Below are 57243 nucleotides of genomic sequence, written 5' to 3' on the forward strand. Positions count from 1 at the left end.
TGTCGCAATCCACACCGAGCCAGAAGGCCCTCACCCATTTCAAGATCCCTCAGCCGAGAGATCCGTCACCAACCTCTGTGGACAGAACACCTAGGGCGTGTCGTCACATGCGCCGCGGGGCAGGCGAGCATTGGACGACACGCCCGAGGGGCGTGCGAGGGGCGCGCGGCAGCAGCCGACGCGATCCCCGCTCCCGGTGCCCACGAGGTTCCCTTGGGGCCGGCGGACGGGTAGCGTCGCGAGTCGTCCGGGACGCCGCCGCCGGCCCGGGACCGCGGGCACCGTGGATTCGCGGGTCCGGCAGGCGTACGCCGTCGGCGCTCGCACGCCCCCGCCGGACGGGTGACGAGGCGTGCGCCAAGGGCGGCCGAGGCCCCGCGGCGCGCAGGCGGGCACCGGTACCGGCCTGGCCCGCCAGGCGGCGCCGAGACGGCCGCCGGAGTGCCGTCGGGGAGCCGGAGCGGCCCGTGGCGGCGTCCCGGTGACGGCGTCCCCGCCCGCCAATCCCTGCCGGGGGACACGTCACACGGCTCACGGAAGCGGTCCGGTGGCGCAGGAGCACTCTCTCGGCCACTCCTGCCCCCAACAGCAGGTTTACCACCCCCGGAGCGCTGATCCGCCCCGTTCACGCCGTACCTCGCGCCGGATCCGGGCTGCTTGAGTGGATCACAGGGTCACCGCGGTCACGTCGTCACCGGCCGCCGCGGTCGCCTCCGTTCGTTCACCAGCCCTGCTGGAGGGGATGTGTCCACACTGGACAGCGCCACCGGTTCCGCCGTCGAAGAGCCCGCCCGTGATCCCACGGCCGAGCAGCTCACCAGCCTGAGCACCCGCGCGGCGCGCCAGCTCGCCACGACCACCAAGTCGCAGCCGCAGATGCAGGCCATCACCTCGCGATGGCTGCTGAAGGCCCTGCCGTGGGTGGACGTCAAGGGCGGCACGTACCGGGTCAACCGGCGCCTGCAACTGCGCACGAATCGCGGCCGCGTGCACTTCGAGCACAACGGGAGCGACGACATCCGCGTCATCCCGCAGTCGCTCACCGAGCTGCCGGTCCTGCGCGGCTACGACGACACGGACGTCCTGCGGGAGATCGCCGGCCACTTCCGGCCCCAGGAGGTACGCGCGGGCCAGGTGCTCTTCGAGGCCGGCCAGCCCGTGACGGAGGTGTACCTGGTCGTCCACGGCCGGTTCGCCCGCTACACCCGCGGCAAGTACGGCGACGAGGGGATCGTCGGGGTCGTCACGGACGGCGACCAGTTGGGCGACGAGGCCGTGGGGCAGTCCGATCCGCTGTGGTCGGCCTCGGTGCGGGCCGAGACCGCCGGGGTGGTCCTCTCGATGCCCTGGGCCGCCGTCGAGGACCTCACCGAACGGGCGCCCTCCCTCGGCGCGCACCTGCGGTCCTGGGTGGACCGGCAGCACCGGCCGATGAACCGCAAGGGCGAGGCCGATGTGCCGGTGCAGGCCGGCCACGTGGGCGAGCCGACGCTCACCGGCGGATTCGTGGACTACGAGCTCGCGCCGCGCGAGTACCAGTTGTCCCTCACCCAGACCGTGCTGCGGCTCCACAGCAGGGTCGCCGACCTCTACAACGACCCGATGGACCAGACCGAGCAGCAACTGCGCCTGACCGTCGAGGAGATCCGCGAACGCCAGGAGTGGGAGCTGGTCAACAACCGTGAGTTCGGCCTGCTGCACAACGTCGACTACGGCCAGCGGGTCAGCACCTTCTCCGGCCCGCCGGTGCCGGACGACATGGACGAACTGCTGTCGATGCGCCGCAAGACGAAGGTCTTCCTCGCGCATCCCAAGGCGATCGCGGCCTTCTTCCGGCAGTGCAACCGGCGCGGTCTGATGCCCGGCACCGCGACCGTCGACGGCCACGAGGTGCCGGCGTGGCGGGGGGTCCCGATCCTGCCCTGCGGCAAGATCCCGATCCGCGACGACCAGACCACCAGCATCATCGCGCTGCGCACCGGCGAGGCCGACCAGGGCGTCGTCGGCCTCTACCAGACCGGGATCCCCGAGGAGCACCAGCCGGGCCTGAACGTCCGGTTCATGGGCATCGACTCCGCCGCGATCATCAGCTACCTCGTCACCGCCTACTACTCGCTGGCCGTCCTCGTGCCCGACGCGGCAGGGATCCTGGAGAACGTCCAGGTCGGCCGGCTCCCCGAATGACGGCCTGGAGCGCCCCGTGACCACACACCCCACCGCCTTCACCCTGCCCGGACCTCCCAGCCCGGTGCGCGGCGCGAGAGCGCGGCGCACCGGCGCGATCCCCGGGCTGCTGTACCGGCCCGCGGTGCCCGCCGACCCGGAGAAGGTGCGGCAGGTCGACCTGCGGGTGGAGACCTGGGCCCGCGCGAACGACCTGTTCCCCTCGGCCTGGCAGGGCGACTTCGCCGGCTTCCAGTTCGGTCGCGCCGTCGTGCTCCAGCACCCGGGCGCCGCCGACCTGGACCGCCTCACCGCCGCCGGCAAGCTGCTGCTCGCCGAGAACATCGTCGACTCCTGCTACTGCGAGGAGGACGAGGGCCGCGGAGGAGCGCGCAAGGGCCTGGGCGGACGACTGGTCATCGCCCAGTCGGCACTCGACCCGTACCACGGCACGCCCGAACTGGAGGAGGAGTGGCGGCAGGGCGTCCGGGCGGACGGCCCGCTGCGCTCCTACCACCTCGCGCTGCGGGACTTCGCCGCGCTGGCCACACCCAGCCAGACCGACCGGTTCGTCCACGACGTCGCCCGGCTGCACCTGGGCTACCTGGCCGAGGCCGCCTGGGCGGAGACCCGGTACGTGCCCCAGGTCTGGGAGTACCTGGTGATGCGGCAGTTCAACAACTTCCGCCCCTGCCTGTCCATCGTGGACGCCGTCGACGGCTACGAACTGCCCGAGCCGGCCTACGCCCGCCCCGAGATCCAGCGGATCACGGCCCTCGCCTGCAACGCCACGACGATCGTCAACGACCTGTACTCCTTCACCAAGGAACTGGCCAGCGATCCGTCACACCTCAACCTCCCGCAGGTCGTCGCCGCCAACGAGCGGTGCGGGCTGAAGGCCGCCTACCTGCGCTCGGTCGAGATCCACAACACGATCATGGCGGCCTTCGAAGAGGAGTCGGCCCTGCTCTCGGCGACCTCGCCCGTCGTGGAGCGCTACGCCCGGGGGCTCGCCGCCTGGGTGTCCGGCAACCACGAGTGGCACGCCACCAACAGCCACCGTTACCACCTGCCCGACTACTGGTAACCACCGCCTGTGACCCACTGGCACACGGCACCCGCACCACGAGGAGCACCACTTGACCAACGCCCCTGCCGCCCGGCCCGCGGTTCTTCCGGTCCCGGCCCAGTCGACCTACCAGACCCGGATCGCGGACTACTGGAACGCCGAGGAGAACCCGGTCAACCTCGAACTCGGAAAGATCGACGACCTGTACCACCACCACTACGGCATCGGGGAGGCCGACACCTCGGTCCTCGACGAACCCGATCCCGGCATCCGGCGCAAGCGCCTCACCGCCGAACTGCACCGCCTGGAGCACGCCCAGGCCGAACTCCTCGCCTCCCACCTGGGCGACCTGTCCGCGGACGAACGCGTCTTCGACGCCGGCTGCGGACGGGGCGGCGGCAGCGTCGTCGCGCATCTGCGTTACGGCTGCCACGCCGACGGGGTCACCCTCTCCACGAAGCAGGCCGACTTCGCCAACGAGCAGGCCCGTGCCCGCGGCATCGGGCACAAGGTCCGCTACCACCACCGCAACATGCTCGACACGGGCTTCGAGACCGGCGGATACGCGGCGTCCTGGAACAACGAGTCCACGATGTACGTCGAGCTGGACCTGCTGTTCGCCGAGCACGCCCGTCTGCTGCGGCGCGGAGGTCGGTACGTGACCGTCACCGGCTGCTACAACGACACCTACGGCCAGGCCTCACGTGAGGTGTCCCTGATCAACGCGCACTACATCTGCGACATCCACCCACGCTCGGCGTACTTCCGGGCGATGGCGCGCCACCGTCTGGTACCGGTCCACGTCGAGGACCTGACCGAGGCCGCGATCCCCTACTGGGAGCTGCGCAAGAAGGCGGACCATCTGGTCACCGGCATCGAGGACACGTTCCTGACCGCCTACCGCAACGGCAGCTTCCAGTACCTGCTCATCGTGGCCGACCGGGTCTGACCCTTCGCACGGCGATCCCCGTGCCCGTGGACGCCGCCCACGGGCAACCGCCCCTCACCGGCGCGTGACAGCCGCGCCGGTGAGGGGCGCCGCGTCGGCGGCGAACGGGTCTTCCCGCGAGGAGACCCCTCAGCGGGCGGGTGGGGCCGGCCGTCTGAACCGCTCAGTGCCCGGGTGCGATCCACGTCCGGGCGAGTTCCGCGACCCAGGCGGCGGCCGCGTCGGGCGAGCGCGGGGGTGCGGCGACGACGACGACTTCGCAGACGCCTGCCGCGGTGAGCGCGGGCAGGTGCTCGGGTGTGCCGTCGCTCAGGGCGACGGCGACCGTGAGGTCGTCCAGGGTACGGCCGTGGCGGGCGCATTCGTCGGCGAGGACGGCCACACGGGAGGGGACGTCGACGACGGGGACGTTGAAGCCGTACCAGCCGTCGGCGAGCCCGGCCGCGCGCCGCAGGGCGGTGTCGCTGTTGCCGCCGATCACGACCGGGAGCCGGCCGCCGCGCAGCGGCTTGGGGTTGACCCGGATCGCGTCGAAGCGGGTGAACTCCCCGGCGAAGGAGGCGGGATCACCGGTCCACAGGGCGCGCATCGCGGCGAGGTACTCCTCGGTGCGCCGCCCGCGCCCGGCGAAGGGGACTCCGAGCGCCGCGAACTCCTCGGTGGACCAGCCGGCACCCACCCCCAGGGTGAAGCGTCCGGCTGAGAGCACGTCGAGTGTGGCGGCCTGCTTGGCGACCACGACCGGGTTGTGCTCGGGCAGCAGGAGCACACCGGTGGCGAGCTCGATCCGGCTGGTGACGGCCGCGGCGTAGCTCAGGGCGAGCAGGGGGTCCAGCCAGTCCGCGTCCGCGGGCACCGCGATCCGGCCGTCCGCGGAGTAGGGGTAGCGGGAAGCGGGCGCGTCCACCAGCACCACGTGCTCGCCGCACCAGAGCCTGGCGAAGCCGTGCGTCTCCGCCGCTGTGGCCACCGCCGCGATGACCTGCGGACGGGCGCCGTCACCGATGCCGAGCGCGTGCAGTCCCACTCGCATCCGCCACCTCCTGGCGGCACCCTAAGCGGCGAGCGCGGACGCGTTCGGGCGACGTGGCACGCCGTGCGCGGAGGCGGCACGGCGCGTCACCCGTACGGCCGGGGCCCCTCACCCCCTGCCCGGGCCCGGTGGGGGTGTCAGCCTTCGCGGCCGGGGAGCATGGCCAGGGCCTGGGAGCGCCGTGCGACGAGGTCGTCGTAGGTGCCGTCCCGCTCGGCCCAGCGGTGCATGAGGACGCCCTTCACGAGGAGCTCGCGCGGGGTGGGGTCCTGTGAGAGCAGGTGCATGACCTCGGTGGCGAAACCGTCGAGCGGCAGCGCGTGCGGGTTCACCTTCTCCTGGCCCGCCGTGGCGATGGCCGGGGGGACGAGCTCGACGACGCCGACACCGGTGCCGTCGAGCTGCGCCCGCAGTGCCTCGGAGTAGGCGTGCACCGCGGCCTTCGAGGCGGCGTAACTGGGCATGGGCGGGAACGGCAGGAAGGCGATGCCCGAGGTGACGGTGATGAACGTGCCGGCACCCCGCCGGATCAGGTGGGGGGTGAAGGCGTCGACGACCCTGATGGTGCCGACCAGGTTGGTGTCGATCGTCCTCTGGGCCACCTCGAAGTGCGCGGGGTCGCGCAGGTCCTCCGTGATCATGACGCCGGACATGGTCACCACGGTGTCCAGTCCCGGGTGCCGGGCGAGCACGGCGTCACGGAAATCCGCGACGGAGGAACTGTCGGTGACGTCGACGGGGAATGTGCCGAAGCCCTCCTCGGCGAGTTCCGACAGCGCCTGCGGGCTGCGGCCGCCGACGGCCACGGTGCTGCCCGCCGCGGCGAAGCGGCGGGCCAGCTCCCGGCCGATACCCGAGGTTCCGCCGACGACGAGCACGGTGCGGTTGGAGAGATCCACAAGATCTTCCCTTCAGTCCAGGGCGCCGGCGGAGCTCAGGCCCGCGGCGCGGACAGCGATGGCCGCTGTCTCTTTCGAAGCAGTGGTACCGAAGTCTCGACGGAATGCGCGGGGGGTGGCAGGGCCCCGGTCTTCCCTGGTCCTGGAAGGGCCCCCTCTGACCTCCGCGGACCGCATTACGGTGGCGGTATGAGGGATGAGGAATCCGGCAACCGGCTCGGCAGCTACCTGCGTGCCCGGCGTGAGCTGGTCTCCCCGGCGCAGGCAGGGCTCCCGCCCGGTGGCAATCGCCGCGTGCCCGGCCTGCGCCGTGAGGAAGTCGCCCTGCTGGCCGGAATCAGCCCCGACTACTACCTGCGCCTGGAACGGGGCCGTGACACGAACCCCTCGCCCCAGGTCCTCGAATCACTCGCGCGCGTCCTGCAGCTCGACGACATCGAGCGGACGTATCTGCTCGGCCTGACCGCGGCACGCCCCAGGGCGCCGCGCCGCAAGCGGCCCGAGCACGTACCGGCACGCGTGCACGAACTGCTCGCCCACCTTCAGATCCCCGCGTTCGTCGAAGGGCGCGCGTTCGACGTCCTGGCCTCCAATGCGATGGCGCTCGCGCTCTCCCCCCGCCTGCGGCCGGGCGAGAACCGGCTTCGTTCCCTGTTCCTCGACCCCGAGGAGCAGGCCTTCCAGCGCGACTGGACGAAGGCGGCCGCCGATTTCGTCGCCGCCCTGCGCACCACGATCGGGGACGACACGGACAACCCCCGGTTCGTCGAGCTCGTCGGAGAGCTCGCGCTGAGCAGTCAGCCGTTCCGCACCCTGTGGGCCCGCCACGACGTGCGCCGTCTGGACGGGGGCACGGCCACGGTGAACCACCCCGTCGTCGGTGAACTCCGCCTCCACCGCGACAAACTCCCCGTCGACGACGTCATCCTCGTCGTCTACTACCCGGACAAGGACAGCGACAGCGACGAGAAACTGCGGCTCCTGACCGCCCTCGCACAGAGCGGGTCCGCCGGTGCGGCGCACGACGGGCGGACGGACGCGCCACATCCGAAGGCACCCTGACGAGTGGGTGCCGGTCCGGGCGTCTGGAACGCTGTGCCTGTGCATGCTGATGATCAGGTCGATGAGGGCGTCTCCCCGGAGCTCGCGTGGTTTCTCCGGAGCGCCGTGGACCACCGCCCGGTGAGGATCGTTCCCGCCGTCTGCGACAGGTGTGGCGGGCGCGTGTTCTGCGTACTCGTTGACGATGTCGAGGGGGCAGCCGAGCGCGTGTGTGCAGGTTGCGGCGACCGCGCGTTCGTCGCGGACAGCGAGGAGTTCTGGGAGGACGCGGACCCCGGCGAGGCCGGCTGCCCCTGCGGGAGCGAGGAGTTCGAGACCGCGGTCGCGTTCTCACTCGCCGACGACGGTTCTGTCCGCTGGGTGACCGTCGGGCTGAGGTGCCGGCAGGACGGGGCCGTTGGCGTCTATGCCGACTGGAAGATCGATTACGGGCCCACGGACCACCTTTTCGGCATGGTTTAGGTGTCCACCTCTGGAGGACAGCGGAGCCCCGAAAGGACAGCGGGCCCAGATCGTTCGCCCCAAGCCGGCACTGAACGGCCATGCGTCATCCCGGTCAAGGCGCCCGGACAGGGGGAGGGGCGGTGGTCGATCGGAACCGGCGCATGGCTCGCCCTGCCTCGGTCAACCGCGAGAGCCCCGAGGCGCCGGTCCGAGACGATGGGCAGGCCTCGGCGCCGCCGCGCGCTCGACGCTGACCACGGGAAGGACCGTACACGGACCGGCGCAGATCCGGGGCCGGTGCCCCGGATCCGGTGGGTCGCGGCGGAGGTGTTCCGTCGGCGGATCCGGAACGCGCGCGGGTCTACCGGCAGTTGTCGTCGCGCCGCACGCAGGGCAGCGGGCCCCGCAGGAGCACACGGACGCAGTGCCTGGGCCTGCCCCCCGATGCCGGGCGGGCTTTCGGGGCCGCGCGAGCCCGCTCCGGAGCGCGGTCCCCGGTCGCGTCGACATACGCAGCCTGGCCGATTGGCGAACAGGTGACATGGCGCCTTTGCGTCAGCCCCTCCACCTGGCACGGCGTCAACCCCTGGCCCGACTGTGGCCGGGCACACGCCGGTGACGCTCGTTCATCGGGCGATCTCAGGGGAGTTGGTACAAGGTTATGCGATCCAGATCGAGGACCGCGGCCGTGGTCGCGGCCACCGCGGTGGCGCTGCTCGCCACCGGGCTGCCGGCCGCAGCCGAGCCGGAGCCGGTCGGCGGGACCGGCCGTCCGGCCACCGCGCCACCCGCGCCGCCCGGGCGGTACACCGTCACAATGATCAGCGGCGACCGGGTCGCCTTCACCGGCAGCGGGAGCGGACTCCAGGTCAGCGGGGTGACCCCTGGCAAGGGCCGCGGTCACATCGCGTTCACCCGGGCGAGGATCAACGACCACGAGTACGTGATTCCCGTCGACGCCACACAGCCTCTGGCCGAAGGGCGGGTCGACCGCCGGCTCTTCGACGTCACCGCACTCGCCGCGCAGGGGCTCGACGACGCCACCCGGACGTCCATTCCGCTGATCACGACGGCCCGGGCCGGCTCCGCACTGCGCGGGTCCACGCAGCGGGACACCTTCCCCGAACTGGGGCTGGCGGCCCGTACGGTCGCCAAGTCCGAGGCGACCGCGGCCTGGCGGGGCTTCCTCGCCGCCGGCGAGACGTCCCGCTCCGCCGCACCCGGGAAACTCTGGCTGGACGCCGAGGTCGAGGCCAGCCTCGACCGGTCCGTCGCCATGACCGGCGCGCCCGAGGCATGGCGCAAGGGCCTCGACGGCAAGGGCGTGAAGGTCGCCGTACTGGACACCGGGTACGACCCGGCCCACCCCGACCTGAAGAACAAGGTCGTGGCGGAGAAGAACTTCACCTGGGACGAGGACGTCACCGACCTCAACGGCCACGGTACGCACGTCGCCTCGACCGTGGCAGGAAGCGGCGCCGCCTCGCAGGGACGCTACAAGGGCGTGGCGCCGGGGGCCGGGCTGCTGATCGGCAAGGTGCTCGACGGCGGCGGTTCCGGCAGTTTCAGCGGGATCCTCGAAGGCATGGAGTGGGCGGCCGACCAGGACGCCGACATCGTCTCGATGAGCCTCGGCTCCAGCCTGCCGAGCGACGGCAGCGACCCGGTCTCCCAGGCCGTCGAGACCCTGTCCGCGGACGGCGGGCCGCTGTTCGTCGTCGCGGCCGGCAACGAGGGCACGCCGGGCAGCATCGGCACGCCGGCCGCCGCGCCGAGCGCCCTGACCGTCGGGTCGGTCACCAAGGAGGGCGGCATGTCCTCGTTCTCCTCCCAGGGCCCGGCGGTGACCGACGGCGGCGTCAAGCCCGAGATCACCGCGCCCGGCAGCGCGATCACCGCGGCCCGCGCGGCGGGCACCCTGGACGGGGCCGCGAACAGCGAGTTCTACGCCACGATCAGCGGCACCTCCATGGCGACCCCGCACGTCTCCGGGGCGGCGGCCATCCTCAAGCAGCGGCATCCCGACTGGGCCGCGCAGCAGCTCAAGGCGGCGCTCATGGGCGCGGCCGACCCGGTCGACGGCGCGGGCGTGTACGAGCAGGGCGCGGGCAGTGTGGACGTGCCCGGCGCGCTCTCCTCGCGGGTCACCGCCTCCCCGGCCGCGGTCTCCGCCGAGCTGACCTGGCCGTACGCCGGCAACCCGACCCGCACGGTGGCCTACCGCAACAGCGGGTCCAAGGACATCCGGCTGAACCTCTCCCTGACCGGGAACGCACCCGTCTCGCTCGTCACCCGCAGGCTGACCGTCCCTGCGGGCGGCACCGCCGAGGCGACCGTACGCATCGACACCGCCCGGGCGTCCGCCGGCGCCCACAGTGCCTGGATCACCGCGCGCGGCAGTGACGGCAGCACGGCGCGCACCCCCGTCGGCGTCGACGCGGAGGCACCGAGCGCCACCCTCACCCTCGAGGCCGCGGCCCTGCGGCCCGGCGTCGAGGCGGCGTACACCAACCTGGTGGTGCAGAACGAGAGGACCGGCGAGTCCCAGTTGGTCAGCCTCACCGAGGGGACCGAGGAACTGCGCCTGCCGGTCGGCGACTACCGGGTGTTCGGCGGGGTGTGGGAGTACGTCCGGTACGGCAGGGCGAGCGTGCCCGAGACGTCCGTCGCCGTCGCCCGGCGCGTCACCCTCACAGGCGACCGGACGCTGAGGACCGACCTGTCCGCAGCGAAGCCGGTCACCACGGGCATCGACGACCCGCAGATGCGGATCAACGAGTGGGGTTCGGCGACCGGGCTGGTCTCGTCGGCCGGCGCGGGCGCCCCGAAGGGCCTGGTCGCGCAGCTCTACTCCGGCGCGTACCGCTCCTATGCCGTGGGCAGCGCCAAGATCCCCGGACTGACGTACTTCTCCGCCGCCTCCTGGGAGCAGCCGTCCGTCCTCGCCACGACCGTCGGCGGCTCCGGCACCCCGGTGGACGTGCCGGTGGGGCTGATGACGCAGCGGACGGACTGGGACCTGGAGAAGCGGGTCACCGACGCCGGCGACGGCGGGGACCTGACGGGGCTCGAGATCGAGGACCGGATCGTGCTCCTGGAGTCCGACTGGAGCCTGCCCTGGGAGGAACTGGACGGGCGCTACCAGGCGGTCAAGGCGCACCGGCCGGCGGCGATCCTGCTGGCCGGCTCGGCGTCGATCGACGCGGCCGACCCCACGCTGGGCATCGGCGACCACGGCGTGAGCCTGCTGCGCGAGCGCCTCGCCAAGGGCGAGGTGACCCTCCGGATCAAGGGGGAGCGCAACGGCGAACGCACCTACTTCACCTTCCACACCCATGACGACGGGGTACCGGCCGGCGCGAACTGGCAGGACCGGCGCCGGGACCTGGCCCGCGTGGACCACAGCTTCCGTACCACCGGGTACCCCAACGACCCCAAGGGGATCTACGGATGGGTGACCTACCGCGGACTGAATCTCGCCCAGCAGTCGACGGTGTTCCGCGCACCGCACCGGATGACGGCGTACTACACGCCCGAAGTGCCGTGGACGACGGCCACGTTCGAGTACGCGCTGGAAGCCGGCCCGCTGGGGGCCCAGTACACCGACCCGACGGTCCTCCGCCAGGGACGCACGGTCACGGACAACTGGCTGACCGCGCCGTTCAACCCGTCGCTGTCGGTGAACGGACCCGACGGCCGGGCGCAGGCCACCCGCGCGGGGGACAAGCTGCGTCTCGCGCTGCCGATGTTCTCGGACGCGGCGGGCCACCGGTCCGAACCGCTGCGGATCGTGGAGTCCGGCGAGACGGTGCTGCGCGACGGATCGGGCAAGGTGATCGCCCGTAACGACGAGCCGGGACAGGGCGTCTTCGACGTGCCCGCACGCGGCCAGTGGTACGAGCTGACCTCCTCCGCGCACCACGAGAGCCCGGAGTGGAAGCTGGGCACGCACATCAAGGACACCTGGCGCTTCCGCTCGGAGCACACCGGTGGCGAGCGTCCGCTGCCGCTGCTCGACACGCGCTACGACATGGCCGGGCTCGACGGAGACAACTCGGTCCCGGCCGGCCGGGAGTTCACCTTCGGCCTGGGCATCGGCCGGCAGTCCGGAGCGAGCGGCGGCGCCGGCGTCGAGCGGGTGTCGGTGCGGTACTCCACCGACGACGGAGCCACCTGGCACACCGCCGAGGTCCGGGGCCGGGACGGCGACCGGCGGGTGACCGTGCCCGCGACCGGCGCCGGCTGGGTCTCGCTGCGGGTGACCGCGGCGGACCGCTCCGGCGCGTCGTTGACGGAGACGGTCACCAGGGCCTACCGCGTCGGCTGCCCCGAGGAGTGGTGCGGCTACGCCCCGGCGTGGCCGCACTGGCCGGCCGGATAGTCCGCGACCGGCACGGCGCCGGTGCGGGCGGCCCGCAGGGGCGGCTCGCACCGGCGCACGGCCCGCGAGAGCGGCGCCGGCCGTGTCTCCGTTACGGCCCGGTGAACCCGACGGCGGGCCGCTCACCGGTGCGGTGTGCAATGCCCGGGCCAGGGCGACGGGTGGGGCGGCGCGGCCTGCGCGGGGTCACTTGCCCCGGCGGATGCGGGCGGCCTCGCGGGCCGCCGCCATCTGGCGGGCCTCTGCCGCCTTGCGCGACTCCCGGCCGGGCCTCGTGCCCAGGCCGCGGAACGGGGCACCACCACGGGCCGGCGTGCTCGCGGCCGGTGCGCCCGCGACGGGGACGCCGGACGGGGCCTTGGCCCCGGTGATCCGGCTCAGCGCCGCCTCGCCGGAACGCACCTGGGTGATCGTCGGCCGGATGCCCGCGTCGGACATGAGCCGGGTCACGTCGCGGCGCTGGTGAGTGGTCACCAGGGTCACCACCTGGCCCGACCGGCCGGCCCGCGCGGTCCGGCCACCGCGGTGGAGGTAGTCCTTGGAGTCGCCCGGCGGATCGACGTTGACCACGAGGTCCAGGTCGTCGATGTGGATGCCCCGGGCGGCGACGTTGGTGGCCACCAGCGTCGTCACCTCGCCGGTCTTGAAGCGGGCCAGCGCCCGTGTGCGCTGCGGCTGGGACTTCCCGCTGTGCAGGGCCGCCGCCGGGATCCCGGAACCCTCGAGGTGCCTGGTGAACTGGTCGACCGCGTGCTTGGTGTCCAGGAACATGATCACCCGGCCGTCGCGGGCGGCGATCTCGGTGGCGGCGGCGTACTTGTCGGCGGCGTGCACGTACAGCACGTGGTGCTCCATGGCGACGACGGTCGCGGCCGAGGGGTCGACCGAGTGGACCACCGGGTCGGTCAGGTAGCGGCGGACCAGGAGGTCGATGTTGTTGTCGAGCGTGGCCGAGAACAGCATCCGCTGGCCACCGGCCCGCACCTGGTCCAGCAGCTCGGTGACCTGCGGCATGAACCCCATGTCGGCCATCTGGTCCGCCTCGTCCAGGACCGTGATGCGCACGTGGTCCAGGTGGCAGTCACGGCGCGTGACGAGGTCGCTCAGTCGCCCGGGCGTCGCGACGACGACCTCGGCCCCCGCGCGGATCGCCCCGACCTGCCGGCCGATCGACAGGCCGCCGACCACGGTGGCCAGCCGGAGGTCCAGCGCCCGGGCGTAGGGGGTGAGCGCGTCCGTGACCTGCTGGGCCAGCTCACGGGTGGGCACCAGGACCAGTGCCCGGGGCCGCTTGGGCTCGGCGCGCTGTCCGGCCGTGCGGGCCAGCAGCGGCAGGCCGAAGGCCAGGGTCTTGCCCGAGCCGGTACGCCCCCGGCCGAGCACGTCCCGGCCGGCCAGCGCGTCCGGCAGGGTGGCGGCCTGGATGGGGAACGGTTCGTGCACGCCGAGATCGGTCAGGGTCTTCAGCAGGGCCGGCGGCAGCTTGAGCTCCGTGAACGCCGTCATCGGCGGCAGCGCCGGGGTCACCGTCACGGGTGCCGAGAATTCTGCCTGCGGGCCGGCGGGCCGTTCCTTGCCGCCGGAGCGGCCGGGGGCCTGCGGGCGCGAACGGCCGGCCGGGCCGGAGCGGTGGTCGTTCCGGGGCGAACGGTTCATGGGCGAACCTTCCTCGACGGGGCACGCATCGAGGGAATTCCCGGCGGAATGCGCGGCCGGGGAGTCGCCAGAACGAGCCGAAGACAAAACGGTGACCGACAGCGGGTGGTCCCGTCGATACCGCGTGGGGTCCAGCTGCGTCGTGCGTGCCGACGCCGGGTACCGATGCCTGCGGGATCGCACTTCCCCGCGAGTTTACCCGCCCGGCCCGATTCTCCGTGCGGGCCCGCGCTGAGCACGGCTGCGAGGCGGCGGGAGGTGCCAGACTGGCGCCATGGACAGGCCGCAGACCGTCGACGCGTACATCGAAAGGATCACCGGGAAGAGCCGGGAGGTGCTCGAGCAGGTACGGGCGCTGGCTCTCGAAGGGGCTCCGGAGGCGAGCGAGGCGATCAAGTGGGGACATCCCGCCTGGGTGCACCCGTCCGGGACCATCCTGTTCGTGGCCAGTGCCCACGCCAAGCACGCGAACGTCGTGTTCACGCCCGGCACTCGCGAGGCCTTCGACGCCGACCTGGACGGCTTCTCGACCGGCAAGGGCTCGGTCAAGCTTCCGTACGGCCGGCCCGTCCCTGTCGACCTGCTGCGCCGCATGATCGCGTTCCGTGTCCGCGAGCACGAGGACGACGGCGTGCTGTGGATGTGACGCCCGCGGACTCGCAGGGCACACCACCACTGCGGTGATGCGGTCATTGTCGGTGCCCGAGCCGTGCGGTGTTCGGGGTCGGTGGTCATGCCCCAACGGTGCGGCCGGGCGGGGCTGCCCTGAGGCACGGATAGGCGGATGATCCCCGGTGAGCGGGGCCGCCGCTGACGGAGGTACGTGCCGGGACCGCGGGTTCGGACCCGGTGAATGGCGCGGAGCCGGGCTGATGCTTGACTCGGCAAGTATGTTTGCGGTTGTGTGTTGCTTCGCCCGGGTGGTGTGCCTGGGGTCCTGCGAGGCCCCCTTGCCGACTGCCGACCCCGCGTGTGCCGGGCCGGTTCTGCGAGGCGACGACGGGGTCGGCCTCCCCGGTGCGCCGTGGCACGCGTTGCCACGAGGCCCGGACATCACCCACCCGCCCATGGCTCCCCGACCGAAGGACAGTGCAGATGCAGATCGGATTTGCGATCCCCTATCTCAATAACGCCGCCCACGAGGTGGCCCGGGCAGCCGAGTTCGCGCGCGAGGCGGAGAAAGCCGGGGCCGCGAGCCTGTGGGTGGGCGACCGGAACTTCGTCCCGGTCCATCCCAAGGTCGGGGCGGGCGGCGTGGGCAACTACATTCCCGAGGTGTACCGGACGGCCGCGGACCCGTTCGTCATGCTGGGCATCGCGGCGGCCGTGACCGAAAGGGTCAGGCTCGGCGCGCACGTCCTGATCGCGCCGCTGTATCCGCCGGTGCAACTGGCCAGGAGCCTGACCACGATCGACCTGGTCAGTGGAGGCCGCCTGATCCCGGGCTTCGGCGTGGGCTGGTCCCTTGAGGAGTTCGAGAGCGCGAACGTGGACTTCCGCAAGCGCGGCGCCCGGATGGACGAGTTGCTGGACGCGCTGGAGCTGCTGTGGACCCGGGATCCGGTCGAGTATCACGGCGCACACATCGAAGTGCCCCTCCAGTACGCTCCGTTGAAGCCCGTACAGAAGCCGCGGCTGCCGTTCTACCTCGGTGGCTTCTCCGGTGCGGCGCTCAAGCGCATCGGCCGGCGGGCCGACGGCTGGCTTCCCGCGTGCGTGGTGCCGGAATATCTCGACGTGGACGCGGTGCTGGCCCAGCGGGCGGCGATCCATGCGGCGGCCGCAGAGGCAGGGCGCGACCCCGGCGAAATCGACACGATCATGCGCGTCAACCCGTCCGAGGGCGTGCCGGTCGGCCGGCTCGTGGACATCATCAAGATGCTGGGCGAGCGGACCGGTATCGACCATTTCATGATCGAGAACATGACCGCTCCGAACGTCGACGCCACGTTGGAGGAGATGGCGCGGGTACTGGACCTCGTCGCGCGCGGCTGACGCTCCCGCGGGTCTGTGGGCGGGAGGCGGTCCCGCCTCCCGCCCCCCAACACGCCGGCCCCGCCCGCGTCTCGACACCGGGCGCGCCCTGCCGGCATCCGGGGCGGCAATGGTTCGCCGGCTGATCGTGCACGGCTTCGACCCGTTCGCGCCGGGTCGTGGGGTCGACGTGCTGAGATCCCGGATGTGAGGCTGCGGGAGCCCGAATACTTCGGAGGCGTTGCCGACGCATCGAGCAGGCCATCCCCTGGGGCGCATCGCCCGCCCCTACGCACGGCAACGTGCGGAGTCGTCGCCAGCGGATGACGGAGCAGCCGGGGTGACGAAATGCGTGATGGATGGCGTGATCTTGCCGGCGGGAGTCGACTGGCTGGCATGATGTCGCCATGGCGGCGGACGGCGTGGGTCGGTATCGGGCGGGCGAGACAGCGCTGATCGTCAAGGTGCCCGAGGCCGAGCCCGTCGTGGGCGGATGGCGTGAGCGGTTCGACGTGTCGGCGGAGGCCGGGGTCCCGGCGCACGTGTCGGTGCTCTATCCGTTTCTGAACCAGGACCGCATCGATGATCAAGTCTTGGGTGTCCTGGGGGAGCTCTTCGGATCCCACAGGGCTTTCGATCTTCGTTTCGGGAGGTGCGGCCGCTTCCCCGGGGTGCTCTACCTCGCCCCGGAGCCGGACGAGCAGTTCCGGGCACTCACCCTGGCCGTCGCCGACCGGTGGCCGGAGGCGCCGCCCTATGGGGGCCGGTTTGCCGAGGTCGTTCCACATCTGACGGTGGTGGACGGCCAGGAGCCGAGTGTGCTGGACGCCCTTGAGGCCGAACTGGCGAGTCGACTGCCGGTCGCGACGCACGTCAGTTCGGTCCAGTTGTGGGTCTTCGACGGCATCGTGTGGCGTGAACAGGCGGATTTCGCCCTGCGTGCACCACGGGTCTCCGTTCCGCGAACTTGAGCGGAGTCGCACCATTGCCGTGACGGGCAACGCTGACCGGGTTGGTGCCTATGGCTGGCAGCAGCGCCTTCAGACGACGACTTCAAAGATTCGCTCAAGGCCGTCCACCTCGTCCCACTGCTCCCCGACCTCCACGAAGCCGAACCCGGAAATCGTGGCCAGAGACGGGGTGTTCTGGGGGCTGATCGTCACCCTGGCCGTCCTGACTCCGGATTCGGCGGCGGCGCGACGCAACAACTCGGTCAACATCGTCCTGGCGTACCCCTGACGACGGTGGCCGGGTGCCACCGAATAGCCGATCTCCACCATGCCCGCCTCATCGGGCGGCCCGTGGAACCCGGCGTACCCCACGACGACGCCTTCGGGCTCGGCCACCACGGCTCGGGTGAGCCACCCTGCGCTACGGGGGTCCGAGGCCAACTGGTCGACCCGATACCGCCAGACCCACTTCGCCTGATCAGTGAGGAAGTAGTCCGTGAGCCCGACTCCGGCTTCGGTACTGGCACCGGCGAGGTCGTCGTCCAGCAGGGCGCTCATGGCCGTGCCGGTGAGATCGACGAATCTCACCGACCTCAGGCCGGCGATGGCTGGGGACCGGTGGGTGTGTTCATCTGTCACAGTGCGGATGGTGTCGAAGCCCTCCGCAGCGTGTCCAGCGGTTTGGCCCTGGGCCTCGGGTGCGCCGTCGCTCGCGGGGTGGGGCCGGACCCGACACCACGACCCGGGACGCGGAGTCACGCTGCCGGGCAGCGGCCGTGGAGGAGTTCCACGCCGTCTCCTTCGAGGTCGTCGCAGGAGGAAGCGCGTCCGGTCGTTGCCATGATCAGGGCCAGGGTGGGGCCGGAGACGAGGGGCCCGGTGCCGGTGGTGAAGGGGCCGTCGTCGGCGACGAGTTGCAGTCCGTCGACGCGTCCCTTGGCGAGGACCACGAGGTCGGAGCCCCGGTAGTACTCGGCGACCCGGGTCACGGCCTCGATGGGGTAGTCGTGACGGATGCCCAGCGGGAGCCGGATGTCCTCGGCATGGACGATCGTCTCGCCGAGCATGGCGATGGCGGGCAAGGGGGGCTTGGTGGTGCTGGGGATGATGCGGCGGAACCGTCCGAGGGTTTCGCCGGGTGTGGTGCCCAGTTGCTCGGCAAGTCGCATGGCGACCTGCTTGTCGAAGTCGAACCTGCAGCGGATCACTCCGGCCATCCAGCGCACGGCATTGAGGCTCGCTGACGCGGTGAGGTGCGCCAGCACCTCACGCACCGTCAATCCGCTGCAGAGCGATGGCGTTGTCCAGCGCTCGTCGCTCAGATCTGCGAGGTCGGCCGCCAGGGCCGCTCGCTCGGCGCGGATCAAAGGCCAGACCCCGGTCCCGTGGTCCTGGTCTGCTGTCAGCTCCGGATCGGTCATGGGGAAGAGTCTCCTGTCACGGGTCGTGCGCTGCATCGCGGGCGGGCCGAAGCGGGGCCTCCGGCAGGGGGCATTCGTGAGGGAGACTCTTCCTTGCGGGCGAAGTCATCGCCCGCGAGTCACGTCTCCTGCAGTTCCGGCAGTCGCGCGAAGGCGCTGGACTCGAGATCGCTCCAACTGAAGGGGGCGGCGGTGCCGCCCACCACGCCGTCGGCGTAGGCGGCGGCGGAGGGGAAGGATCCCGAGGTGTGGGCCATCTGCGGGTGCTCTCCAGGCTCGGTCGTCGGCCGGGGGGCAGGGCGTCCGCACAGTAGCAGCACGTCGCCGACCGGGCCGGCGTGGTCGGCGAACGGCAGCGCCGACGACATCTCGGAGCCGGCGGGCCATGGCAGGAGGCCGCGTGGGGCACTGTGGTGCGTGACGCGCCGGATCGCGGACAGCTCCTTCCGCGGACCGCCGAGCACGACGCCGAAGTCGTGGTGCTGTTGGGCGCGGAAGTGGTGCGCTCACCGCCGTGGGCCGGCAACGCGACACGCCGTGACGCGAAAGCGCGTCACGGCGTGTCGAGAGGCGTGTCGAAGGGCTTGGCGGATCGGCCGCACCCGGGTGTGGTGCCTCCTGGGTGCGGCCGGTCCGGGTCAGCAGGTGGCGTCGAGGCCCGCCCAGTTGGCGCGGTCGTTGTAGCCGCCGTCGCCGGCGTCGCCGACCACGAGGTCGAGGACCCGGACGCCGGTCAGGTCGACGTCGGCCTGACGGGTGTCGTCACGGGTCAGCACACCGCTGTCGAACAGCACCTTGCCGTCACCGATGACCTGGAAGGTGGACGTGCCGCCCTCCGGGCCGACGTTGCGTACCGCGTCGTCGATGCCGACGGTCGCGGTCAGCCGGGTGCACCGGTCCCCGAGGTAGTAGCGGATCGTGGACGGCGAGGCGACCCCGATGCCGGTCGGGTGGACCTGGCCGAGCATGCTGATCGGCGACCAGCCGCCGACGCTCAGGTCGACCGTCGGGCTCATCCAGCCGCTGGTGGCGCTGATCCACTGGTGGTGCGAGAGCGCGACGTCGCCGTCAGGTGCCGCCGGTGCGACGACTATCGCTGTGGACGTCTCCTGCCGCAGCCGCTTCTTGCCGGTCACCTCGTACGAGGTGGTGGCGGTCAGCGTGACGTTGCCGGGCGCGGCGCCTGCCGGCAGGGTCACCGTGAAGGCGAAGGTCGCGGAGCGGTTGGAGTCCAGCAGCTTCGGAGCGTTGCCGATGGGACCGGCCGTCCAGCCGGCGGGCACCGCCAGGTCGACCCGCGGGGTGAAGACCGGCTGCGCACCGTCGTTGCGGACGGTGACCTCGACCCGGGCCTGGTCGCCGCCGGCGACCAGCGGGGCGGTTCCGGCCGGCACCGTGTCGCCGCCGACCTGCGTCAGCTGCGGCAGACCGGCGACGACGTGCGGAACACCGGGCGTGCCGGTGGCCCGGCCGACCCGGATCAGAGCCGCGCCGTGGGCCGGGACGGCGGCACTGATGGTGCCGGCGCTCTCGGTGACCTGGTTGGTCCAGGCGTTCTTCAGGGTGAACCGGTCCCCGGTGAGGCCGACCGACGATGCCTTCGTGGTCAGGGTCGCAGGGCTCTCGCCCCGGTTCAGCAGCACGACGGCACGGTCACCGTTGGCCAGCCGCTTCACCCAGGTCTCCGTCGTACCGGCGGGGCCGACGCGGACGGCCTGGACGACGGCGGGGTCCTGGTTGATCGCGAGCACATCGGGGTCGGAGAGAGTGCTGAGCGAGGTCTTGCCCAGCTTGGTGACGTCGCTGCCGATGATCAGCGGGGCGGCCGCCACCGACCACAGCGTCATCTGGGTGCGGAACTCCTCGTCGGACATCCCGTGCTCGGGACCGAGGTAGTCCGGGTCGTTGAAGTGCCCGGGACCCGCGGCCTCGGGATGCCGCGCGTTCGCGTCGTAGTTGCGCAGCACGTCCTTGAACTTGATCTCGTCGACGAAGCCCACGTCGGTGTACGTCCGCCAGGACTGCGCGATCTTCGGCGCGTAGCTCCAGGAGTACGTCGACTGCTGCTCCTCCGGGTAGTTGCCCCAGTCAGGGGAGGTCACCGGGTTGCAGAGGTTGAAGATCATGGGGCGCTTGCCGGCGTTGTTCCGCAGCGCCTGCGCGAACTCGGTGTAGACGGTCTCGGGGTCGAGGTCCGCGGCGATCCCGCAGAGGTAGTCCACCTTGACCGCGTCGAACTTCCAGGCCGCGAACTGGTCCGCGTCACGCTGGTAGTAGCCGTGGCTGCCCAGCCCGCACTTGCCCGGGATGTAGGGGCCGGCGTCGGTGTAGATGCCGGCCTTCAGGCCCTTGGAGTGGATGTAGTCGACCAGCGGCGACAGCCCGTTCGGGAACTGAGCGGGGTTGGGCGTCAGGTCGCCGGCAGCGCTGCGCGGGGTCGGCGCCGCCCAGTTGCCGTCGATCCAGACGTACTGGTAGCCGGCGTCGCGCAGGCCGCTGGTCACCAGGAAGTCGGCTGTCGACTTGATCTCGGCCTCGGTGGGATCGCCACCGAACGCGTAGTAGGTGTTCCAGCCCATGTACGGCGTCGGGCTCAGCACCTGCCCGGCTGCCGGAGTCCCTGCCGTGGCAGTGGCGGCCGCCGGGCTCGCGTAGGCGGGTGCCGGCAGCGCCAGCAAGCCGGCCACGAGGGCGAGGAGGGCGGTGAGATGTCGTTTCACATCGGATCCTTCGCTGTCCGATCGATCAGGCGTGCCGACCCGTCCCGGTCATGACCCTGAGGTGCCGCTCCCTCGTCGGGGGTGCGGCGGTGTCCTCGGACCCGTCCATGCCCGCGCGCCTGCGATCTCGTTTCCAGGATCCTGCAGGGGTTACGGGCGTGCGTCAATAATAATTCCTAAATTAAGAGTTACTGGTGAGGCCGGGTCGCGCAGCCCAACCGTCACCAATCGGACCATCCATGAGGTGACGTCAGATAAGGCATATGAGGAGACCCGCGGGGTCTGTGCCGGCGGAAGCCTTTGCGGCGGAGGGCCACGGCCCTGACCCGCGACGTCTCACCGTGACGAACCACGTACCGGCCGGTGCCGTCCACCGCCGCGGTTTCCGCGGCGGCGTCCCCGTGCCAGCCGCCTCCCTGTATACGAACGGCCGCATCAGCGCGGTGCCGGGACCGGTACAAGAGGGCGCTCGGCTTCCATCGGCTGTACGAGGTTGCTCGGCGTGATCGGGAGGCGAGGGGGCGCGGCGCGGGTGCGGGACACTTCGCCGGGTGGTCCTCACCCCGGCAACCGACTGGTCGTCCGGACACCTTCCCGGCCCCTGTGCTCCCGGCACGGCCGCCCTGGCTCGTGTGCTCGGCCCTCCCCGGCCGTGGGACGGCACCGGGTTCGCCGCGGGTCGGCCCGCGGATAGGCTCGGCGGATGCGCCAGTTCACGGACATCGCAGTGCTGTCGGGGATCGTGCGGGAGGCACTGGGATCGGGAGTCGACGTCGTCGGGGTGGACCGGTTGCGTGGCGGGAGCAAGAAGGGGGTCTACCGGGTTCATGTGCGCGGTTCCCGTGCGGCGAGTGTGATCGTCTACAGCTGGGCCGAGGGCGAGAACTTCTGGCCGGCCGCGGAGGGCGTCGACGCGGCCCACCCGTTCGCTCCCGCCTCCGGACTGGTTCCCTTCCTGGCCGCTCAGCGGAGGCTGGACCGCATCGGGGTCCGGGTTCCGGCACTGGTCCTGGCCGACGACAGCCGGCGCCGCCATCCTGCCGACGTCGCGGTGGTCGAGGACGTTGCGGGACCCACGCTGGAAGCACTCCTGAGGACGGATCCCGCACGCGCATCAGATGCCCTGAGCGAACTGGCGGCCATGCTCGGCGTGATGCACCGGCAGCGCGGTCGCCGCTTCGGCAGGGTGGACGTGCTGGAGCGGGGCGACAAGGCGAGCGGCGATTCGTGCGAACAGGTCGTGTTCGAGCGTGCCCTCGAGGATCTCGCGGAGGCGGCCGAACGCGACCCCCGGATCGGATCGGCCGCGGCCCCATTGCGTGACCGCCTGCAGGAGCTGGCCGCACGGGTCTCCCCGCGCGCGGAACACAGGCTGGTCCATGGCGAACTCGGGCCCGACCACGTCCTGGTCGATGCCCACGGACACCCCGTCCTCATCGACATCGAGGGCCTGATGTTCTTCGATGTCGAGTGGGAGCACGTCTTCTTGCAGCTCCGCTTCGGTGAGCGTTACCCGGCCCTGTCGCGCCCCGGGCTCGATCCCGCACGGCTCGACCTGTTCATGCTCGCGATGCGTCTGTCCCTGGTGGCCGGCCCCTTGCGCATCCTGGACGGCGACTTCCCGCACCGCGCACTGATGCGGGGCATCGCCGACCACAACGCGAAGGAGGCGCTCGCACTGCTGACCCGGTAGTGCCGCGTGCCTCGACGCGACGGTGCGGTCGTGTGGTGCGCTGGCGAAGCGGCGGGCACGGCGGGCATGAAGGGCCGCGAACCACGCCCGGTCGCACAGCCGCAAGGGTCGAGCTAGGCGGGGAAGGCGAAGAGGCGGTACTGCGAGACCTCGACGAAACCGAAGCGCCGGTACAGGGGTTCGCCGGCCGGGCTGGCGGCGAGTGCCGCCAGCCGCATACCGCGGTCCTGTCCCACACGGAGCGCCGCCGCGGTCAGCGCCTTGCCGATGCCGCGTCGGCGGTGGGTGTCCGCCACGTGGACGATGAAGATCCCGGCCACGTCGTGGGCCGCGATCACCACGGTCGTGCCGACCACGCGGCCGTCGAGGACCGCCGCCAGTCGGACGATGTCCGCGTTGTCCCGACGCTGTGACTCGACCCGCACGATGTCGGACTCGAGGCCGGGTGCCACCCCCATGGACGCGCTGTAGGTGCGCACCAGCTCCGGCAGATGGTCGCGATCGGTCACCGCTTCGATCCGCAGGCCGGCCGGTGGTTCCGTCGGGTCCATTTCCTGGTCGAGCGGCCTGACCATCACGGGGATCGTGGTGAGTTCCGTCGCTCCGTGTTCGGCGAGGGCCGCCGACGTGTCCGCGGGGCTGTCCGGGCCGACCCACCACCACCAGGGCACTCCCGCGAGCCGCTCTCGCGCGGTGGTCGTGAGCTGCTCGACCGCATCCAGGGAGCGGAGGCGGACCACCCCGTTGAACTGCGGTGCGGCCAGGCCGCTGCGGAAGTGTTCGAGGTCACTGTCCCCGTGTTCCGCTGGGCCCCAACCAGTCAGGTACTGGCGGAAGTTGGCGGTCACGCGGGCCAAGGTCCCGGCGTGCCGGAGGTCTCTCGAGGTGTGCTCTTCCGGGAGTGCGCCCTCCGTGAGCGGTACGTCGGCTCCACTTGCTGCGTTCGTCATGCGGGTCATTTCTGGCTGGGCCTCGGACGTGGTCGGTCCGGGAGGGATTCTGTGGTTCGTGCGGTCGGGCTTCACTCTGGGGCGCCTGTCACCACGATTCGGTAATCCGATACGGGGTGGTATCCGATACGCCGGTAGACGCTGTTGCTCGTCGGGTTGGCGAGATCGGTGAAGAGGAGTACGTGTTCGGCCCCGGCGTCCAGAGCTGCCTGCGAGACCGCTGCCGTGACGGCGGAGCCGTAGCCCATGCCGCGGTGTTCGGGCAGGGTGTAGACGGGGGTGAGGCGCGCCATGCCGGCCACCACCGCCGTCATGGCGGCCATGGCCACCGGTTCGCCCTCGACGGTCCACAACCGCCAGCCCGCCCGGGCGATCCGCTCGTCGATGAATGCCCCGAGGTCGGCCCCCAGCGAGCCGGCTTCCGCGACGAAGCGGGTGCACCAGTCGTGGAGAAGAGCCCGGTCACCGTCGGTTGCCGCCCGAGGCGCCCCAGGGGGTGCGACATCAGGGCGCTCCAGTTGCCGGAGGCGGTGGAGGCGGAGGTGCGGTCCGCTCGTCGGGGCGAAACCGGTGGTCGTCTGCCAGGCGCTCGAGAAGGCGCGGACCGACGCGTCGTCGGCCAGGAGCTGTGTGAACGGGTGCGGCTGGGCGGAGAGAAGTGCGGCCAGGTCCGCGGCCGCCTCCGGTGAAAGGCGGCTCGCGGTCAGCAGGTGAGGTGGCATCCACACGAATGCGGCCGACGTCGTGGCTTCGTCCGGCTCGCGCCACCAGCCCAGCACCGTGGGCGGTGTGTCGCCCGCGGAGTGCAGACGCTCGATCGTGTCGAGCCCGGACAGCAGCATGGTGTGCAGATCGGGACGTGCGTCGAGGAACGCCCCGGCCTCGGAGCGAAACACGTCGGGCTTGTCCGTGATGGACCAGGTCACGAGAAGGGATCTCCTCTCACGGGGAAGGGGCGGGGGGCTTGTCGGCGCGAAGGAGTTCAGTGCCCGGGCGCAGGGCGGGAGGGCCTTGTTCACTCCGCGGATGACGTACGTTCCGGCAAACGTCAGCCAGGCGCCCGCGGTCAGCTACGGGGTGGCGGCAGGGTCATTCGAACCTCGTCAGAGCAGGATGTGTGTCGCGCACGACGTGCGGGTCCATCATGACGGCCCTCGTTGTGCGGCGTCCACGTGATAGATGTCACTGATGATCTATGAGGCCCGGTCGTATCGCCTCGCTGTAAGGGGGAAGGCGTCCGACGGTGCGAGGGTTGCGCGTCACGATCGGGTTGTCCGTCCGGCGGCAGGATTGCGGGTCAACCCCCGGACTGACGGCGCAGAAGGCCGACATCGAGCACGTCCTGGCGACCGGAACGCTCGGGCAGTACGTCGACTACGCCCGGGCCGCGGCCGAAGCGGGCGTGCACGAACTGTTCATCGACTTCGGACAGAGCCGCGTCACGCTCGAAGAGCGCACCGACATGGCTGGCCGGTTCATCGACGGAGTGCGCGCGGGATGACGATCCCACGCCCCGGCGTGACGGAAGTCAAGGGCGCTGTCGGAGCGTACGGACTGTCGGGCGGCAGCGCGCCTCGCCGCGGCGACCCGCGCCGGCGGCCACGGAGCGCAGCGCACCATCACGCGTGTGCCGGTGTCCGTGCCCGACGTCAGGACCCCCGCGGGGAGCCGGTCAGGACTCCTGACGCCCGATGCCGAGTGTTCTCAACGCAAGCCCCATGCCGTGGCCCCGCCCGCCACTCCTATCTCATCGAGATCACCGCCGAAGTCCTCGCCCACCACGACGCCGACACCGGCCTCCCCCTCGTCGACGTCATCGCCGACGCCGCCGAGCGGAAGGGCACGGGGCGCTGGACCGCGCAGACCGCCCTCGACCTCGGAATCCCCGTCTCCGGCATCGCCGAGGCCGTCTTCGCCCGCTTCGTGTCCGGATACAGCCGGCTGCGGGCCACCGGCGCCGCCCTGCCGGGCCCGGCCTCCGCCTACCTGGGCGAACGCGACGCGGCCCGCTTCGCCGACCAGGTCGAACAGGCCCTGTACACCTCCAAGGTCATCTCCTACGCCCAGGGCCTCCACCAGATCCAGGCCGCGAGTGACGCCTACGGCTGAAGCATCGGCCTCGCCGCCGTCGGCGCGGTCTGGCGCGCCGGCCGCATCGTCCGGGCCGCCTTCCTGGACCGCGTCCGTGACGCCCACACCGCCGACTCCACCCTGCCGAGTCTGCTCGCCGACCCCGGCTTCGGCCGAGAAGTGGGCACCGCGCAACTGCCCTGGCGCCTGGTCGTGTCCCGCGCCACCCGGGACGGCGTTCCCGTCCCCGCCTTCGCCGCCGCGCTCGCCTACTACGACACCCTGCGTACCCTCCCGCTTGCCGGCCGCCCTCACCCAGGCCCAGCGCGACTACTTCGGCGCGCACACCTACCGCCGCACCGACCGCCCCGGCACCTTCCACACCCGTTAGGACGCCGACCGCACCGAGGAAAGCGTGCTCTGACGCCGCTCGCCGACCACGTTCCACGCCGTGGGGGGCGGTGATGGACGGCGACCGTTCTTTAGATTACTGTCTCCATCTAAAGAGTGACATCGACTGGGAAAGAAGGATGACCATGTCCACAGTGAAGGCCGGTACGGCGCTCATCACCGGTGCGACCGCGGGTCTGGGCGCCGCCTACGCCGAGGAGTTGGCGGCGCGGGGGCGCGACCTGCTGCTCGTCGCCCGTGACCGGGCACGGCTCGAGTCCGCCGCGGCGAACCTCGCGGAGCGTTTCGGCGTCGAGGTCTCGGTGCTGAGCGCCGACCTGGCCACGCCGGAGGGCATGCGGAGCGTCGAGGACCGCCTGCTGGCCGACTCCTCGATCGACATGCTGGTGAACAACGCGGGCAGCGCCCTGTTCGGCCCCCTGTCCGCGGCGGACCCGGACCGGCTGGAGTGGCTCATCACGTTCAACCTGACCTCCACCACCAGGCTCGCGGCCGCCGCCGCGAATGCGTTCTCCGGCCGGGGCTCGGGCACGATCGTCAACATCTCGTCCGCCCTGGCCCTCAACATCCTTCCTGTGGGCGCCGTGTACAGCGGGAGCAAGGCGTACGTGATCGCGTTCACCCAGGCCCTGGCCCAGGAGTTCGCCGGTTCCGGCGTCCGGGTGCAGGTCGTGGTGCCCGGAGCGCTGGAGACGGCGATCTGGGACGGCTCGGGCATCGAACTGGACCAGCTGCCCAAGGAGGCCGTCATGGCCCCCCTCGACGCCGCGCGGGCCGCGCTCGCCGGCCTCGACGCCGGCGAGCTGGTCACGATTCCCTCGCTGCCGGACTACGCCGACTGGGAGGCGTACGAGAACGCCCGCCAGGAACTCGTCCCGGGCCTGTCCCTCACGCACCCCGCCGGACGCTACGCCCGCTGACCGCGGGGACGGGCACGCTCACCGCCGCGGGCCGGGGCATCCGCCCCCGGCCCGCGGTCCCTGTTCCTGCGCACCTCAGGTCGGTGGCCCTCCGCGCTGGTCGCGACGCCGAACAGGCGGCGGGGGCTCGATCAACGAGGGGGAGGGCAGGTCATTTCACGACCAGTGGCGATGCCGTACCAGCGGACTGTGGCGGCGGCGACAAGGGGGGCGCCCATGAACACGCCCCACGGTGCGGTCCGTCAGTCGGTCGTCGCCTGCCGACTGTCGGCGGCCGTCGCCACCGCTTCATGTGCGGCCCGAAGGATCTGCTCCGACAGCGGCGTGCCCGCGGTGGCACGGGCAAGGAGCATGGCGCCGACGATGGTGGCGTAGGCCGCCAGGCCGGCGTCGCCGGGCGCGATCCACTGCGCGACCTCCCCGATGCCCTTGGCGTAGGTCTCCCTGTGCTCCGGTTCACGCGCGACGTCGCCCGCGAAGCCGGCGGCGGGGCAGCCGTGGCCGGGGTCGTCGCGGTGCTCGACGGAGAGGTAGGAGTCGAGCAGCGACCGCCAGGCCGCCTGATGCTCCCCGGCTTCTTGGTCCAGGGCCTTGAGTTCCTGGAGGTTGTCGGCGAAAGCCTTCGCGGCTGCTTCGTCGACGAGCGCGGCTTTGGACGCGAACTGTTTGTAGAAGCCGCCCTGGGTGAGTCCGATCGTCTTCATCACGTCCGCGATGCCGACCTTGGCCACACCGTTCTCGCGGAACAGCTGAGATGCCGCGGCCACCACTCGCTCTCGGTTGGCTTTTGCTTCTGCTTGCGAGACGCGACTCATCCTTCACCCTCCGTAGCGCCGACGGCCGGTGTATCGACACCCGACATCTAAGATTATGCCTGACGTCTAACACTCGCCGCCGTCGGTCGCCGGCCTCGGTGACCGCCCCCGCTCCGACAGGCCGTGCGGCGACGATCCGGCACCCGCGGCCGAGTGGGCCGGCTCGTACGTTCGGCGGCCGTCGCCCCCCAACCTGCGCGCCGCCCCGATTCCCCGCCTCCCCGCTACACGTCGCATGAAGCCCCCCGCCCACGGCCGGGACGCGCTCCGGCGGCGGCAGCTCGCCCAGGCCGGCTTCGATCTCCATCGTGGTCAGGAGACCACTGAGGGAGCCGTCGTCCGGTGTGTCCGCCTCGCCCCCCGCCGACGTCCGCGGGGCCCTGTACGCCTCGCGCCGATGGTCGGCCACCGTGCGCCGGGCGATGGTGAACAACCAGGGAGCGAATCGTTCCGGCTCTCGCAGCCGCGGCAGCCCGCGTGCCACGGCGACCCACACATCCTGGGCGAGATCGTCGGCCACGTGCGGTGAGCCGACCATGGCCCGCACATACCGCGCGTCGTGCCACACGCCCGCCAGCTCCCCGAAAGCCTCCCGCTCCCCGAGCTGGCAGCGCACCACCAGCAACCCGGAGCGACTGACCTCGCTCACCGCACCTCCCAGTCCCCGCGCCCCACATCACCGGAACAGTCGGTACTCGCGTCGGAAAGGTTCACGGCCACGGGCCATTGGGGTCGGGCCGGGCCGGCTCCCGGCCTCATCTTGACGCGGTGAAGGAGTCCGCGTCCCGGTGCCTCCCCGGCACAGGGCCGTCGGCGGGGGACGGGGCGCCGAGCACCGGCGCGGCAGCTCGGCGCCGGGAGAGCCGTCCGTACCGACCACGGCCGGTCCGTGGCCGGGCACGTGTCCTTCCCCACACATTCCGAGGCCGAGTCACGAACCACGGACCCCGGCTGGTCGTACGTACGAGGCGTGGCCGGATCGAGGGCCGCGACCCGCCCCACGAGCGTGCCGGGGGAACGCGTACCGGACGACAAGGAAGCAGGCCGGGCAACGACACTCAGTCGGCGGGCCGGGGGACCGGCAAGACAGGAAACAGCTCATGATGGTGAATGAGACCCCACCCGGTGAACTGCCGGAGGCGGTGTTCGATCCGGCGCGTTTGGAGGCGGTGGCCGCCTCCGGCCTGCTGGACACCGGGCCGGAGGGTGTGTTCGACGACGTCGCGCAGCTCGCCCTGGCGATCACGGGCGCGCGGATGGCCTTCTTCACCGTCGCAGACGGGCGGCGGTCGTTCTGGAAGAGCGCGGTCGGTGTGGACCCCGAGGCTGTGCGTGAGAACGGCATCCGCGACAGTCCCTGCCACCTCCTGATCGGTACCGGCAAGGAGCTCCTCGCGCCGGACGTGAGGGCCGACCCGCGCGTCAAGGACCTCCCCGCCGTCGACGCGCTGGGGATCGGGGCCTGGGCGGGCTACCCCGTGGTGTCGCCGGGCGGCCACGTCATCGGCGGATTCTGCGTGATCGACGAGGACGCCCGGCCCTTCACCCCGCAGCAGTCCGAGGCACTGCGCATCCTCGCGCGCTCGGTGTCCTCCGAGATCGCGCTGCGGCAAGCGCTGCGCGAGGCCCGGGCCGCGGGCGACGCCTCGGCGGCGTTGGCCCGGACCTTGCAGGAGAGCCTGCTGCCGCCCTGCCTGCCGCAGGCACCAGGACTCGACGTGGCCGCGATCCATCGGCCGGCCGACGCCACCGGCGCCATCGGAGCCGAGGTGGTCGGTGACTTCTACGACCTGTTCCAGACCCGCGGCAGGAAATGGTCCGCGGTCATGGGGGACGTGTGCGGCAAGGGCCTCGACGCGGTGAAGGTCACCACCCTCGCCCGCTACACCGTCCGTGCCGAGGCCAACGGGTACGACAACCCGGCCACCGTCCTGCACCGGCTGCACGGCGCACTGGTCGAGCAACACGTCAGCGACCGCTTCCTGACCGCTGCCATGGCCGTCTTCGAGCCCGGCCCCGGAGGGATCACCGGCCTCTACGCCAGCGCGGGCCACCCTCCGGCATTGATCCGCCGCGTGGACGGCACCGTCGAGGAACTCGACGCTACCGGCATCCTGCTGAGCCCCGAGATCCCGGCCGTTCGTGACGACTTCGACGAAACCGCCTTCCGCCTGTTCCCCGGTGACGCGCTCCTGCTGTACAGCGACGGTCTCACCGAGGCCCGCGACCGGCACCGGGGCCCGCTCTTCGGCGCCGACCGCCTCGGCCGCGCACTGGCCGCCACCCGCGGCGCCGATGCCGCGGACACCCTCGACCGGCTCTGGCAGGCGGCGTCCGCCCACTCCGGCGGGCACGCCGTCGACGACACCGCCATGATGCTCGTGCGCGTCGTGCCCACCTGAGGCGACCCGCTCATCCACGCGGCCGGGGAGTCACCAGCTGATGCGTGCCGCCACCGGCAGATGGTCGCTGCCGGTGGCCGGCAGGACCCACGAGCTCTTCGGCTGCACACCCCTGACCAGGATCTGATCGATCCGCGCCATCGGGAAGGACGCCGGCCAACTGAAGCCGAAGCCGTCCCCGGCCGCTTCCTGGGCCGACCGCAACCGCGAGGTGAGGCCGCGGAAGACGCGGTCGTCGACGGTGCCGTTCATGTCGCCGAGCACCACCACCCGCTCGTTCCGCTCGGCGACGACGGCCTTGGCCAGGGCGACCGCGCCGGCATCGCGCGAGTCCGTCCAGAAGCCCCCTCTGGGCATCAGCCGCACCGACCCCAGATGCGCCACGTAGACGGCCAGCGGCCCCCGCTCCGTGGCCACCGTGGCGCGCAGCGCCCGGGGCGGGTCCACGGGGAGGTCCTCGGCCTTACGGGTCTTCGCCAGCGGCCCGACGTTGCCGCGCAGGACGTCGACGGACCGGGAGTGCGACAGCGGCAGCTTGCTCCACAGCCCGACCGTGCCCTGCACCGTGTGGAAGGGGTACGCCTTCGCCAGCGCCTGCTCGTACACGACCGTGGTCTGCGGGGTCATCTCCTCGAGCGCGAGCAGGTCCGCCCCGGAAGCGGCCAGCTCGCGGGCGGTACCGACCGGGTCGGGGTTCTCGGCGTTGACGTTGTGGCTGACCACGGTGAGGTCGCCGCCCGGCTGGGACTTGTCGAGAAGCATCCCGCCGAAGAGGTTCAGCCAGGCCACGACCGGCAGCAGCAGGGCGACCACCGCCGCGGCGGAGCGGCGCCACAGGGCCACGGCGAGGAGCATCGCGATGATCAGGCCGAACCAGGGCAGGAACGTCTCCACCAGGCTGCCGAGACCGCCCCTGTCCGTGATCTCCGCGTGCAGCAGCATGAGCAGGCCGAGCAGCAGTGCCAGCGCCGTGAGCACCGGACCACGTCTCCACGGTTCCGGCCCGCGCAGGCCGCGGAGCGCCCGGCGGATACGCGCCCGACGGCCACCCGAGCCGGTCCCCCCGCGGGCGGCGCCGCCTTGCCCGTCCCGGCCCGTGTCCACGATCTCGGCGCGCCCCTGGACGTCGTCCTGCTTCCGCGTGTCCGGAACTTCTCGTACTGCGTCAGTCACCTGTCAGTTGTCCTTCGGGGAGAGCGCCGGCGGTGCGGGCAGCCGGACCTCGATACGGAGTCCGCCCTCAGGGCGCGGGGTGATGGTGAGGGAACCGTCGTGCACCTCGGTGATCCTCCGGACGATGGCCAGCCCGAGTCCGACACCCGCATGGTCGGTGCGAATGCGTTCGGTGCCGCGCCGGAAGGGCTCGGTGAGCGTCGAGACCAACTGCGGGGAGAGTTTCTCGCCGCGGTTCTCGACCGTGAGCACCACGGTCTCGGGGCCGGCGGCGGTCTCCAGCCACACCGCCCCCCGGTCGGGCAGGTTGTGAACGATCGCGTTGTGGACGAGGTTCGTCGTCAACTGCAGCAGGAGCGCCTGTGAGCCGAAGGCCGGAGCGATCTCACCGGAGGTCTCGATGGTGACACCGCGCTGCTCGGCGAGCGGGAGCAGGGTCTCGACGGCCTCCTCCGCGAGCAGGGAGAGGTCGACGGGCTCCCGGGTGAAGGACCTCTGGTCGGCGCGGCTGAGCATGAGCAGCGCTTCGGTGAGGTCGATCGCGCGGGTGTTCACGGCGTGCAGGCGGCCGATGATCTCGCCGAGGTCCTGCGCCGGATCGCTGCGGGCCACATCGAGAAGCGCCTGCGAGATCGCCAGCGGGGTGCGCAGTTCGTGCGAGGCGTTGGCGGCGAACCTCCGCTGCTCGGCCACGTGCGCCTCCAGACGGGCGAGCATCGTGTCGAAGGCGTCGGCGAGTTCACGGAACTCGTCGTTGCGGCCGGGCAGCCAGATCCGGTGGGAGAGGGATCCTTTCGCGGCAGTGCTGGTGGCGTCCGTGATGCGCGTGAGAGGGGCGAGCATGCGGCCGGCGAGAATCCACCCGCCCACGAGCCCGAACGCCAGCAGGAACGCCAGTACCGCGGCCGCCCTCGGAACGAAGACGTCCAGGAGCACGGACCGGACGGGAAAGACACCGTTGTTGAGCCTGTCATCGGGGTTGATGAGCATCGCGCGATCGGGGACGTAGCGCAGGAGGAACACCCACACCGCGGCGAGCAGCAGGAGGCCGGCGAACATGAGGAAACCGGCGTAGCTGAGGGTGAGCTTGAAACGGACGCTGAGCCCGGGCTGCCTGTTCACGCTCTCCTCCCTCGTGGCCGGCCGCCGGCCGCGTCTCGCCACGGCACCCGCTGACCGGGCCGTTCGCGCACAGCCGGGACCACGATGCGTACGGCAGGGGCGAACGGGTCCGCGGCTTCTCCTTCGAGAGCGACGAACCGCTTCCCGGCCGCCGGGACGTGGTGGCCGTCGCGGAGGAGGCCACGGCGGAACGGAGCGAGCCGCGGGCCCTTGCCCACGGTCGCCCGTGCGGGCTCGTCCTCGATGATCGACACGTGCATGTTCCGAGGGTATGAGTCGCCACATATCGTCCGCGTATCGAAAACCACGGAGGTGCGGGCGCCCGCGCCCGGATCCGGGGCGCGAGGGCGTGTTGCTTGGCTGCGGCAGTCGCGGAGCCGGCCGTGGTGCCGGTGTGACCCCTTACCCGGCTCGTTGGTGAGGTGCGAGGTTGTGGCGGGTCCGGGAGCGCGGGGGAGAGGGGGCGGTTGTGCCGGAGTTGCGTGGTGGGTACCGGGTGCATTTCTGGCTGGCGCTGGCGCTGGCGCTGGCGTGCTGCGGGTGCGGGCTGCCGGCCACGGCTTCGACCTGGTTGCCCGGTGGCTGTCTTGTCCCGGAAGCCATCGTGTTCGGCTTGTTCGGGCTGGTGTTTCCGATCTTCGCCGCCGCTCTGGTCCGTGCCGGCTTCACCGGTGCCGCGGCGGTCGTACTCGGACGAGCCGGTGGGGGACGGATGGGTCAGTACCTGCGCCTGCTGCCGAGCCGGCTGAAGGTCTTCTACGGCCTGGTCGTGTGCGTGTTCGCCCTGGCACTGGTCACCGGCTTCGACGACGCCCGGGACGCGAAGGCGGACGCCCACGGCTACTACTGCACAGAGTGGAACGACAGGCTGCTGCGCAGTGAGCGCATACCGCTGACGGAGACCGAGTACGACATGGCGGTCAAGGACCAGCTCCGTATCCTCAGTGCCCAGCCCGCTCCCTTCAACGCGGTCAGCAGCCTCCTTGTCCTCGCCTCGGCCACAGCCGCCCGTGCCACGGGTGCGCATCGCGATGAGACAGGTCATGACACCGACCCGCGCGATACCGCCTGAGCCGGTTCTCCCGCTTCGCTCGGGCGCCGGCGAGGGCGGCCGTCACCCCACTGGAAATGATCGTCGATAGGCACCCGGCCGCCGGCATCAGTGTTGCCCACGCACCTGGCTCATGGTTTTGGAAGAATGGGTGAGTGCCGCAGCCCGAAAGGCAGACGGACCAGCGGCTGGAGCGAGCCATTCTGGAACTGCTGGACCGTCGTGCCCCGACCTCTACGATATGCCCTTCCGACGCCGCCCGGGCGGTCTACGAAGGGGATGACGACGGCTGGCGCGCGCTGATGGAACCGGCCCGGCGCGCGGCCGGGCGGCTGGCCACGGCGCGCGAGGTGGAGATCACTCAGTCGGGCCGCCCCGTCGACCCGGCCACGGCGCGCGGCCCCATCCGTATCCGGCGCCTGCGCTGACCTCGCGGGCGCTCCTCGTGGGGCACACCCCCAGGCAGGACGACCACCACGTGCCGGGGCACCCTCACTCCCTCACGGCACGCGCGGCATCGGAGGCCGCACCGGTGACCGTCCAGATCGCCATACCCCACAGGGAGAGCGCGGCAATCAGACCCACCACGAAGCGAACGGTCCCGTCCGGGCCGTTCGCGAGCCATACGGCCAGGCCCGATATCCCGGCCGCGATCAGCAGAGCCGCCGGCACCCGCAGCCGGGGCTGCTCGAACACCACTGCGAGCGGGAGGAAGTGGAGCCCGACGACGATCGCCACCAGCGGGGGAACGAGCACCGGCATCCCGGCGCGAGCGCACGCCACGGCGATGGCGACGATCAGGAGCCACTGGAAGCCGTTGATCCGGTTGAACCGCCGACGTCGGCCGGCGGGAAACGCACCCCCTGCCGACGGCGGGAGCAAACGGCGCGCGGCAAGCATCAGCCCCAGCGCGACGGTACAGCCGGCCACGACCTCGATCAGCCGAGTCGCCCCGTCGAATGCGCTCGTGGCCAGCAGCCACCAGCCGAGCCCGAACAGTGCGAGGAACCCCACCCCTGACTTGAACATGATCGACACCCTAGGCGGAAGACAGCCGGCTGGCTGCGAGGATTCCCGAACCGGTGTGCGTCGCCCAGCGGTGGGGACCCATCCACTGCCGACGAGAATCCATCCGGACATGAAGACAGCGAACTCCTGCTGACGTACCTGGAAGGTGAGTGCCAGGCACATGAACTTCCGTGCCACACTCGCCCGGCGCCCCCGGGATGAGCGTGGATGCCGATGGGAGCCTCAGCCGCGTACTGCCTCGCGACCTGCGGTTGATGAGCCTCGCCTCTTCCGCGCATACGTAAATTCCATGAAGTCGTACGCTGATTCGCAGACTCGTAGCCGGGCGTGATGTTCACCCGGGGGCAGACTGATGAGCACGTGAAGACGCCCTGGTAATCGTGCCGTAATCGCATGTGGAGGGTGCTGATCTGCCCGGCCTGCGTACCCGCTTCAGGCACGTCTCGGCACGGCCTCCTGGGTGACCGACCTGCGCTTTCGGCAAGACACCTTGCAACGCCCTTGTATCCGGTTCAGGGCGATTCCGTGGGTCCCGTCCACAAAGCTTCGGGACTTCGTGGCGTTGATGAAATCGTGCAGGGCTCCGTCGCGGATACTCTCTGCGTCTACTGGTGCGGGAAAGACTTGCGCTACGAGGCGGAGCCCCCCCCGCCCCACACGTGCGAACCGTCTCGAGAACCTCCCGGAGCATTCAAGAAAGCGGACCGCGCTCATCCATTGCTTATGCACGAAGGCCGTATGCCGTGCCCTGAAGGTGTCCGGTCGGCTCGGCAGCATGTCTCTATGCTCTCGATCGCAAGATCAGCAAGCAACGGGAGACTCCTCTTCATGTCCATACCCCGGATACCCGCCCGCGCCAGGCGAGGGCGGGTGCGAGCCCACTTGGCCGGGCTGGCGATGGCCGCACTCGCAGTGGCCCTGCCCGCCACCGCCGTGGCGGCCGCACCGTCTGCGACCGCCGCGACCGCCGCGACCGCCGCGACCCCGGTCGCACCGACGGCCGCCGCGGCTGACTGGCCGTACGCGGGCGGCGACCTCGGCGACACGCACAACGCGGCCGCCGAGCGCACCATCGGCACCGGCAACGTGGCCGACCTGAAGACCAAGTGGACCTTCACCACAGGAGACAGCGTCTCGGCGACGCCGACCGTGGTGGGCGGCTACGTGTACGCGCCGGACTGGGCAGGCAACCTCTACAAGGTGCAGGCGACGACCGGTCAGAAGATCTGGAGCCACCAGATCAGCGACTACACCGGGATCGCGGGCGACATCTCGCGGCTCAGCCCGGCGTACTGGAACGGCACGATAGTCACGGGATCGGGCGAACAGCGCAGCAACAGCACGGAGGGCGCGTACCTCTTCGGGATCGACGCCCTGAGCGGCAGCCGGCTCTGGAAGACCCAGATCGACGCGGATCCAGCCGCCGTCGTGACGTCGTCGCCCGTCATCGCCGACGGTGTCGTCTATGTCGGCGTGTCGTCCAAGGCCGAGAAGTACGCGCCGCCGTACACGTTCCGCGGCAGCGTCGTCGCCCTGGACGCCGTCACGGGCAAGAAGCTGTGGAAGACCTACGTGGTCCCCGAGGGCTACACCGGCGGCGCCGTTTGGGGCAGCAACCCGGTGGTCGACGCGAAGACCGGACTGGTGTACGTCGGCACGGGCAACAACTACACCGTACCGCCCGGTGTCTGCACCTCCCCCGACGAGACCGGCTGCGATCCCGGGGCCGACGACAACTACCAGGACTCCATCGTCGCCTTCGACCTGCACACCGGCGAGATCGCCTGGGCCACCAAGACCCTGACCGCCGACACCTGGACCGTCGGCCAGCGGTTCGGTGACGACTTCGACTTCGGCTCCGCGCCCAACCTCTTCACCACCACGGTCAACGGCAAGTCCACCGACCTGCTCGGCATTGGCCAGAAGAGCGGCGTCTACTGGACGCTCGACCCGCTCACGGGGAAGATCGTCTGGGCCACGGCGGTCGGTCCCGGAGGCAACCTCGGCGGCCTCCAGTGGGGCTCGGCCGTGGACGGCAAGCGCATCTACGTCGCCAACACCAACACCAACCACCTGCCCATCACCCTCACGTCAGCGACCGGGCAGAAGTCCACCACCACAGGCGGGTTCTGGGCCGCCCTCGACCCGGCCACCGGAAACATCCTGTGGGAGACGGCGACGCCCGACTCGGCGTCCCCCATGTCCTTCGTGTCCAGCGCGAACGGCGTCGTCTACGGCGGGTCCACGAATCCGACCGGCAACAACATGTACGCCCTGGACGCCGCGACCGGCGCCGTCAAGTGGGGCTTCCCCAGCGGGGGCGCGGTCCTCGGCGGTGCGTCGATCGTGGACGGCTCGGTCTACTGGGGCTCCGGCTACCACACGCAGAACATGGGCCCGTTCTTCCCGACCAAGGGCGACAACAACAAGCTCTACGCGTTCTCCCTGCCGCAGACCCTCCCGCAGACGGTCTACGTCTCGCCCACCGCCGTCGCCTCCGCGGCGGACACCAGTTGCAGCACTCCCGCCTACAGCTCGATCAACGCGGCTGTCAAGGCAGTGGCCGGCGGCGGTCGCGTCGTCGTCTGCAACGGCACGTTCCACGAGAACGTCGCGGTCACCAAGCCGCTGGCCCTCGAAGCCCGTTCGAACGTCACCATCGACGCCACCGGCCTGATCAACGGCATCGAGATCAGCGCGCCCGACGTCACGGTGACCGGGTTCACGGTGAAGAACGCCGTCGGCGAGGGGATCCTCGTCAACAGTGTGAAGAACGCGACCATCGCGAACGTCATCGTCTCGGGCAACAACACCGGTACGGGCGCGGACGCCGTCGCCAACTCCTACTTCCCGTGCCGGCGGACGTCGGGCAGGCCCGGTGACTGCGGCGGAGGCATCCACCTGCTCGGCAGCTCCAACGCGACGGTGCTGGCCAGCACCGTCAGCGGCAACGGCTCCGGCATCGTCATCAGCGACGAGACCGGTCCCGCGTCGGGCAGCACCTTCAGCGGGAACTCCGTTCACGGCAACGCCTCGGGATCCGGCTTCACCCTGGTCTCCCGCAACGGCGCGGCGGCTCCCGGCGGCGTGCGCGCCCCCAGTGCCGGAGGCGTCTTCGGCAACACCATCACCGGCAACAACGTCTTCGACAACGGGCTCGATGCGGGCGGAGGTGGCGTCACCCTCGCCTCGGCCGTGGCCGGCGGCGCGGTCTACGGCAACACCGTGCAGAGCAACGTGATGACCGGCAACGGTTGGGCGGCTGTGGCCGTGCACGGCAGTGCGTCCGGTCTGGACCTGGGCAACAACATCGTCAACGACAACCAGATCGGTACCAACAACGCCGTCGGGGACACCGACACGGGCACCACCGACGATCTGCAGACCACGGGCATCCTGTTGAGCACCGTGGACCCGATGTCCATTCAGATCACCGGAAACACGATCTCGAACAACGTCCTCGGCATCTGGACACACGGCCCCGTCACGGCGCCCAACGCTGCCAGTGCCAACCACTTCAGCAACGTCACCACCCCGGTGTCGGCTCACTAGCCCAGCCCAGCCCAGCCCAGCCCAGCCCAGCCCACTGACTCGGCATGGGATGGAACGCACACCACGCCGCGTCCTGCCGAAAACTGCTTCGGCAGGACGCGGCGGCGAGCCACTGAGAGTCGCAGGATTCGCCCGGCGGCGCCTGGCGCCGGACGCCAGGCGCTCCTGGTTCTGGCTCATCTGCGCTGCGGTGACACCTACGCGGCTTGCTGCCGGGTTCGGCATCGGGATCGCCACCGCCTACCGCTACATCACCGAAGCCGTCGACCTCATGGCCGACCTCGCCCCGACACTCGCCGAGGCGGTCCGGACGGCTTCGATGAAGGCGTTCGTCCTGCTCGATGGCACGCTGCTGCCCATCGACCGGATCGCCGCCGACCGGCCCTTCTACTCCGGCAAGCTTCAGTGCGCGAGCGAACTCGGTGTTTCGCCGAACTGCCGCTTGAAGGCCCGGCTGAAGTGACTCACATCGGCGAAGTGCCATCGAGCGGCCAGGGCGGACACGGTGTATCTCCCGTCAAGGGCGATGAGTTCTTCGCGGGCCCGTTCCAGACGGCGCCGCCGTACATAGGCCATCAGGGATTCATCGACTTCTGCAAACGCTCGGTGCAGTGTGCGGACGGAAACCGACAGCGTTTTTGCTACCTCGGCAGGAGACAACTGGGGGTCCAGGAGGCGGGCTTCCACGCAGTTGCGGGCAGCTGTGCGAAGCGAAGGGCGGAAGGTGGAATCGGCGGAGACCCCACGGGCCATCAGTACCCCGGCAAGCAATTGCAGCACAGATCGCTGAGCGGCGCGGACGCCTGCCGGACTCAAATCATTCCGCGTTTCGCGGATCAGATGAAGTTGTCCGAGTAGCAGTCGCGCTTCGGGTGCGTTCTGGGAGATGAGCGTGAGCGTCGGCAACCGATCGAGTCCTGTGTCGGCCAGTGTTTCGGAGGGCAGCAGCAGAACCCGCGCGCGTGTGCCGGGCCGGTACGAGAACTCCCTCGGCACCTGTGCGTCCCGGACGCACAGCGTGCCCGGTGTGACCTGAACGGTACGACCTGCCTCGGTGAGACTCAGCCCGCCGCTTTGCATGATGTGAACCACTGTACGTCGCTCCGTGGCTCGCTTCATGCCTATGATGCCTTCCACCGCGTCGCCGTATTGTTCGCTTACCGCGATGTCCCCGATCGTGGAGGAATCCAACCAGCACCGGTAATGGCCTGTCGTGTACTGTCTGGGAATTCGCAGCGAGTGTGCATGCCATGGGCGAGCGTCGTTCAGATTCTGCCACCGCTGCCGCAGCAACTCGTCGCGTTTCGCGTGGGCCAGTGCAACCTGGATGTGCACTCGAGGTGCACTGGAGTTGGACGCCGAGTCGACGGCCGAGATGTCTGGCATGGTCACGTGCAAAGTGTATAGGGGTGCCTGTCCGTGATTGCGTGTCGGGAAACGGATGCTCGTCCAGCGCGGCTCCGTTCCTGAGATCAGGTCCGGCAGCTCATTGCGTGCTTTGCTGCTCTGCCGGTCCGGTCGTGGACAGGCGAGATCGCAGCCGCCCTCGAACGACTCGCGCTCCTGTCCGACTCGGGCGCAGGTCTGCGCGGGTCGACGGGACGTCGGCCGAGATCAACCTGTCGGCATGGAGCCTCACGTTGCTGAGGGGCGGGCCGCCGTCGGCCCGGCTGGTTTGTCGCATGCCGGTCGGGGCCGTGCCAGGGCCGGCGTGTTCGCCCGCCGGCATCGGCAGATGTGGCATCCGCTCGAGGCCGGGATGGAAGGCCCTGTTGGGGCCGGTCATGTCTTCGCCGATGAGGTGGCGATAGAGCCATTCGGCGAAGCTGATGGGCCGCGGTCGTATGCCGAGTCCGCGGGGAGGCTGTTCCATGCGGCAGGGTCCGCGAGGCGGTTCTGGGCGGGGCTGAGCGTCGCCATGCCTGCGGGGAGGTAGTCGGTAGTCGGTCCTGCGGTCCTCCTTCGGCTGAGACTTCCGGTCTCTCCGTCGACTACGTCCTACCGCTCGAGCGGCGCGGACCAGGACGGCGTCGTCGCAGGCTCTGGACGCTCTCCGGCCCGTGCTCCCGGAGCGGCGGGGCAGCCGTCGACGGGGCCGTTGGTGTAGCGGATCTGTCGAAGACGGCGGCGGAGGAGGGCCCGGTTGAGGCCGGTGAAGGCGGTGCTAGATCACCGGCGGCCCCGCTTCGACGCGGCGCAGCACCGGAAGAAGCCGGTCCAGGTCTGGATCGCTCTGGCCCTGTCGCTCGTCCCACCAGGTGACGCCTGCGTCGTACAGCGGCCCGATCACGTCCCGGGCCTTTGCCGCGTCCGGGGACGTGGCACCGCCGAGCACGATCTCGAAGGGGCGTTCGACCTCGGTGGTGCGTTGTCTGCGTACGTAGCCGACCAGTTCCTGTACCTCCGCCACATCCGGCACATGTCCATGCCGGGCCGTCTCGAACAGCGGTACCGCACCGTCCCACCGCGCTGCCCGCCGCATGGGTGCCCGGCGCGGCCAGAAACCGCCGATCCACACCGGCGGGCCGGGCTGTTGCACCGTGGCGGGCAGCAGCGTCACGTCCCGGACCTCGTAGTGCCGGCCTTGGTGGTTCACCGGCTCCCCGGTCCAGAAGCGCCTCAGCACCTCCAGCCCCTCGTCGAGACGTTCGGCGAGAAGGCGCGGCTCGGCGGTGTCGCCGAAGCTGCCGTATTCGTCCTCGACCGGACCGCCCAGGCCCGCGGCGAAGATCACGCGGCCGCCACTGAGGTGATCCAGGGTGGCCACCTGGCGGGCCAGCTGCTGGGGACGGTAACGGGGAACCGGCGTCAGCAGAGCGCCCAGTCGGATCCGGGAGGTCGCCAGCGCGGCGGCGGTCAGCAGCATCCAGGGGTCGCCGAAGGGACGCCCCTGATGCCTGCGGTGCAGTACGTGGTCCCAGACGAAGAGCCCGTCCCAGCCGGCCTGTTCGGCGGCAACGGCCACGGTCGCGACGTTGCGTGGGTCGGCGAAATCGCCGAAGTTGGGGATGTTGATCGAGAAGCGCATCCAAGCAGGATGCCCAGTCGGCCGCTGACGGGGCAATCGCATTCGGAGGCGGGCGGCTTCTGCCGCATTCCACCGGCGTGGAGTCCACGGTGGTGGCCAGGTTCCGGTTGCCGCCTCGCATCGGACCGGCGGCCTTGCGCAGCCCTCTGTTGCAGCCGGGCTGCTGGGGCAGGTGGGTACGGGCATGGCGAAGCCGTTCGGCCTCGGAGGTGTGGCCGACAATGGCCTGCATCACGGCGAGGGCGACCCGTTCGGCATCGCCCAGGCGGGGCGTGCCGTAGGCCGGCCAGGTCGGGATGCTCCTTCAGCAGGTCATCGGCCGTCGCATAGTGTGCTGTGGAGAGGGTTTCCACGTCGTTCGTCACAAAACGATCTTGGACACCCTTGTTCTCGTCTCCGCAGGCACCCCTTGGGCCACGCCACCAGGAGGAACCGTTGTCATACCCGCACCTGCTCACCCCCGAGGAGAAGCTCGCCGACGCCAAGAAGCTGTTGAGCCTCCCGCGTATCGTCGTGATCTGCGGCTCCACCCGCTTCATGACCGAGATGAACGAGGCCGAGCTCCGGGAGACCACGGCCGGGAAGATCGTCGTCAAACCGGGCTGTGACTTGAAGTCGCCGCACGAACTGTGGTCCGATCCTGTCGAGGCCGAGGCGCTGAAGGTTCGACTCGACGATCTGCACCGGGCGAAGATCCGGCTCGCTGATGAGGTGCTCGTGGTCGGCGACTACATCGGAGACAGCACCCGAGCCGAGATCGCCTACGCCCGGTCGCTGGGCAAACCTGTGCGGTTCACGCACCCCGAAGTCGACCCTGACGCCTGACCGCCCGCCGCCACCTCGACCACCGGGGCCCGGCAGCCCACCGCCTGCACGTCTCGCGGTGGCTTCGGCCGCCGCTCACCCCGCACCCTGGCCACAGGCATCGCTTGGAATTGATCAACTAGTGGGGCTTGGCCTGGCCGAAGCCGTAGCGGCGCTCGCGGACGGCCGCCACAACCCTGGCGACCCGGGCGTCGAAGGCATCGAGTTCCCGCGTCTCGGCGGCGTTGGCGACGAACGCACGTCGGTCACAGGGGACGCCTGCCCGCCAGATCCGTTCGATGGCCCGGGTCGTGGTGACGTCGGTCAGTGGGTCGCCGGACACGAGTACGAGGTCCGCGCGCTGACCAGGTGCGACGTGCCCGCGGTCGGCGAGGTCGAACACGCGTGCCGGAGCGGCGGTCGCGGCGTTCAGTGCCTGAGCGGGCGTCATGCCGCAGCGGCCGAGCAGTTCCAGTTCCCGGTGCAGACTCGCTCCGAACACGGTTCCCGGGTTCGGGGCATCGGTGCCGGCCAGGATCGTGACGCCCGCGTCCACCAGGCGGCCGACGTTCTCCTCGGCACGCGAATAGGGCGGCGTCTTCCGCCCATGCTGCGCTGGTGCGCCGGAGGTCAGCCTCCGCAGCTGTGCGTCATCGAGCATTCCGGCGAGTCGCGGGTCCGCGGCCACGGCGGCGCCGCCCGGTTCGCCCAGGACGTTCTCGGCGGTTGCCAGCGTCGGGCCGACCGCGATTCCGGCCTCGGCGATCCGCTCGGCCAGGGTCCTGTCCAGTTCGCCGTCCACGGGCACATGCGCGATGACGTCGACGCCCGCGGACACGACCTCACGCAACCCGGCCAGGGAGTTGGCGTGCGCGACGACCACAAGTCCGCGACGATGCGCTGCCTCGGTCAACGCGGTGATCGTGGCCGGGTTCAGAGACGGCGTCGCCCATGGACCCGCTGGGCCCGAGGGGCCGAAGACCTTCACGAAGTCGGAGCCTTCGGCCACCCGGTCCGCGACGAACCGCTCGGCCTGCTCCGGGCCGGTCAGGGTCGGGAACGGGGTGTACATCGCCGAGGGATGCCCGCCCGGCGCGGTGGCACCGATTCCCGCCGAACGCACGTCGGCCACGTCCGAGCGAGTGCCGGCCTGTCGCTTGGCCGCGGCCATGACGTCGGCCTGGCTGAACATGTCCAGTGCGGTGGTCACACCGAAGGTGAGCCCCTGCGCGAGAGCTCCGGGCACCAGGTGGATGTGCGAGTCGATCAGCCCCGGCAGGATGGTGCCGCCATGCGCGTCGATCACCTCGTCGCCGTGGTGGGCGGTCGGCCCGGTGGCGCAGTCGGTGATGGTGCCGTCGGCGAACCGGACTGACGTCCAGTCCCGCAGCCGGATGCCGTCAAAGACCCTCGCGTTGACGATCGCCGTAGCCTTGGGCACGAGGCCCCTCCCGAACGGGTGCGCTTGATGGGCAGGCGCGGGACGCCGGAGCGTCACACGCTGTCAGGCTAACGGGCTGCCCAGTGGGAAGGGAGCCGCCCCTCCTCCACGGCATGACCGGCCTCGCGGTGTGCGGGATCGGCGACATTGTGGAACCCGCTGTGGGCCGCCCTGGCCGGTGACCCGTCCAGCCTCCGCGGCCGTGAACGCAGCATCGTCTGGTGGCACTTCGCCGGGCTTCCCAGCCGGGTCACCCATGAGCCGGACCAGCTGGCGGACTTCGAGGCGGCCGTCGTCTCCGACCTGCGCTCCTCGACCGTCCGCTCTATCCCGGTGACCCGCGGCTGCGTCGACTGGTCACGGACCTGCGGGAGGTGAGCGGGTGCTTCGAGGAACTGTGGCAGTCTCGCGTCGTGGGGTTCCACAGCTCCGACCGCAAGACGGTCCACCACCCGCATCTCGGCCCGGTGACGGTCACCTGGGCCACGCTGACCGTGCCCGGGCGCGACCTGGGCATCGCCGTCTACTCGGCGCCGCCTGGATCCCGCACGGCGCAGCAGTTCGAAATGCTCGCTGCCATCGGCAGCAGGACATGTGCACACCGGAAACCGGTTGAACGCCGTTGCCTGGCGGTGGGCGAAGTGACCAGTCTGATGGTGGGGGACTGGTGGCACATCGAAGCTCCGGGTTCGCAGGGCGACTGGGGAAGGTCACCCTGGACATCTGGAGCTTCGTCGCGTGCGACACGGCCCGTCCCTCCCACCGTGGCGGTGGGGGAGTGGTGAGCAGCCGAGCTCAGGCCGTGGACGGCCGGCCCTCGACCGGAGCGGATCGCTTGCCCACGTTCCGCCAGGCGATGGCGCCCAGAACGGGGAGCAGGAGCATGGCGAGCAGCCAGCCGATCTTGGGCAGCACTCGAATTCGTGCCGCTGGAGTCCTGATGCAGTCGACCAGGGCATAGACCCACAACGCCGCGACCAGTGCGTACATCGCGTAGACCAGCACTGACGTCATCGAGTCACCTCATGTGGAAGGGCGCCTGCCCGCTTGCGTGCGGCGCGGCCCGGCCCCACTGCCGGGTGATCCTAACGCGTATCTCAAGGATCTCAGGACACCCTCCGACGACCTACGGCCACGACGGCGAGCACGGCACGCAGACGTCCTCGGAGGTGGCCCTGCGCCATACGGCGCGCCGCCGTGGACGCGGACACCGCGGTCGTCCTCGCCTGTGGCGTTCGTCCGTCCCCCGTTCTGGCCGGCCCGATACCGCGACGGCGTGGGGCGTGATCATGTCGCGGGGTGGTGGGCCCGGTGTCGATGAGCGCCTCCTGCGGCCGAGCGATCGGCAGAAGGAGGCACGAGGCCCTTGGTCACCTGACCGGCCGCGAGGCCCGTGCCCCCTCCGGCTTGGCCGCCGACACGGCAGCAGCGTGGCGAGTACCGCCTCGGCCAGGCCTGCGGGCGGTTGCCGTGCGGCACGCGCCTCGAAAGGTCGGGTCGCGCATTTGATCATAATCCGGTCATAATTACGCATAAATCCCAAGCCAGGTCGTGATGGCCTGGTGTGACCGAGGCGTGATCATTGGTATGAACGTGAAGGCCAAATACACGCTCGCCGCTGCTGCCGTCGGCTGGACGTTCCTCGCGTCCCAGTGGTCCGGCAAGGGCTGCGACTTCGTTCCACAGTCCTACGCTCTCGTGCTCTCTCATGGCCAGCCGAACGGCAGTGAGGGATGCAAGGCCGAGTCGGACGGGCCGCAGTACACCGACCAGTACGACAAATGACCTTCATGTGGGCTTTGGCGTAGAGGTCCCTGCGAAGTCCGGCCTGGGTGTGCTTCTGCCCCCGGCATGACTTGCTCGTCCGACCTGCGGGTTCGCTGGGCAGATGGAGTCCGGCGTGGAGCGCGGGGGCGGGGGCCGTCTTCGGTGGGCTGCCCCTCGATCGTGCGGCAGCGTCGCAGGCGGTAACGGGTGCGGACCCTCGCGCGGCCGCGATGTCGCGCGGAGTGCGGGCCGGGTCGCGTCGCGCCCCGCACGGCGCAATCGTGCGGCGGAATCCCGGGAAGCCGGCCGTGTGCTCGCGGGTAGCCCGTTCCCACATCCCTCACCGTGGCGGAGCCGGCCATTGCCTATACGCGAATAGGAGCATATGCTCCTATTGTAAGGAGTGGCCGCAGAGGCCACCTAGACAGAGCCGTCAGTGCAGCTCGGCCCCCCGGGGGCCGGCCCGGGGGGCTTTCCTGGGCCGGAAGCAGTCGGTCCCTCCGCCTGCTGAGCTCCGTCCACGGACACCACGGCGCCCGGAGCGCCGACCCCGCATCTCGAGAAGGAACCGCATCATGACCCTGGTGAAGGCAGCAGCCGTTCAGATCAGCCCCGTCCTGTACAGCCGAGCAGGCACGATCGGGAAGGTCGTGGACAAGATCCGGGAGCTGGGGCAGAGGGGTGTCCGCTTCGCGGTCTTCCCGGAGACCGTCGTCCCGTACTACCCGTACTTCTCCTTCGTGCAGCCGCCGTACCTCATGGCCAAGGAGCACCTGCGATTGATGGAGGAGGCGGTGACCGTGCCGTCCGCCGACACCGATGCGATCGGCGCGGCAGCCCGTGAGGCCGGCATGGTGGTCTCGATCGGCGTCAACGAGCGCGATGGGGGCTCCCTCTACAACACGCAACTGCTGTTCGACGCCGACGGTACGCTGCTCCAGCGGCGCCGCAAGATCACGCCGACGTACCACGAGCGCATGCTCTGGGGCCAGGGCGACGGCTCCGGGCTGCGTGCCGTCGACAGCGCGGTCGGCCGTGTCGGCCAGCTCGCCTGCTGGGAGCACTACCAGCCCCTGGCCCGCTACGCCCTGATCGCCGACGGCGAGCAGATCCACGCCTCGATGTTCCCCGGCGCTTTCGGCGGCCCGCTGTTCGCCGGGCAGATGGAGGTCGCCATCCGTCAGCACGCCCTGGAGGCGGCGGCCTTCGTGGTCAACGCCACCGCCTGGCTCGACGCCGACCAGCAGGCGCAGCTCGCCGCGGACACCGGTGCCCCGGCCGGGGTCTTCTCCCAAGGGTTCTTCACCGCCATCGTCGACCCCGAAGGCGGCATCATCGGCGAGCCGCTCACCTCAGGTGAGGGAGAGGTCATCGCGGACCTGGACCTCACGCTGATCGACCGGCGCAAGCGCCTGATGGACGCCCGGGGACACTACAGCCGCCCCGAATTCCTCAACTTGCAGATCGACCGCACACCCACCGCTCCGCTGCATGACCGCAGCAGCCACGCGCCGGTCCATCCCGTGCACGCATCTCGCGACGACCAGCACTCCGACGTCGGGGCCGCGGCGGGCCTCGGGGCGTTGCCTCTGTGAGGGGCCGCCTCCTGCCGGCGTCGGGTCCGGTGCGCGTGCGCGTGCCGGGACCTGGTGGGGCGTTGCTTCCGAACGGGCGTGTTGCTCTTCATCGGCCAGGAGGCTGCTCCCTGAGCGGCCGCTGCGCGGCCAGGAACAAGCTGGAGTCCTGCTGCGCGCCGACCAACGTGTCCTGGGCCAACGCCATCGAGGCGCACGTAGGGCCGAAGCGGCAGTTCATCCTCGCCAACTCGAGCCGCCCCAACCACACCTTCCAAGCCAGCGGCGCTGTGGCTCCACCTGAATCGGCGCGACCTGAAGCCCGCCTTCTCAACCCGGCGGCCTTACCGCCGCGCCGTGACCGTCGGCGCTCGGACACGAGCGGGCTCGCCGCAGGAACGAACCCTGTCAGGACTTCTCGGGTTTGCGGGCCAGCAGGCAGGCGCGCGGTCTGTTCCCCCGTCCCCCGGGCTCCTGCTCCAGCCTTGTGATGACCACCAGTCCGGCCTGCTCCAGCAGGCCGACCATATGGTCCAGTGGCAGGAGATACGACTCGTAGGACACCGGACGGCCGTAGCCCTGGGTCGGCTGCAGCCGTTCATCGCCGACATAGTCTCCCCAGAGCAGGAAGCCGCCGGGCGCGAGCGTGCGGCTGAACTCGGCGAACACCACCGGCAGCCACCGCGGGGGCGTGTGGTGGGTGGAGTACCAGGCCAGGATGCCGCCGAGCTCGTCGTCCGTCATCTCCAGGGCGGTCATCGAGCCCTCGGTGAACCGCAGGTCGGGATAGGCGCGCCGGGCCAGCCCGATCATCTTCGGCGAGAGATCGACGCCGAAGGCGGAGACTCCCAGCCCGGCCAGGTGCGCCGTCACGCGGCCGGGGCCGCATCCCAGGTCTGCGACCGGCCCCGGACCGGCCGTCCGCACGAGTTCGGCGAACCCGGCCAGCATCGCGCGTGACAGCGGGTCCATCGCGGCTGGGGGCGGGACACGTTCGACGTAATCAGCGGCGACCGTGTCGTACGACTCGCGCACGGCGGTCAGAAAGGAGGGCTCAGCCATGCGGGCGACCCTAGTAGACCAACGAACGGACAGGCCGTGTCAGGGGTTTGCCTGTCCGTCGTCCGCGCTTCTGCCGTTCTGCCATGGACCGTCCGACCAGAGAGTCCGAGCGTGCTCAGCCGGAAGGCCGTAGTGCGTCGCCCGACGATCCGGTCGATCACTCCGTGAATCGCGAGCAAGCGGGTGCCATCACCGGGTCCGGTACGTGCTGAGTGTCGTGAAGCTGATCGCGTTGCGCGCTTGGTGCTGGTGATCGGATCTTGGGCCGTGGGGTGGGTGACCGGGTGGTTACGGATTAGAGTTGTTGTGTTGTTGCTGGTCGGGGGCCGGCGTGTGGGTGGGGCGGGACAATGGTGTCCCAGGGGAGGGCCTGTTTTGCGATGAGTCGTCGCTCTGGTGGGTTGGTTGGAATCTGGGCTGAGGCGCAGCGTCAGCAGCAGCGGCAGGTGGAGGCCCAACAGCGGGCCCGGGTGCAGCAGCAAAGGAATGCGGAGCGGCAACAGCGTGCGTACGAGCGTGATCTGGCTCGGAGCCGACGTGAGCAGCAGGCGGCGTACCGGCAGCACCGGGAGGCCGATGCGCAGCGGCGCACGCGTGAGCTGGACGCCCGCGTCGAGGAGCTGCGGACCTTGCTGGGGGCCGGGTGCCGTGCGCCGGCGTTCCGGCTGGATGCTCTGGCGCGTTCCGAGGAGCTCGAGCCGTTCACGCCCGGCCAGCTGGCCTATCCCGTGGCGATGCCCGACCCGAATCAGTACCAGGCAGCGCAGGGCGGTTGGACGGCGAACCGACGGGCTCAGGCCCAGCAGGAAGCACGGGACCGGTACGAGCGTGACTGGCATGCAGCCCAGGCTGCCGAAGCCCAGCGTCAGCAGCAGTTGGCGGCCTATCGGCAGCAGTACGACGAGTGGGCGGCCGTTCGGCTGGCGGAGATCCGCGGCCACAACGCCGGCATCACGCAGCTGGCCGGCGCCGTTCGCAACGGGGACCCTGAGGCGGCTGTGGAGTACTTCTCGGCCGCCTTGTACGCCTCTGCCGGCTGGCCGGAGGGCCTGCCGCGCCGGCTGACTGCCGCGTACGACGCGCCCGCGCGGCAGCTGGTTGTCAACTGGGAGCTGCCCAAGTACGACATCGTCCCCGAGGCGAAGTTGGTGCGGTACATGCCCGGCGCGGACCAGGACAAGGAGACCGCCCGCCCTGTGGCGCAGCGCCGGGAGCTGTACCGCGATGTCCTCGCCCAATGCGTCCTGCTGGCGCTGCGGGACCTGTTTGCCGCTGACGAGTTCGCGGTTCTGGAATCGGTCGCACTCAACGGGTTCGTCGACGACCACGATCCTGCGACCGGTCAGCGCGCGGAAATCTTCGTGGCGACGGTGATGGCCACGCGTACGTCGTTTGCTCCGCTGAACCTGGAGCAGGTCAGCGCTGTGGACTGCCTGGCCGACGGGCTGCGCGGGCAGTTGTCACCCCGCCCTGACCAGCGCACCGCGATACGGCCGTACCGTTTGCCCGGCGATGTCGGCGGGACCGGCATCGTCAGCCACGGTGGGGAGGAGCCGGATCTCTACGAGATGGATCCGATCGCCTTCGAGTCGCTGGTGGCGGACCTGTTCCGCGCCATGGGCATGGACGCGGTGACGACTCAGCGTTCCCACGACGGCGGTGTCGACGTGCAGGCCGAGGATCCCGCCCCGATCCGCGGCGGGAAGATCGTCGTCCAGGTCAAGCGCTACCGCAACACGGTGCCGCCAAGCGCCGTGCGTGACCTGTACGGCACCGTGCAGGACGCCGGTGCAAACAAGGGCGTGCTTGTGACCACCTCCGGGTTCGGCCCCGGTTCGCACACGTTTGCCAATGGGAAGCCGCTGGAACTGATCGCGGGTGCGGAACTGGTGGACCTCCTGCACCGCCACGGACTGAGCGGCAGGCTCGGCGGCGCCGCTCCGAGCGCCCCGCCGCAACGGCCGGCGCCGGCAGAGACTGACGCCGGCTCATCACGCGACGACAACGTGCTGGGCATGTCGTGGTCGGGAAGTGTCGCCTTGGACGTGTGCGCCCTGGTGTGCCAGGGATCCCGGGTGTTGAGCGACGACCATTTCGTGTTCTTCAACAACCCGCAGACCCCGGACGGAAGTGTGCGGTCGGTGACCGCCCTCGTCCCGGACAAGGCCGCCCTGCGCGTGGCATTCGACGCGCTACCCGAGCAGGCGGACCGGCTCGTCCTTGCGGCGGCGATCGACCCCGTCATGAATCCTGAGGCAGACCTGTCGGGGTTCACCGACGCCTTTGTTCGGCTCCTGAGCTCCGATGGCGAGGAATTGGGCCGCCTCGAAGTATCCGACGGCCGCCGCGGTGAAACAGCCCTGGTCCTCGGGTCCTTCCGTCGCCGGGCCAGTGGTGACTGGGACTTCGTCATCGGAGGCAAGGGATACCCCGGTGGTCTGGAAGCCCTGGTGCAGGAGCACGGCATCGAGGTGTCGTAGCTGCCGGCTCCGTCTCCTGGCGGCGAGGCGCGTGGGGTACGCCGCGTACCTCCGCTGCTTCGGCGCGTGCAGTGGGGTTTCCTCCGCGGGAGCACCGCGACGCAAACCAGATGACTCAAGGCAGCGGCAACTGCAGAATGCCCCCCGTGGACGAGCCCTTGCCGCCCATAGGAAGGGCAGGAGCCTCGTGACTGCTGGTGACGCATCTTCGCCCCGGCCAACCGTTGCGTGCGCTCAGTGCGGAGAGCTGTACCAGCGGGCAGGTCGGGGCAATGGCGACTGGTTCCACTTCATGGTGGTCGAGATGTACCGTCGGCCGGACGGTCAGACCCAGGTCACCGGCCACTGGCGTGCGGGCGACTGGATAGACGGGATGTCGCTCGTGCTGCGCACGCGTGTTGGTCGCCGAGTGGCCATCACGGGAGCGAAGATGGAGCCACCGCTCAACAGTGCGTGCGAGGCTCGCGGACAACGGCGACTGGTCGTGCCCGAGCTCGACCTGCCGCAGTCGAGCGGTTGCATTCACGCCGCGAGGTGAGTCCCGGGGTGGCCCGCATCCGCAAACCGAGGGGTCGAAGTTCCTGGAGTTCTGCCGCTACTGCGCGCCCGGCGTTGGCACGGCCGCACGCCGCGCATCGTTCCGCTGTGGGATCGTCAATCGGTCCGGCTGCGGAGCCGCCGCGCCAGGGTGGGGATCACAGCGCCGCTGGGACGACGTGCAGCCCGAGGAGGGCGGTGGTGGTGCCGGCGTCTGCCCCGGAGAGGAGGGGCGGGACCAGCGAGACCACGTCAGCGACACGGTCGTCCACACGAATCGCTCGGCCCGGTGAGCACTCCGACGAAGGAACCCGACGGCGATGACGATGCCGACGACCGAGAAGAAGCCGGTCACCACGGCGAACCCGGTCAACGGGATCGTCTCGCCACCGTCTGGGACCTCGAAGTCGACGCCGACGGAGTGGGCAAGCGCAGCGGCGATGGTGGTGGCCGCCGTCGCCGCGAGTGCGGCGATGAAGCCGGTGCCGGCGAGCCTGCGCAGTCGGTGGGTGTGGCTGTTGCGGCCGCCCGACGCCGTTCCTGCGGCGACCCCTGTGTCATGCATGTTGCTCATCTCGTTCCTCCCCCATTCGGTGACGGGCATGTGACGGTCCTGCCCTTGGGGGTGACGATGCGCACCCTCGCCGTGCGACGACCGGGGGTGCGCAGGGCGCGGACGCCGGTGCCCCGAAGCCAGAACCCGGCGTCGTGTCCGAGGACCGGCCCGGGCTCGCCGTCGCGCAGTTCCCACTGCCACGCGCCCGCCGGTGACGATGCCGAACGCCTCGCGCCATTCCGACGCGGCCACCGCGACCCGTGCGCACCGCGCAGCGAGAGCGTCCGCACCGCGACTACTCCGTGCCGTCCGCCGCCAGGCGCTCCGGGAGCCCGAGCCGCGGGAACCGGTCGGCGTGGAAGATGACGATCTCGCTGATCAGCCCGCCGGTGACGCGCAGGACGTCGAGCGTGAGCGGCAGGTAGGCGCCGTCGCGCTCGTTCCAGAGGTAGAAGGCGACGGCGGGCTGCCGGTTCACCGATGTGGGGACGCCGCGCAGTCCCTTCATGCCCTCGAAACCGTCCTCGATCCAGCCGGTCACCACCGCGTCGCGGCCCAGGGACAGGCCTGGCGTGGGCGGCATCGAGCAGCGGACGTCGTCCCGGAGCATGTCGGCGAGCCGGCCGACGTCGGTGGCCACGCTGGCGTCCGTGAAGCGACGTACCAGCTCGCGCGTCCCGCCGACGCCCCTGCTCACGTCCGTCCCCAGGCCCCGCCACGTCGTGGCGGGGCCGAGTCGCAGGCCCCTGCCGTATCAGAATCAAAGTCTGAACACGGTGTATGGTTTCTTCTGTGATGCCGTGGCCGAGGCGGTGAGAGACGTCACCGGCCGGGCAAGGAACCAGTTCTTTTTGAAGGCAGGGCACATCCATGACGCTGATAACCACCCCGTTCGGGATGCGGGCCACCGCCGCTGAGGTACTCGATGGAGTCGATCTCAGCGGGCGCCGGATGATCGTGACCGGAGGGGCGTCCGGTCTCGGTGTCGAGACGGTGCGCGCGCTCGCCGGGGCGGGAGCGCAGGTCACGATCGCCACCCGGAACCCCGCCGACGCCGAGCCGCTGGTCAAGGAGCTGCCGGGCACGCGGGCCGTCGCACTCGATCTCGCCGACCTGGCCTCCGTCCGTGCCTTCTGCGACGGCTGGAGTGGGCCGCTCGACGGCCTCGTCGCCAACGCCGGTGTGATGATGCTCCCGACGCATCAGGTCAACGCACAGGGCTGGGAGATGCAGCTCGCCACCAACTACCTCGGCCACTTCGCCCTGGCGGTCGGCCTGCACACCGCTCTGCAGGCGGCCGAGAAGCCACGCGTGGTCGTGCTCAGCTCGGGCGCCCAGCTGCGGGCGGGGTTCGACTTCGACGACCCGCAGTTCGCACGGCGCCCCTACGACGCGTTCGTCGCCTACGCGCAGTCGAAGACCGCGGACGTGCTGCTCGCCGTGGGAATCAGCCGTCGGTGGGCCGAGCACGGAATCACCGCCAACGCCTGCGCGCCGGGGTGGATCCACACCAACCTGACCCGCCACATGGACCAGGCGACGATGCAAGCCATCGGTGCCATGGACGCGGACGGCAACCTGCTCACCCCCGACTACTTCAAGACCCCGGCCCAGGGAGCCGCCACCACGGTGCTGCTGGCCGCCTCGCCGCTTCTCGACGACGTGACAGGGCGGTACTTCGAGGACAATCAGGAATCGCCGGTCGTCGATGGTGGTCCCGACGTGATGGCGGGTGTCGCGAAGTGGTCGGCGGACCCGGCCGCCGCGGACCGGCTGTGGGACTACGCCCTCCCTGTGGTGCGCTGACCCGGAGACCGCCGTGCACAATGGGGGGCCGACCCGACGTCCGCGCGATCCGTCGGCAGGTCCCCCATCGGCGCGTGGCGGCTCCCACCTCGGGAAAGGTGGGGCGCCCGCTCCGGAGGATCACAGCCACCCCATCACGGACCTCCTTCGCCGAGCCGGGTCGATCCGAGGCACGACACACCCTGGAGGACGCCTGATGAGACCCGTGACCCGACGCCAGGCCGACAGCTACGCCGCGCGTTCGGCCGCGACCCGGACTCAGGTGACGTCCACCCTGGAGCGGCTTCTCGATTCCGGTACGGCCTTCTCCGACATCAGCGTCCAGAAGCTCCTGGAGGAGGCGGGCGTGTCGCGGGCCACGTTCTACGCCCACTTCCAGAGCAAGTCCGATGTTCTGGTGCGGCTCACCGACGGCCTGCGAGAGTCGCTGCTGACACTGGCACGACAGTGGGACCCAGCCGCCGGCGAGGACGGGGCGGACCGCTTCGCCCGCTTCTTCGAGGACGTCATCAGGATCCACCGCGCCCATCATGGCGTGATCACCGCCGTCCGGGAGGCGGCGGCGTACGACTCCGCGGTGGGCGACTTCTACACCGCCAATCTCGAAGGCTTCGAGGAGACGACGCTGCGCACGGTGCTGTCCGAGCAGGCCGCCGGCGCGACGACGGCGGACCTCGACGCCGTCTCCGCGAGCCGGATCATCGTCTGGGGCGGCGCCCAGGCGATCGCGCACCACATTCAGGTCGACGACGGCAGTCGTGACGCGGCCTTCGCCCGCGAACTCGCCCGGATCTGGTGGTACGGCGCCTACCGCCGCCCCACGGAGGCCGGACAGGGCACGGGGCGCGACTGAATCTCACGAGCCGAAGTCTTCCGGCCTTCGTCGCCGACCAGGCCGACGCCTTCGACGCGGCTTTCCCCGACGACGCCCCGGCCCGCCAGGACGCGCCGCGCTGCATGCTGCCGGGGCGGGTTCACCGGGTGGGCTTTGCGTCCTGCGTTCGGCGTCTGGTGTTCGGGGTGCGGAGTGGGCATCCGGATCTGGACGGCAGGCGGGAACCCCGGCGCCGAGCCGTGTGTCCAAGCCTTCCGTCCTGGCTCTGGTTCGGGGCAGGGGGCTCGGTGTGTGGTCGGTTCTGCTCAGCTCGTGAGGGGCGTCCAGCCGTCGCGTGCGTACCAGTAACGCGGCAGGCCCTCGATGCTGCTGGTGCGGAATGCCAGGCCGTGGTCGTCGATGCGTTCGGTGCCGGTGTGGCCCTGTGAGGACCAGTCGAGTTCCAGGTACCAGCGGCAGTCGCAGTGGGCCGTTCGGGCGTCGACCAGCAGTACCTCGGGGTCCTTTGAGGACACCCGGTAGGGCATGCGCAGCGCAGGGGTGCTTGTCGCGCGCTCACTGCCCGGGGACGGACGGGCGATCGGGCGGTCCATGTCCAGGTTCACGGTGAACGAGCGGGGGCTGATGTCGCTGCCGCAGCCCTGGCCTGTGGAGTAGACGGTGCCCTTCACCGGTGCGGCCCGCCCCACGACGCGGACCCGCAGGGCTTCCAGGACGACGGCTGCGTCGGTGCGCCCCTGCACCGAGATGCCCACGAGCGTGTGGCCGCCGTGCACCGCTCCTTGCGTACGCGCCCATGGGGCGGCGTCTTGCGGGGCCGGGGGCGGCGGCACCCGCTGGGGTGTCTTGTCGATGACGTAGTCGTGCAGGCAACCGAGTTCCCAAAGCTGGGAGTTCGCGGTCCAGGTGAGAGGCGGGGCGGCGGGGACGGCCGTGGCGGAGGAGTTCATTGACGGGTCCTGCGATGGGTTGCCCGCGGCGGGTGTCTTAGGCGAGGGCGTGCCGGGCGGTCGGCTGCGCGTGGGGGTGGCGGGTGGGGACGGTGCCGTGGAGCCGTGTCCTGCGCCCGCGCTCTTCGTGGTCGTCGTATCGGACGCCTGGTTGTCACCGGTGGTCCAGGAGAGCCCGGACGGCAGGGCGGCCAGGGTGCCCAGGGTGGCGATCAGCGCGGTCACGACAGCTGCGGTGACCGCCGTGCGGCGCCTGCGCCGGGGCGGCCGCGAGGCGGGGCGCGGCGCTGGGTCGTGCTCGTGAGACGGGTCGGCAAGGCTCTCTGCGGTGGTCTGCCGGCGGTCGTGCGGTGGGTTCGACGCTTCTGCGGGCGCCGGGTCGTCGGCCGTCGTGGAGACGGCGTCGGCGGCCGCAGCGGAAGCGGGCTGGTCCGCCCCGCCCGCCGAGGGGCTTCCGCCGTCGGCCGGGCGGCTTACGGCGTCCTCCGTGACGGACTCGGTCGCCGTGCGGGACCGTTGCCGTGCCGCAACCGCCAGGACCCACCGCCGGTGCAGCTCGATCCGCTCGGCGGCACTGGCCTGACACATCGCGGCGAACCGTTCCACGGGTGCGAAGCCGAGCGGCACGGCGTCCCCCGCGCAGTACCGGTGCAGCGTCGAGGCGTTCATGTTCAGGCGGCGCGCGAGGGCCGCGTAACTGCGGTCGGTGCGGGCCTTCAGACGCCGCAGCAGCGCCGCGAATTCCTCCACCTCGTCCTGGGACGGCACCGCTTCCCCCTGTCTCGCGTCCCAGGACGGCATCCCAGGCACTCCCTATAAGGAGAGGTCAACAGGCCTGGGACGGTTCCACCGTTGCGGATGGGGCTCCGTGCGTTGTGCCCGGACCGCGCCGGCGCCGACGCTCGTGGTGTCGCCGGAGCCGCCCCTGCACCAGGTGGGTCGAGGGAGCTGCCCCGCGAACAGCGACGCACATCCGAACCCATCGAATCGGGGAAGCACACTGATGAAGAGCAACACGACCGCCCGCAAGCACGTCCGCCGCACCGCTTTGATCGCCGGTGTCGTCGCCGCCGTGGCCCTCCCGCTGTGGCTCACCGCGTCGGCACAGGCGTCCGCCCCTGCCCCCGCCAAGGTGTCCGCCGTCGCGCCGCGGTCGGTCAGCGGCACGCCCGGCCAGGCGATGACCCGGGTCGCGGACTTCTACGGCGCGTACATCGACGCGAAGGGGGACTACGAGGACCCGGACGGCACCCTGGCCACGGTGCTTCGCAATCACTACCTGACGCCCGACTTCGCCCGGCGCCTGGCGGCCTGGGAGGAGGAGAACGGGGTGGACGGCGTCCTGCGTGCCCAGAACGTCCCGGCGCGCTGGACCGTGACCGACAACGGCGCTGTGGGCAACGGCCACGAGGTCATCGTCACGCTGACCTTCGGCAGCGGGGGAACGACGCAGAAGATCAAGCTCTTCGTGCTGCTGGAGCGGTACGACCACATCGTCGACATCAGCACCGCGAGCAGCAGCTGACGGCACAACCGCGCCGCCGGGTGCCTCCCGTCCGGGGCCTGGGCCCCAGGACGGGAGGACGGATGCCCTACCGGGACCGGGTACCGTCCCGCTCTCGATCTTCGGGGGCGCCTGCCCCCGGGCGGCCCGCCCTGCCCACACAGGCTCCACCGACTGCTCGGGCGCGTCGTGACGCGATCGGTGTACGGCGTCGGTGCGACACGGTGAACGGTGGCGCGGCCGGCAGACACCCTCTGTCGGGACGATGAGCAGGAGGACCACGAGGGGCCCGACCGCAGCGCGGTGGGGCCCCTCACCAGTGCCGTCTTCCGCGTCCGTCGTCGCCACGCCGCTGCGGGACCGGCCCTGGCTCGCTCGCCTGATCCGGCGTACTTCCTGGCGCCACTGTTCGGCGGCCGGCTTTCCGGCCATTGTGCGGCTGCGGGGGAACGCCCGGGCCGGGTTCGTGCCGTTCCCGCAGTTCGGCGAGGGTATCCGCCTCCTTGGCACCACGAACGCCCGGCGAGCCGGTCAGCGCGTGCAGATCTGCCGCAAACAACCCGGGAGTACGCGGCCCACACGGCGCGCGTCGCTGCCCCGCACTGCCCTCGCCCCCGTCGGCCTCCCCCCGTGAAGAGGAGAAGCCGGTGGGGTGTTGCGTCAGGCGGTGTCCGTGATGCCGTTCTGGAGCCGGTCCACAGGCACGACGCCCGGCCGGCCCGCGGTTTTCCGCGCCTTTCGGCGACGCCCCGCTCGATCGGGTTCGTCCCGCCGACAACGACCGCGCTCTGGCTGTTCCAGCCGTGCGCCCCCCGCTGCCGGCTGTCTGCCGCAGCCCGCGCCGTGATGACGGGGCGGTACGACGCCGCCGCACGACCGCGCGGAGTCTGAACGCTCTTTTCGCCCACGTCAAGTCCCGTGTTGTCGGAACGTGACCCCGGCACTGTGGCCGGGCCTAATGGAGATACGGGCCTCGCCGGACAGGAAATA

At 70.7% G+C, this 57243-nt stretch carries 48 protein-coding genes and 5 pseudogenes; 29 read left to right on the forward strand and 24 right to left on the reverse strand.

The window, feature by feature from the left end; translation table 11 throughout:
* The first annotated feature begins 744 nt into the window (after window positions 1-744).
* From PV342_RS28460 to PV342_RS28470, 3 genes are read left to right on the forward strand one after another with little or no spacing between them, the layout of a single operon-like run.
* Window positions 745-2184: a family 2B encapsulin nanocompartment shell protein gene (locus PV342_RS28460; RefSeq protein ID WP_500319142.1), complete on the forward strand. Its 1440-nt coding sequence runs from the start codon at window positions 745-747 to the stop codon at window positions 2182-2184.
* 16 nt (window positions 2185-2200) lie between these two features.
* Complete coding sequence (locus PV342_RS28465; RefSeq protein ID WP_400806249.1) at window positions 2201-3250, forward strand: family 2 encapsulin nanocompartment cargo protein terpene cyclase; 1050 nt, start codon at window positions 2201-2203, stop codon at window positions 3248-3250.
* 52 nt (window positions 3251-3302) lie between these two features.
* On the forward strand, window positions 3303-4181 hold the full coding sequence (locus PV342_RS28470; protein ID WP_018557596.1) for a geranyl diphosphate 2-C-methyltransferase: 879 nt from the start codon (window positions 3303-3305) through the stop codon (window positions 4179-4181).
* 163 nt (window positions 4182-4344) lie between these two features.
* Here PV342_RS28470 and PV342_RS28475 read toward each other — a convergent pair whose 3' ends face one another.
* Together PV342_RS28475 and PV342_RS28480 are read right to left on the reverse strand one after the other, a co-directional pair.
* On the reverse strand, window positions 4345-5214 hold the full coding sequence (locus tag PV342_RS28475; RefSeq protein WP_500319145.1) for an LLM class F420-dependent oxidoreductase: 870 nt from the start codon (window positions 5212-5214) through the stop codon (window positions 4345-4347).
* 137 nt (window positions 5215-5351) lie between these two features.
* On the reverse strand, window positions 5352-6113 hold the full coding sequence (locus tag PV342_RS28480) for an SDR family oxidoreductase (protein WP_500319147.1): 762 nt from the start codon (window positions 6111-6113) through the stop codon (window positions 5352-5354).
* A gap of 189 nt (window positions 6114-6302) precedes the next feature.
* On the opposite strand from PV342_RS28480, the gene PV342_RS28485 reads away from it, so the two are divergent.
* The 3 genes from PV342_RS28485 to PV342_RS28495 all read left to right on the forward strand — a co-directional run bounded on the left by PV342_RS28485 (window position 6303) and on the right by PV342_RS28495 (window position 12000).
* Complete coding sequence (locus PV342_RS28485; protein WP_392612501.1) at window positions 6303-7175, forward strand: helix-turn-helix transcriptional regulator; 873 nt, start codon at window positions 6303-6305, stop codon at window positions 7173-7175.
* A gap of 39 nt (window positions 7176-7214) precedes the next feature.
* A complete protein-coding gene (locus tag PV342_RS28490; protein WP_500319149.1) occupies window positions 7215-7637 on the forward strand; it encodes a hypothetical protein in 423 nt (140 codons plus the stop codon).
* A 670-nt stretch (window positions 7638-8307) separates the two neighbouring features.
* A complete protein-coding gene (locus tag PV342_RS28495) occupies window positions 8308-12000 on the forward strand; it encodes a S8 family serine peptidase (protein WP_500319151.1) in 3693 nt (1230 codons plus the stop codon).
* A 186-nt stretch (window positions 12001-12186) separates the two neighbouring features.
* On the opposite strand, the gene PV342_RS28500 is transcribed toward PV342_RS28495, so the two are convergent.
* The gene (locus PV342_RS28500; RefSeq protein WP_500319153.1) at window positions 12187-13656 is read right to left on the reverse strand and encodes a DEAD/DEAH box helicase; all 1470 of its coding nucleotides are present in this window, start codon (window positions 13654-13656) and stop codon (window positions 12187-12189) included.
* A gap of 274 nt (window positions 13657-13930) precedes the next feature.
* Between PV342_RS28500 and PV342_RS28505 the strand changes: the two genes are divergently transcribed.
* The 4 genes and pseudogenes from PV342_RS28505 (at window position 13931) to PV342_RS28520 (ending at window position 16601) form a co-directional block, all read left to right on the forward strand.
* The gene (locus PV342_RS28505) at window positions 13931-14302 is read left to right on the forward strand and encodes an iron chaperone (protein WP_500319154.1); all 372 of its coding nucleotides are present in this window, start codon (window positions 13931-13933) and stop codon (window positions 14300-14302) included.
* A gap of 449 nt (window positions 14303-14751) precedes the next feature.
* Window positions 14752-15651 carry a TIGR03619 family F420-dependent LLM class oxidoreductase gene (locus PV342_RS28510; RefSeq protein WP_500319156.1) on the forward strand — a complete coding sequence of 300 codons (900 nt, stop codon included), beginning with the start codon at window positions 14752-14754 and terminating at the stop codon, window positions 15649-15651.
* A gap of 112 nt (window positions 15652-15763) precedes the next feature.
* Window positions 15764-15841: pseudogene (locus PV342_RS28515) on the forward strand (aminoglycoside phosphotransferase family protein); the annotation flags it as partial.
* Window positions 15842-16037: 196 nt separating this feature from the next.
* Window positions 16038-16601, forward strand: coding sequence for a 2'-5' RNA ligase family protein (locus PV342_RS28520; RefSeq protein ID WP_500319158.1), 564 nt, complete (start codon window positions 16038-16040; stop codon window positions 16599-16601).
* A 69-nt stretch (window positions 16602-16670) separates the two neighbouring features.
* On the opposite strand, the gene PV342_RS28525 is transcribed toward PV342_RS28520, so the two are convergent.
* The 4 genes from PV342_RS28525 to PV342_RS28540 all read right to left on the reverse strand — a co-directional run bounded on the left by PV342_RS28525 (window position 16671) and on the right by PV342_RS28540 (window position 20721).
* Window positions 16671-17219, reverse strand: coding sequence for a GNAT family N-acetyltransferase (locus PV342_RS28525; RefSeq protein WP_500319160.1), 549 nt, complete (start codon window positions 17217-17219; stop codon window positions 16671-16673).
* A 116-nt stretch (window positions 17220-17335) separates the two neighbouring features.
* Entirely contained in the window at window positions 17336-18001 is a 666-nt protein-coding gene (locus PV342_RS28530) for a maleylpyruvate isomerase family mycothiol-dependent enzyme (RefSeq protein WP_500319162.1), read from the reverse strand.
* A gap of 119 nt (window positions 18002-18120) precedes the next feature.
* On the reverse strand, window positions 18121-18258 hold the full coding sequence (locus tag PV342_RS28535) for a hypothetical protein (RefSeq protein WP_400806226.1): 138 nt from the start codon (window positions 18256-18258) through the stop codon (window positions 18121-18123).
* 381 nt (window positions 18259-18639) lie between these two features.
* Window positions 18640-20721: an NPCBM/NEW2 domain-containing protein gene (locus PV342_RS28540; protein ID WP_500319165.1), complete on the reverse strand. Its 2082-nt coding sequence runs from the start codon at window positions 20719-20721 to the stop codon at window positions 18640-18642.
* Between the two features lie 703 nt (window positions 20722-21424).
* Between PV342_RS28540 and PV342_RS28545 the strand changes: the two genes are divergently transcribed.
* Window positions 21425-22414 (forward strand): phosphotransferase family protein, encoded by a 990-nt coding sequence (locus PV342_RS28545; protein ID WP_500319167.1) that lies wholly within the window; start codon window positions 21425-21427, stop codon window positions 22412-22414.
* Between the two features lie 113 nt (window positions 22415-22527).
* Here PV342_RS28545 and PV342_RS28550 read toward each other — a convergent pair whose 3' ends face one another.
* Window positions 22528-23262 (reverse strand): GNAT family N-acetyltransferase, encoded by a 735-nt coding sequence (locus PV342_RS28550; RefSeq protein ID WP_400806219.1) that lies wholly within the window; start codon window positions 23260-23262, stop codon window positions 22528-22530.
* A gap of 173 nt (window positions 23263-23435) precedes the next feature.
* Window positions 23436-24290, reverse strand: coding sequence for a GNAT family N-acetyltransferase (locus tag PV342_RS28555; protein WP_400806216.1), 855 nt, complete (start codon window positions 24288-24290; stop codon window positions 23436-23438).
* Window positions 24291-24616: 326 nt separating this feature from the next.
* On the opposite strand from PV342_RS28555, the gene PV342_RS28560 reads away from it, so the two are divergent.
* From PV342_RS28560 to PV342_RS28570, 3 genes and pseudogenes are all read left to right on the forward strand, one after another.
* Window positions 24617-24865, forward strand: a complete 249-nt coding sequence (locus tag PV342_RS28560; RefSeq protein WP_500319170.1) for a hypothetical protein — start codon at window positions 24617-24619, stop codon at window positions 24863-24865.
* Window positions 24866-25104: 239 nt separating this feature from the next.
* Window positions 25105-25825: pseudogene (locus PV342_RS28565) on the forward strand (NADP(+)-dependent, decarboxylating phosphogluconate dehydrogenase); the annotation flags it as partial.
* A 145-nt stretch (window positions 25826-25970) separates the two neighbouring features.
* Window positions 25971-26765, forward strand: a complete 795-nt coding sequence (locus PV342_RS28570) for an SDR family NAD(P)-dependent oxidoreductase (RefSeq protein ID WP_500319172.1) — start codon at window positions 25971-25973, stop codon at window positions 26763-26765.
* A 242-nt stretch (window positions 26766-27007) separates the two neighbouring features.
* On the opposite strand, the gene PV342_RS28575 is transcribed toward PV342_RS28570, so the two are convergent.
* Together PV342_RS28575 and PV342_RS28580 are read right to left on the reverse strand one after the other, a co-directional pair.
* Window positions 27008-27580 carry a TetR/AcrR family transcriptional regulator gene (locus tag PV342_RS28575; RefSeq protein WP_386992658.1) on the reverse strand — a complete coding sequence of 191 codons (573 nt, stop codon included), beginning with the start codon at window positions 27578-27580 and terminating at the stop codon, window positions 27008-27010.
* 394 nt (window positions 27581-27974) lie between these two features.
* Window positions 27975-28229, reverse strand: a pseudogene (locus PV342_RS28580) (RNA polymerase sigma factor); the annotation flags it as partial.
* A 451-nt stretch (window positions 28230-28680) separates the two neighbouring features.
* On the opposite strand from PV342_RS28580, the gene PV342_RS28585 reads away from it, so the two are divergent.
* Window positions 28681-29982, forward strand: a complete 1302-nt coding sequence (locus tag PV342_RS28585; protein WP_400806206.1) for a PP2C family protein-serine/threonine phosphatase — start codon at window positions 28681-28683, stop codon at window positions 29980-29982.
* 30 nt (window positions 29983-30012) lie between these two features.
* Here PV342_RS28585 and PV342_RS28590 read toward each other — a convergent pair whose 3' ends face one another.
* The 3 genes from PV342_RS28590 to PV342_RS28600 all read right to left on the reverse strand — a co-directional run bounded on the left by PV342_RS28590 (window position 30013) and on the right by PV342_RS28600 (window position 32537).
* Window positions 30013-30924, reverse strand: coding sequence for an endonuclease/exonuclease/phosphatase family protein (locus PV342_RS28590; protein WP_500319252.1), 912 nt, complete (start codon window positions 30922-30924; stop codon window positions 30013-30015).
* A gap of 234 nt (window positions 30925-31158) precedes the next feature.
* Window positions 31159-32277, reverse strand: coding sequence for a sensor histidine kinase (locus tag PV342_RS28595; RefSeq protein ID WP_500319175.1), 1119 nt, complete (start codon window positions 32275-32277; stop codon window positions 31159-31161).
* Window positions 32274-32537 (reverse strand): hypothetical protein, encoded by a 264-nt coding sequence (locus tag PV342_RS28600; RefSeq protein ID WP_400806203.1) that lies wholly within the window; start codon window positions 32535-32537, stop codon window positions 32274-32276. The genes PV342_RS28595 and PV342_RS28600 overlap by 4 nt, the downstream gene beginning before the upstream one ends.
* 236 nt (window positions 32538-32773) lie before the next feature.
* On the opposite strand from PV342_RS28600, the gene PV342_RS28605 reads away from it, so the two are divergent.
* Window positions 32774-33349, forward strand: coding sequence for a hypothetical protein (locus PV342_RS28605; RefSeq protein ID WP_500319177.1), 576 nt, complete (start codon window positions 32774-32776; stop codon window positions 33347-33349).
* 134 nt (window positions 33350-33483) lie between these two features.
* Window positions 33484-33756, forward strand: coding sequence for a DUF3253 domain-containing protein (locus tag PV342_RS28610; RefSeq protein WP_400806196.1), 273 nt, complete (start codon window positions 33484-33486; stop codon window positions 33754-33756).
* Window positions 33757-33820: 64 nt separating this feature from the next.
* Here the strand turns inward: PV342_RS28610 and PV342_RS28615 are convergent, their stop codons facing one another.
* Complete coding sequence (locus PV342_RS28615) at window positions 33821-34357, reverse strand: hypothetical protein (RefSeq protein ID WP_500319254.1); 537 nt, start codon at window positions 34355-34357, stop codon at window positions 33821-33823.
* Between the two features lie 828 nt (window positions 34358-35185).
* Here PV342_RS28615 and PV342_RS28620 point away from each other — a divergent pair.
* Together PV342_RS28620 and PV342_RS28625 are read left to right on the forward strand one after the other, a co-directional pair.
* Entirely contained in the window at window positions 35186-37909 is a 2724-nt protein-coding gene (locus PV342_RS28620; RefSeq protein WP_500319178.1) for an outer membrane protein assembly factor BamB family protein, read from the forward strand.
* A gap of 93 nt (window positions 37910-38002) precedes the next feature.
* Window positions 38003-38309: pseudogene (locus PV342_RS28625) on the forward strand (helix-turn-helix domain-containing protein); the annotation flags it as partial.
* 2 nt (window positions 38310-38311) lie between these two features.
* Here PV342_RS28625 and PV342_RS28630 read toward each other — a convergent pair.
* The 3 genes and pseudogenes from PV342_RS28630 to PV342_RS28640 all read right to left on the reverse strand — a co-directional run.
* Window positions 38312-39295, reverse strand: a complete 984-nt coding sequence (locus PV342_RS28630; protein ID WP_500319256.1) for a helix-turn-helix domain-containing protein — start codon at window positions 39293-39295, stop codon at window positions 38312-38314.
* A gap of 778 nt (window positions 39296-40073) precedes the next feature.
* Window positions 40074-40937: an LLM class flavin-dependent oxidoreductase gene (locus PV342_RS28635; protein ID WP_500319180.1), complete on the reverse strand. Its 864-nt coding sequence runs from the start codon at window positions 40935-40937 to the stop codon at window positions 40074-40076.
* A 52-nt stretch (window positions 40938-40989) separates the two neighbouring features.
* Window positions 40990-41302: pseudogene (locus tag PV342_RS28640) on the reverse strand (IS982 family transposase); the annotation flags it as partial.
* 70 nt (window positions 41303-41372) lie between these two features.
* On the opposite strand from PV342_RS28640, the gene PV342_RS28645 reads away from it, so the two are divergent.
* The gene (locus PV342_RS28645) at window positions 41373-41762 is read left to right on the forward strand and encodes a hypothetical protein (protein WP_400806190.1); all 390 of its coding nucleotides are present in this window, start codon (window positions 41373-41375) and stop codon (window positions 41760-41762) included.
* 118 nt (window positions 41763-41880) lie between these two features.
* Here PV342_RS28645 and PV342_RS28650 read toward each other — a convergent pair whose 3' ends face one another.
* Entirely contained in the window at window positions 41881-43182 is a 1302-nt protein-coding gene (locus PV342_RS28650; RefSeq protein WP_500319182.1) for an amidohydrolase family protein, read from the reverse strand.
* Window positions 43183-43329: 147 nt separating this feature from the next.
* Between PV342_RS28650 and PV342_RS28655 the strand changes: the two genes are divergently transcribed.
* Both PV342_RS28655 and PV342_RS28660 read left to right on the forward strand, forming a co-directional pair.
* The gene (locus tag PV342_RS28655; RefSeq protein ID WP_500319184.1) at window positions 43330-43560 is read left to right on the forward strand and encodes an MmyB family transcriptional regulator; all 231 of its coding nucleotides are present in this window, start codon (window positions 43330-43332) and stop codon (window positions 43558-43560) included.
* Complete coding sequence (locus PV342_RS28660) at window positions 43557-43967, forward strand: MmyB family transcriptional regulator (RefSeq protein WP_500319186.1); 411 nt, start codon at window positions 43557-43559, stop codon at window positions 43965-43967. Before PV342_RS28655 ends, PV342_RS28660 begins: the two co-directional genes overlap by 4 nt.
* 10 nt (window positions 43968-43977) lie before the next feature.
* Here PV342_RS28660 and PV342_RS28665 read toward each other — a convergent pair whose 3' ends face one another.
* Complete coding sequence (locus PV342_RS28665) at window positions 43978-44196, reverse strand: PLDc N-terminal domain-containing protein (RefSeq protein ID WP_500319188.1); 219 nt, start codon at window positions 44194-44196, stop codon at window positions 43978-43980.
* Between the two features lie 573 nt (window positions 44197-44769).
* Between PV342_RS28665 and PV342_RS28670 the strand changes: the two genes are divergently transcribed.
* Complete coding sequence (locus PV342_RS28670; RefSeq protein WP_158689664.1) at window positions 44770-44967, forward strand: hypothetical protein; 198 nt, start codon at window positions 44770-44772, stop codon at window positions 44965-44967.
* Between the two features lie 557 nt (window positions 44968-45524).
* Window positions 45525-46544, forward strand: coding sequence for a nitrilase-related carbon-nitrogen hydrolase (locus PV342_RS28675; protein WP_400806178.1), 1020 nt, complete (start codon window positions 45525-45527; stop codon window positions 46542-46544).
* Between the two features lie 387 nt (window positions 46545-46931).
* Here the strand turns inward: PV342_RS28675 and PV342_RS28680 are convergent, their stop codons facing one another.
* Window positions 46932-47585, reverse strand: a complete 654-nt coding sequence (locus PV342_RS28680) for a class I SAM-dependent methyltransferase (protein WP_500319190.1) — start codon at window positions 47583-47585, stop codon at window positions 46932-46934.
* Window positions 47586-47965: 380 nt separating this feature from the next.
* Between PV342_RS28680 and PV342_RS28685 the strand changes: the two genes are divergently transcribed.
* A complete protein-coding gene (locus tag PV342_RS28685; protein WP_400804946.1) occupies window positions 47966-50065 on the forward strand; it encodes a restriction endonuclease in 2100 nt (699 codons plus the stop codon).
* Between the two features lie 292 nt (window positions 50066-50357).
* Window positions 50358-50603: a hypothetical protein gene (locus PV342_RS28690; protein ID WP_400804949.1), complete on the forward strand. Its 246-nt coding sequence runs from the start codon at window positions 50358-50360 to the stop codon at window positions 50601-50603.
* 57 nt (window positions 50604-50660) lie between these two features.
* Here the strand turns inward: PV342_RS28690 and PV342_RS28695 are convergent, their stop codons facing one another.
* A complete protein-coding gene (locus tag PV342_RS28695) occupies window positions 50661-51206 on the reverse strand; it encodes a DUF6069 family protein (protein ID WP_500319193.1) in 546 nt (181 codons plus the stop codon).
* A gap of 247 nt (window positions 51207-51453) precedes the next feature.
* Entirely contained in the window at window positions 51454-51855 is a 402-nt protein-coding gene (locus tag PV342_RS28700; RefSeq protein WP_500319194.1) for a sigma-70 family RNA polymerase sigma factor family protein, read from the reverse strand.
* Window positions 51856-52028: 173 nt separating this feature from the next.
* Between PV342_RS28700 and PV342_RS28705 the strand changes: the two genes are divergently transcribed.
* Both PV342_RS28705 and PV342_RS28710 read left to right on the forward strand, forming a co-directional pair.
* The gene (locus PV342_RS28705) at window positions 52029-52964 is read left to right on the forward strand and encodes an SDR family NAD(P)-dependent oxidoreductase (RefSeq protein ID WP_500319196.1); all 936 of its coding nucleotides are present in this window, start codon (window positions 52029-52031) and stop codon (window positions 52962-52964) included.
* A gap of 196 nt (window positions 52965-53160) precedes the next feature.
* Window positions 53161-53817 carry a TetR/AcrR family transcriptional regulator gene (locus tag PV342_RS28710; RefSeq protein WP_400804960.1) on the forward strand — a complete coding sequence of 219 codons (657 nt, stop codon included), beginning with the start codon at window positions 53161-53163 and terminating at the stop codon, window positions 53815-53817.
* Between the two features lie 287 nt (window positions 53818-54104).
* On the opposite strand, the gene PV342_RS28715 is transcribed toward PV342_RS28710, so the two are convergent.
* Window positions 54105-55517, reverse strand: a complete 1413-nt coding sequence (locus tag PV342_RS28715; RefSeq protein ID WP_500319198.1) for a helix-turn-helix domain-containing protein — start codon at window positions 55515-55517, stop codon at window positions 54105-54107.
* A 235-nt stretch (window positions 55518-55752) separates the two neighbouring features.
* Between PV342_RS28715 and PV342_RS28720 the strand changes: the two genes are divergently transcribed.
* Window positions 55753-56274 (forward strand): hypothetical protein, encoded by a 522-nt coding sequence (locus PV342_RS28720; RefSeq protein ID WP_500319200.1) that lies wholly within the window; start codon window positions 55753-55755, stop codon window positions 56272-56274.
* Window positions 56275-57243: the final 969 nt, after the last annotated feature.

The sequence above is a fragment of the Streptomyces sp. PA03-3a genome (genome assembly GCF_033792735.1).
Taxonomy (GTDB): Bacteria; Actinomycetota; Actinomycetes; order Streptomycetales; family Streptomycetaceae; genus Actinacidiphila.

Bases quoted from the DNA above. Each gene is read 5' to 3' on its own strand.
- PV342_RS28475 (WP_500319145.1), bottom strand. From the start codon at position 5,214: ATGCGAGTGGGACTGCACGCGCTCGGCATCGGTGACGGCGCCCGTCCG.
- PV342_RS28485 (WP_392612501.1), top strand. From the start codon at position 6,303: ATGAGGGATGAGGAATCCGGCAACCGGCTCGGCAGCTACCTGCGTGCC.
- PV342_RS28500 (WP_500319153.1), bottom strand. From the start codon at position 13,656: ATGAACCGTTCGCCCCGGAACGACCACCGCTCCGGCCCGGCCGGCCGT.
- PV342_RS28505 (WP_500319154.1), top strand. From the start codon at position 13,931: ATGGACAGGCCGCAGACCGTCGACGCGTACATCGAAAGGATCACCGGG.
- PV342_RS28510 (WP_500319156.1), top strand. From the start codon at position 14,752: ATGCAGATCGGATTTGCGATCCCCTATCTCAATAACGCCGCCCACGAG.
- PV342_RS28520 (WP_500319158.1), top strand. From the start codon at position 16,038: ATGGCGGCGGACGGCGTGGGTCGGTATCGGGCGGGCGAGACAGCGCTG.
- PV342_RS28530 (WP_500319162.1), bottom strand. From the start codon at position 18,001: ATGACCGATCCGGAGCTGACAGCAGACCAGGACCACGGGACCGGGGTC.
- PV342_RS28535 (WP_400806226.1), bottom strand. From the start codon at position 18,258: ATGGCCCACACCTCGGGATCCTTCCCCTCCGCCGCCGCCTACGCCGAC.
- PV342_RS28545 (WP_500319167.1), top strand. From the start codon at position 21,425: ATGCGCCAGTTCACGGACATCGCAGTGCTGTCGGGGATCGTGCGGGAG.
- PV342_RS28570 (WP_500319172.1), top strand. From the start codon at position 25,971: ATGTCCACAGTGAAGGCCGGTACGGCGCTCATCACCGGTGCGACCGCG.
- PV342_RS28575 (WP_386992658.1), bottom strand. From the start codon at position 27,580: ATGAGTCGCGTCTCGCAAGCAGAAGCAAAAGCCAACCGAGAGCGAGTG.
- PV342_RS28585 (WP_400806206.1), top strand. From the start codon at position 28,681: ATGATGGTGAATGAGACCCCACCCGGTGAACTGCCGGAGGCGGTGTTC.
- PV342_RS28590 (WP_500319252.1), bottom strand. From the start codon at position 30,924: ATGCTGCTGCACGCGGAGATCACGGACAGGGGCGGTCTCGGCAGCCTG.
- PV342_RS28600 (WP_400806203.1), bottom strand. From the start codon at position 32,537: ATGCACGTGTCGATCATCGAGGACGAGCCCGCACGGGCGACCGTGGGC.
- PV342_RS28615 (WP_500319254.1), bottom strand. From the start codon at position 34,357: ATGTTCAAGTCAGGGGTGGGGTTCCTCGCACTGTTCGGGCTCGGCTGG.
- PV342_RS28620 (WP_500319178.1), top strand. From the start codon at position 35,186: ATGTCCATACCCCGGATACCCGCCCGCGCCAGGCGAGGGCGGGTGCGA.
- PV342_RS28630 (WP_500319256.1), bottom strand. From the start codon at position 39,295: ATGCCAGACATCTCGGCCGTCGACTCGGCGTCCAACTCCAGTGCACCT.
- PV342_RS28635 (WP_500319180.1), bottom strand. From the start codon at position 40,937: ATGCGCTTCTCGATCAACATCCCCAACTTCGGCGATTTCGCCGACCCA.
- PV342_RS28665 (WP_500319188.1), bottom strand. From the start codon at position 44,196: ATGACGTCAGTGCTGGTCTACGCGATGTACGCACTGGTCGCGGCGTTG.
- PV342_RS28670 (WP_158689664.1), top strand. From the start codon at position 44,770: ATGAACGTGAAGGCCAAATACACGCTCGCCGCTGCTGCCGTCGGCTGG.
- PV342_RS28675 (WP_400806178.1), top strand. From the start codon at position 45,525: ATGACCCTGGTGAAGGCAGCAGCCGTTCAGATCAGCCCCGTCCTGTAC.
- PV342_RS28680 (WP_500319190.1), bottom strand. From the start codon at position 47,585: ATGGCTGAGCCCTCCTTTCTGACCGCCGTGCGCGAGTCGTACGACACG.
- PV342_RS28685 (WP_400804946.1), top strand. From the start codon at position 47,966: ATGAGTCGTCGCTCTGGTGGGTTGGTTGGAATCTGGGCTGAGGCGCAG.
- PV342_RS28690 (WP_400804949.1), top strand. From the start codon at position 50,358: ATGGTGGTCGAGATGTACCGTCGGCCGGACGGTCAGACCCAGGTCACC.
- PV342_RS28695 (WP_500319193.1), bottom strand. From the start codon at position 51,206: ATGCCCGTCACCGAATGGGGGAGGAACGAGATGAGCAACATGCATGAC.
- PV342_RS28705 (WP_500319196.1), top strand. From the start codon at position 52,029: ATGACGCTGATAACCACCCCGTTCGGGATGCGGGCCACCGCCGCTGAG.
- PV342_RS28710 (WP_400804960.1), top strand. From the start codon at position 53,161: ATGAGACCCGTGACCCGACGCCAGGCCGACAGCTACGCCGCGCGTTCG.
- PV342_RS28720 (WP_500319200.1), top strand. From the start codon at position 55,753: ATGAAGAGCAACACGACCGCCCGCAAGCACGTCCGCCGCACCGCTTTG.